A 55862-nucleotide genomic window follows, 5' to 3' on the forward strand; every position below is an offset into this window, starting at 1 on the left:
AGCTCATGGCCGGCGGCGGTGTCGCCCTCATCGGCACCACCCTTGTGCCTCTGCTGAGTGGCCTGTTTGGCTAAAGATAGCCGGATAGCGTAACCCTGTAATCTGCCCCTACCCAGCGCCCCAAGCGGGAACTGCCGCCCACAGTACAGGGCTTCCACATTCAGCCCGCGGCGCGCTGGCAGGTGGGCAAAACCGCTTCATCACTCAACTTTCATTCACCCACAGGAGGAAAACGAATATGGAACTCTTTTCTGTTGCAACTGCGCTCTTTCAGTTTCTCGCGTCCCTCATGAGCCTTTTGTCCCGCTTTCCGCTGATGGGCTAAGGAGGGCGGCCCGTGGACAAGGTACTCCAGAAAATCACCGAGTGGCTCAAGGAGATACTGGTCGGCGGGGTCATGGGCAACTTGTCCGGGATGTTTGATTCGGTCAACGAGCAGGTGGGCGAGATCGGCGAGCAGGTCAGCCTGACCCCCGCCGAGTTTTCGCCCCGGGTCTTTGAGATGGTCCAGGGGGTGTCCGAGTCGGCGATCTTGCCGATCGCGGGCATCTTCCTGACCATCGTGGCCTGCTATGAGCTGATCCAGATGGTCATCGACCACAACAATCTGGCCAACTTCGAGACCTGGACCTTCTTCCGCTGGGTGTTCAAGACCTTCGTGGCCGTCACCCTCATCTCCAATACCTTTGACATCACCATGGCCGTCTTTGACCTGGCCCAAACGGTGGTGGCCGAGTCCAGCGGCATCATTGCGGGAAACACGGCGGTGGATGACACCACCCTGCTCACCCTGCAGACCTCCCTCATGACCCTGGAACTGGGCGAGCTGCTGGCCCTCTATCTGCAATCCTTCCTCATCGGCTTTACCATGAAGATTCTCGGTATAGCGATTTTCGTCATCGTGTATGGCCGCATAGTAGAGATCTATCTCGCCGTGAGTTTGGCCCCCATCCCGTTTTCGACCTTCGGCAGTAAAGAGCAAAGCCAGATCGGCCAGAACTACCTGCGCAGCCTGCTGGCTCTGGGCTTGCAGGGTTTCCTCATTATGATTTGCGTCGGCATTTACGCTGTTTTGATTCAGGGCGTCTCCTTTGCATCCGACCCCATCGCATCCATTTGGGGCGTCATTGGTTACACCGTCCTGCTCTGCTTCACCCTGCTCAAGACCGGCACCCTCGCCCGCAGCATCCTCAACGCACATTAAGGAGGTAACATGGCAGTGACCCCTTCCCCAAAAAACGGACACAAAGCAGGATAAAAAAGCCGAATAAAATGCAGAGATAAGGTGTACTGCAATCAGGCGGCGGAAGCGGCAAGTTCAGCTTCAAAACTTGCAGGCGAACGCCAGCCAAGGGCAGAATGGGGGCGGATGGTGTTGTAAAAGGCTTCGAGATAGGCAAATATGTCGTCCTGTGCAGCAGCCCTTGTAGGATAGTGCTTGAGGTGGACCAGCTCGCACTTGAGGCAGCTGAAGAAGTTCTCCGCAACAGCGTTGTCATAGGGGTCACCGCGGCGGGACATGCTCTGCCGGATGCCGTAGGCTTCCAGGCGCTCCCGGTAGCCCCGGGCGGCATACTGGATGCCCCGGTCACTGTGAAAAATCAGACCTCTGGCAGGTTTGCGGCGGCGATACGCCATATCCAGTGCTGCCAGCGTCAGCCGGGTATCGATCCTGTCCGAGAAGGCATAACCGACGATCTTACGTGTGCACAGGTCTTTGACAATGGCTAAATAGAGCCATCCTTCCCCGGTGGGAATGTAGGTAATATCTCCCACCCAGGCCTGGTCAGGCCGGTCAAAGGAAAAGTTCCGCTGCAAAAGGTTGGGCGCAATGGGATGGCTGTGATTGGAATGGGTCGTCGTTTTATAAGCCCTTCTGCGTACCGAGGAGATCCCGGCCAGCCGCATCTGACGGTGCACCCGTTTGCGGGAGCAGCCAAATTCCGGCTTCAGCAGCCGGTACAGGCTGTCCAGCCCCATGGCCGGATACTTCTCATGCAGTTCGATCAGCCGGCGTCGGAGCGCCTGGTTTTGCAGCCTGCGCCTGCAGGTCTTCTCTGCCTTCCAGCCGTAATACCCGCTGCGGGATACCTCCAATACCCGGCATGCCTGCTCCACAGAGGCCCCCTGACGCTTGAGCGTCTGGACGCAGCGGTATCTCTCCTCTACGGTTTCGACAGGATGCCGACGGATTTTTTTAAGACGTCTATGACCTCGTCTTTCTCGCCCAGCTGCCTGCGCAGGCTGCGATTCTCTGCTTCCAGCTCCCGGATGCGCTTTTGCTCCCGGTTCTGTCTGCTGACCTGGCCCATCTGAATGCCGGAGGCTTTCAGCCAGCTGCGCAGCGTGTCGATGCAGATCCCCAGCTCTTTGGCCACTTCCACCGGCTGACGGCCCTGTTCCGTGACCAGCCGCACGGCTCCGGCTTTGAATGCATCGTCGTACCGTGGGGGCGCTGTTCGTTTTTTCGTTTTCTTCTGTTCCATAACGTGTGCTCCTTTGCTTTCCAGTTTACGACTCTTTTCTCTGTCTGTCAATTCGGGTATAGGGGCAACCAGCTGAATGAGAAAACCGCTGCCATTGTACAGCAAACAGAGGAATTGAGAGATTCCATCCGGGCCGATGAATCTCGCCTTGCTGAGATTGCGGTGCTGCGGGGGCACATTCTGAACTATGTCAAAACACGGGATATCTACCAGGCATATAAGGCCAGCGGATTCAGCAAGGGGTATTTTGAAACCCACCGGCAGGCCCTGACCCTCCACAAGGCAGCCAAGGAAGCCTTCAATCAGCGGGACTTGAAGAAGCTGCCCCGCATCCGGGACCTGAATGCCGAGTATGCGCAGCTTCTGGAGCGGAAGAAAAAGAACTACGCCGAGTATCGCCAGAAGAAAGCACAAATGCAGGACTGGCTGATGGCACAGAAGATTGTGTCCGTGATGCTGGATGAAAAAGAACAGAAAGAAACCGAGATCAAACGGCAGGAAGAAAGAAAAACACCGGAACATGGTCAATGATCTGGCTGGCACAGCAGTCCTCCATATGGCGGCTGCTGTGCCGGCTTTTTTGTTTGCTGAGATGTTTGTTTTCTTCTCTAGTATACAGTTCACTGCCGAAAGTGTCAATAAAACTATACATCTATAGATAATTTATTATCCATCGTCGTATAGTAAAGTATATGTATGGAGGCAAAATGACATGATTTCTGAAAACATCAAGCGTTTGCGGGAGAATGCTGGTCTCTCACAAGCTGCTCTTGCTCGAAAGCTAGGTGTCACTCGTGCCAGTGTCAACGCATGGGAGATGGAGCTGTCTGCACCAACAGCACAGTATCTGATTGCCCTCGCTCAGATTTTTCATACGACGACGGATGATATTTTGGGTCTGGAGCCGCAGGAACAGATTGTCCTGCGGGATATGAACGAACAGGAAAAGCGCCTGGTTTATGATCTGGTCTCCTATATAGCGGCAAGAAAAGACGCCGACAGGCAGGCGATGAAACCGGAAAAAGCAGATCAGGACGAAAGTGAATCGTGAAGGGACTTCCCATCCTGGCAGCATTTGGATATAAAATGAAGCTGGCACAGCAGTTCGCCAAACGGCGGCTGCTATGCCAGCTTTTTCTTTTTTGTTTGAATATTGGAGCTCGATGTGTAATAATAAATATGTCTTCATGTATTCAGTCCGGAAAGGAGCGTCATTGTGCTGAAATCATCGTTTCAAGCGTATTATACCGCCCGAAAGCTGGATGCTCTGCCGGACCGCGACAAGCTGCTGCCTGTTTATGCTTCTTCCAGCATCGAGATGTACCCTTTTCAAGTCGCAGCTGCAGGCTTTGCGCTCCGATCCCCCTTTCAGAAAGGCATAATACTTTGCGATGAGGCAGGTATGGGAAAGAGCCACGAGGCCATGCTTATTGTTGCCCAGCGGTGGATGGAAGGGCATGGCCGGATTTTGCTGTGTATTCCCAATATAGATTTATTGTCCCAGTGGACCGAATTATTGGACCGCTGTTACACGGTGCCCTATGTGGTTCTGACCAGCCGTCAGGAATGGGAAGCGAACATTTCACAGGATTCACCCAACGGGTTTGAACAGGATGGAATTGTCATTACTACTTATGATTATGCCGCTGACCATGAAGAACAGGCGGCATCTGTCGCCTGGGATTTGACTGTGTTTGAAGAAGCAAATGCCCTCTCTGGCGTATATCAGGAGAGCAGCCGGCAGGCCAGGGCCTTGTATCGGATTGCCGGGAAGTCGTTCAAATTGCTCCTGACCGGCACCCCGATCGAAAAGAATATCATGGACCTTTACGGCTTGATCTGGTTTATCGACAATACCGTATTGCCGGAAGAAAAAGAGTTTTTGACCCGATATTTGCGCCGCCCGGAAAATTATCCTGAATTGAGCGGTCGGGTCAGCAAGTATTGTTTCCGCACTCTGCGTTCCCAGGCCAGGGGCTGTGCCAAAATGCCGGAAAGGCTGCTCCTTACAGAGGAATACACCCGTTCGGAACCAGAGCGCTATGTATATCAGCTTCTCTATGATTACATCAACAAGCCTGTGAAGCTGGCTTTCCCTGAAATGGAATCCTATGACCTGGCCCTTCGGCTGCTGGGCCTGCAAGGGTCTTCGACTGCTGCTATTAGCCAAACCATCCAGGGTGTGATTCGGCGGCTGAAAGCGATGGACAGTGCCGATGATGAAGTCGCGGAATTGAATCACATTCTGGATGCTTGTGCCCGCGTTCCGGTGGATGCCAAGGCGCTGGAGCTGATGCGGATTCTGGATCGTGGTTTTCAGATGATAAAAAAGACCGGAGCCAGGAAAAAAGCAGTTGTTTTTACCGAGAGCGTGGAAACCCAGAAGATGCTGGCCGCAATCGTGGGGAAAAAATACAAGGTCTTCTGCTACAATGGAAGCATGGACTATTCTGCGATTCGGCGCTTCAAGGAGACCGGAGAAGTTTTAATCTCAACGGATAATGGAGCCAGGGGATTTAATCTGGAGGAGGCCGCTTTTGTAATCCAGTATGATTTGCTGTATAATACATTGAAAATGGAACAGCGAATCGACCGCTGCCACCGGCTTGGCCAGCAAAACGATGTGCTTGCAGTTGCTTTTATCGACAAAGAAAACTTTGCCGATGTCCGCAAACTGGAACTGGCCAGTAAGCGGACGCTGGTTTCAGATGGCGTTTTTGGTATCAGCCATGCAGTTCTCGGCGGATTTTCAGATGATCTGGATGCAGCCTTTGAGAAAATTTCGGAACGGATTCGGACGGCGACACAAGTCGAAGCCGATTATCAGCAGACCCTAACGGAACGAGCCAACGAAAACAGGAAGCAGGTAGCTTCTGCCGAAGAAATCCTTTTTACTACATTCAGCAAACAGCTGGCAGACAAGGTTTACCTGACACCCCGCTATGTGGAGCAGCGCACCGCAGAGATGAATCAGGAACTTTGGGATTTGGCCAAGTGGTTCTTTAACCAGTATAACGCATCCCACACTGACTGCTTTTTTGAAATTGACGATACAGCTCAGACCATCACCGCTACCCGTTACGAGTCCTTGCCTACCCTGTTTTACTACTGGAATGGGAGCAGAAACAGAAAGTACCAAAGCCTGAAAGCCTATGGCATGGCCAAGGATTTCAAGCCGCGTTCCGGGCGCATCACTTTTTCCAGTATCATCGGGCAAGGTATCCTCCGTGAAGTGGAGTGCGCCGACACTGGCTGCTGTTATGTCCCAAACCTAGCACCAGAAATGGAAAACGCTGAGATTGCCCTTTATTCTGTGGAAATCAGCTCCCCGGCCCGTGGTGTCGCAAAGGAGATTCCCGTACTGGTGGGGCAAACTGTGGATGGTGAACCGCTCACCGAGGCCGAATGTGAGAACCTGCTCTCTCAAGCAAGAGAAGTTGTAGAGGAGAAAGGGCACAAAACGCCGCACTGGCTCAAACGGGCAGGACGGCCCCACCCTCTTGACAGGCTTGTCCGGGCGGATGCTTTGCTTGCAGGTCAGGTTAAATTGCTGTCCCCCTGCTATGCAGAGGAAACAGAGCGGCTGACACTGGAAGCAACGCGGCAAAAGACCGCTCTTGCCAAAAAGGCAGATGTGCTGGATACTAAGATCAAAGAGCTGGAAACCACACGCAGCACGATCACCGGCGACCGTCTGAAGCTGCTGCAGCTGGACAAACAGATCAACCAGCTTCGCCGGGAGTATATGTCCAGCCAGGAAAATCAATTCTTTGAATCCATGCAGCTCGATCTGGAGCTGGAAGAAAAAATAAAGGCCCTGGCGGAAAACGAGAAGCTCACCGCAAAGGCAGTTAGGGAATTTACGGTTTCAATTCAGGGAGGAGTTTAATGGATACAGCAGACGTTATCACTTTGCTTGGCATTTTTATAACTGCTGCGCTTACGGGTATCAACCTGTATATAACGGTTTTGAATCAGCGGAAATCTCAAGAATACAATCTTCGCAAGAGCGATTATGAAAAACGGAGTGATCAACTCACGGACAGCATAACGCAATATATCGCTATGCTTGATTCGCATCAGATAAGTTTCATGGCCCTAAACGAACAGGAATACGAACAGAAATATGAAGAAGTAAATCATAATTTTCAGCAACTGGAGGTAACTTATCATAAAATCAAACTTTTGTTAAATGACAAGAATGCAGTATATAAAAAACTTGATTCGTTATTGGATGAATCAATGGAAAAGGCAAAGAGCGTCAGATGTCACAACTTATTTGCGGAGATGGCATCGAATAGTTTGCGCAATCCAAAGAGTTTTTTAAAAGCTGTTTCAGAGGTTGCTAGGCACTCAGGTGAATCTGTATCAGATGCTGAAGAAATAGCTGCTGCGAAAGAAATGAGAGACCAGCACTTGAAACAGTATCTAGCGGAAGTAGAAGATCTTCAGATGCAGAAAAGTATGCTGATTTCCATTACGCGAGAGTATCTGGCTAAGGAAAAAGAAGCAGTCTTGAAGGGAGAGAAAAAATGAACGAAAAGATGGACGGCCTTTCCATGAACCTGGAGCAAGCCAATCTGGACAAGCTGCGCTCGGTTTTCCCGGAGTGCGTCAGCGAAGGCAAGCTGGATATCGACAAGCTGCTTTCTCTGTGCGGCGAATACATTGACAACGACTTTGAAAAGTACCGCTTTGAATGGAAGGGCAAAGCCGAGTGCCTGAGCCTTGCCCAAAAGCGTTCCAGCGGGACCCTGCGTCCCTGCCCTGCTGAAAGCGTCAACTGGGACACCACCCAGAACCTCTACATCGAGGGAGATAACCTGGAGGTGCTGAAGCTGCTGCAATCGGCCTACTACCGCAAGGTCAAGATGATCTACATCGACCCGCCTTATAACACCGGCAATGATTTTGTTTACGCAGATGATTTTGCTGATCCGCTGGCCCGGTACAAGGAGGTCACCCAGCAGACAACCAAGTCCAACCCGGAGACGATGGGCCGGTATCACACCAACTGGCTGAACATGATGTACCCCCGCCTGCGGCTGGCGGCCAACCTGCTGCGGGATGATGGCGTGATTTTCATTTCGATTGATGACAATGAAGTGACAAACCTGCGTAAAATTTGCGATGAAGTTTTTGGCGAAGAAAATTTTTTGGCTTGCATTGTATGGGAAAAGAGATTTACACGAAGCAACAATGCACGTCTATTTGCATCATTGACGGATTATATTTTGGTGTACAGAAAGAGTCCATCTGTAAACTATTTACGTGCTCCCCGTACCGAGAAATCCGATAGTATCTATAGTAATCCTGATAATGACCCGCGCGGAGTGTGGACGAGTGTTTCTTATGTTAATCCGGCTACTAAGGAGCAACGTCCCAACTTATCGTACCCAATTGTAAATCCAATAACCGGAAAAGAAATTAATCACCCAACAAATGCTTGGAAGTATGAGTATTCCAAGTATCTTGCTCATGCAAAAGATAATCGGCTATACTGGGGAGTAAATGGGGAAAATACATATCCACGATTAAAAAAGTTTTTGAGTGAAGTGGATGATGGGATGGTCCCCGTAAACCTCTGGAAAAGAGATGAAGTGGGTACAACTGATGCTGCGAGCAAAGAACTTTCAGTACTTATGGGAGCAAAGGTTTTTGATTTTCCAAAACCAGTTGAGCTGGTCAAAACCATGACTCAAATTGCGGCATCCGAAAAGGATTGTATTATCCTTGATTTCTTCTCTGGCTCCGCAACCACTGCCCATGCCGTGATGCAGCTCAACGCTGAGGACGGCGGCAACCGCCGATTTATTCTGGTGCAGCTGCCCGAAGTCTGCGACGAAAAGAGTGAGGCTTACAAGGCCGGGTATAAAAACATCTGTGAGATCGGCAAAGAGCGAATCCGCCGCGCCGGAAAGAAGCTGACCGAAACGAAGGACGGCCAGCTCAGTATGGATGGAGAGAAGGCTCCCCTTGACATCGGCTTCAAGGTGTTCAAGCTGGACACTTCTAATATGAAGCTCTGGGACACCACCCCGATTGCGGATGGAGGCGCAGACGAACTGGTGGAGCGGATGAACCAGATGGTGCGCCGGATCAAGCCGGAGCGTTCTGACCTGGATATGGTATACGAAGTGATGCTCAAACTGGGCGTCCCTCTGACCTATCCGGTGCAGCAGCTGAACATCAACGGCAAGCCTGTCTACGAAGTGGGCGAGAACTGCCTGCTCCTGATCTGCTTGGCAGAATTCGTAGAGCCGGAAGATGTGCAGGCTATGGCCGACTATGCCCCGGCCAAGATGATTATGTCCCGAGATTGCTTTACCACCGATACAGCCATGGCAAATGCCCACTACATCCTGCGGGACCGGCAGATTGAGCTGAAGCTGGTATAACGGAGGTCTTGGAAAATGAAACTTAAATTCAAAAACCAGGGCTTTCAGCAGGATGCAGTCAACGCTGTAGCAGACCTGTTCATGGGTCAGGAAAGGACAACACACACCTTTTCCAACATGGACCTGGGTCAGACCTCTTTCGTGTATCAGACGCGGACATCCAACCAGCTGCTGATCGACGATGCGGCCTTGACCGAAAATATGCACCGTGTCCAGAAACGGAACCTTTTGCCCTTGACCGACAGCGCTGAAACCCACCAGTTCTGCATTGAGATGGAAACCGGCACCGGCAAGACCTATGTTTATACCAAAACGATATTTGAGCTGAACCGCAGGTACGGCTTCACCAAGTTTGTGGTGGTCGTACCCTCTGTCGCCATCCGCGAGGGCGTCTATAAGTCCTTTGAGGTGACAAAGGAACACTTCGGTCTCCAGTACGACAACGTACCCTGCCGGTTTTTTATCTACAACTCTGCGAAGCTCAATGATGTGCGGGCATTTGCAACCAGCACTGAAATTGAGATCATGATTATCAACATCGACGCTTTCAAAAAGGCAGAAAATATTTTTAATCAGGATCAGGACCGCCTGAGCGGCAGCAGTGCCATCCGGCTGATTCAGGACACCCATCCCATTGTCATCATCGACGAGCCGCAGAGCGTGGACAACACCCCCAAGGCGAAAGAAGCGATCCGCTCGCTGAATCCCATGTGTGTGCTGCGGTATTCCGCAACCCACCGGGAAAAGATCAACCTGCTTTACCGGCTGACCTCGGTTGACGCTTTCCGGCTGGGGTTGGTGAAGCAGATTTCAGTATTCTCCAGTCAGGTCGAGGGCGGCCACAACCAGGCATACGTCCGGCTTCTGTCTGTCTCCAACGAAAAAGGCTTCCGCGCAAAAGTCGAGATGGATGTCAAAGAGAAAACCGGCATTGTAAAACGGAAAACAGTTACCGTCAAGCCGGGTGATGATCTGTTCCTGTTGTCTGGTCAGAGGGAGCTGTATGAAGGCTACACCATTGCAGGGATTGACTGCACACCGGGCTACGAACATATTGAATTTGGCAACACAGTTGAGGTGGCTATGGGACGAGCCATCGGTTCCGTAGACGAAAATATCCTGAAGAAAGCACAGATTCGCCGCACCATCGAGGCACATCTGGACAAAGAGCTGCGCTATACAGAGAAAGGAATCAAGGTCCTCTCCTTGTTTTTCATTGACAAGGTAGACAAGTACCGACACGAGGACGGTACCCCTGGTATCTATGCGGACATGTTTGAGGAGTGCTATCAGGACTTAATTTCACGCCCCAAGTATGCTCCCATCCGTGAGAAATTCACCGCGGATGTTTCCAAAGTTCACAACGGCTACTTCTCACAGGATAAGAAAGGCCGGTTGAAGGACACCAGGGGCGACACCCAAGCAGATGACGATACCTACAACACCATCATGCGGGATAAAGAGTGGCTGCTGAGTTTTGAGTGCCCGCTGCGCTTTATCTTCTCTCACTCTGCGCTGAAAGAAGGCTGGGACAATCCAAACGTGTTCCAGGTCTGCACCTTGATTGACCAAAAGTCCACCTTTACCTGCCGCCAGAAGATAGGCCGCGGCCTGCGTTTGTGCGTCAACCAGGACGGAGAACGCATCGAGGATAAGAACATCAACATCCTTCATGTCATGGCCAATGAGAGTTTCGCAGACTTTGCAGCGAAGCTCCAGAAGGAAATCGAGGAAGATACCGGCATGAAATTTGGTGTGCTGCAGCTGGATATGTTTGCAGGACTGACCTTCCAGCAGGAAGTTACACGGGAGCACACCATCGACCAGGAAGAAGCCAAAGAATTGGTGGATCGCTGGTTTGCGGATGGTTCCGTAGAGAAATGGAAGGCTGATGCCGAACTGGTGGCTGCGGAAGAAAAAATCTCTGCCGATTTGGAGAGCGGAAAGATCACATCGCCGCCCAACCCGGTCACCGAAGTGATGCGCCAGGTCAAGATGGGTGCCACTGCCGAGCAGGCTGCAGCGGCTATTGTGGGTATCACCAGTACCATTACCACGGTGGAGGAACGTACCCTTACTCACGAAGATGCAGCCGAACTGATGCAGCACTTTGAAAAAAAGGGCTACATCTCAAGTACCGGCAAGATCAAGGACACCATGAAGGTGGCCTTGAAAAATGGAACGCTTGATCTGCCTCAGAAATACGAGGCAGCCCGTGAACGGTTTGTGCAGATCATCTCCGCAGCAGACAGCAAGCCGCCGATCCGGGATGCGTCTCACGATGTGGTGGTCCGACTCAATAAACAGGTCATGCTCTCCCCGGAGTTCATGGAGCTGTGGCGCAAGATCAAACAGAAAACCACTTACCGGGTCAGCATCGACACCGAGCAGCTTATCAAAAACTGTGTCCGGGATTTGAAGGATATGCCGCCCATTCCGAAGGCTCGCATCATTACCCAGACTGCCGATATCCAGGTGGAACAGTCCGGCGTTCATCATGTGGAGCGGGAAATGCGCACCACCGACATTGCTGATTCGTACCAGTCTTTGCCGGATATTGTGACGGCCATCAGTGATGAAGCACTTTTGACACCGGAAACAGTCACCAGGATACTGACCGAAAGCGGGCGGCTTGGTGATTTCCTGAATAATCCTGAGGCATTTCTTGAGCAGGCCAGTCAAATCATCCGGGATAACCGCCACGCCCTTGCGATTGATGGCATCAGCTACATCAAGCTGGACGGACAGGAATATTATGCCCAGGAGATTTTCAATACCTCAGAGCTGATTGCAAACCTGGACCGAAACGCAGTCAAGGTGGAACACAGTGTCTACGATTATATCGTATATGACAGTAGTTCTGTGGAGCGGCCCTTTGCTTTGGATCTGGACCACGACCCGGATGTGAAGATGTTTTTCAAGATTCCTGAACGGTTCAAGATCGACACCCCCATCGGCACCTATAATCCTGACTGGGCAGTATATTTGCTGAAGAATGGCGAGGAAAAGCTCTATTTTGTTTTGGAAACGAAAGGGAGCGAACGGCTGGCCGATCTGCGCGATGTGGAACGGCTCAAGATTAACTGTGGCAAAAAGCATTTTGAAGCCCTTGGCAGCGGCGTGGAAATGCAGGTTGCTACCGAATGGGACACGATAAGAAAGAGAATCTAAACAGAACAATCAAAGGCCCCCGGCCAGAACACGCTCGTGTTCAGCCGGGGGCCTTGTTCTTCTTCTCACGCGCCGCAGCGCACAGCCTGTGATTTTCAATCACAGTTCACGGGGTTTGGGGCACGGCCCCAACAAGCATTTCGCTTTTGTATATACAAAAGCCCTGCTTGCTGGCACTGCGTACCGTAAAACTCCCGTTTCAATCTTCACGAGTGATTTTTCTTGGAAGAAGCCTCGCCGAAGAACATCTGCCCGGCATTATACAAGCGAAAGAATGCATGAAAAAGAAGAAACACATCTCAGAAGAGCAGCATTATCTCTGTGAAATCGGTCTGGAAAAGATGCCATATGGATCTTCCTGGCTCTACAAATCTTATACAGAGGAAAGCCTCACGCACATCACGATTACAGCCGCTCCATGCAAAGTTCCTGCTCTGCCATGATGGATTCATCCGTTGGGTCGTAGACTTGTTGGCTGTGGATCGCATTTTTTATCGGCATGGTTCTACTTTCCTTATTTATAAGGAATCTTTCTCATTTTTCAGTAGATTCTTCCAGATTCTTTCGGTACTGTGCCGGACTGACACCATACTCTTTCTTGAATACCCGGCTAAAATAGAGTGGGTTATCATACCCTACGATCTCTGCAATTTCTCCAATATTGTATTCGGTGTTCTCCAATAAGCTTTGTGCATTTACCATCCGAAGGGATAGGATGTATTGTGCAGGGCTTATTTTCATGTACTGCTTAAAATTACGGATAAACCAGTTCGTACTGATATGCAGCGATTCTGCGTAATCGTCCACACTGACCTTTGTATTATAATTCTCGTTAAAGTAGGCAACGGCGGCTTCGATTTCTTCGGGGATGCTTGTAGTTGTTTTCTCGCTTTCCTGCTGTTGCCTGCTTACTAAAAGCAGAATGATGTTGAAGAGAGAAGCAATATAGTCTTCATAGCCATATTCACATTGTTGCAGTTCCCGGATGATCTTTCGGAACAGCATTTTGTAATCCGGCAGTGTGCCGCTGTAAAAAACGTGCTTGTCCAAGGGGATTCCGTGATAGTTCAGGATGTTTTTGACATCATATCCTGTAAAGTGAATCCAGAACACCTCTGGATGATCTTCTACATAGTAGACATACTTCTGGATTTCTTTCGGCTGATAAAGCACCATGTGTCCAGAAGTCACCACTTCCTCAACACCATTGAACCAGAAGTGTGCTTTACCAGATGCCACATAGAGGATTTGATAGTCTCTGCGGCCCTTTGCCCAAAAAGTAGGCAGCTTAGGGCGTTTTTTCAAGCGATAAGTGCCGCAGCTGCCTACGACCAGCGGCTTTGAGTAGTCTTTGAAATCCAAACGGGAGTTGTTCAAATATCCTGAGTTGAAATACATCCCTGCGTCCTCCTCATCTTCAGAGATTTTACAGTGATTTGGGAAATGTTCTATCAAAGAATCACAAACGCTTTGATTTTGTGCATATTTTGTTCCATCTTGTCTATATCTTTTCGTTCCATTAGATTCTATAATATTTTCAGATGAAGCGCAAGAGATTTGGGCAACTTGCGCAATGAGAATTCCAGTCTGAAGTGCGCAGCAGACTGGTCGCGCCCACACAAAACAAGCAAGATGGGAGAAAGCACAATGACTGAGAAACGTTATCTAAAGTGGTATAATAAAGTCGGCTATGGTTCAGGCGATATTGCAGGCAACGTGGTGTATGCATTCCTGTCCTCCTTCGTCATGATCTATCTGACCAACACCGTTGGCCTGAACCCCGGTATTGTCGGCACTCTGATTGCAGTTTCCAAACTGCTGGACGGTGTGACGGACATTTTCTTTGGTTCTTTGATTGACAAAACGCATTCTAAGATGGGCAAAGCCCGTCCTTGGATGCTGTACGGCTACATTGGCTGTGCCATTACGCTGGTGGCAATTTTCGCCATCCCGACCAATCTGGGACAGTTTGCACAGTACGCATGGTTCCTGATCGCATATACTCTGCTGAACGCTGTATTCTACACGGCCAACAACATTGCTTACTCTGCACTGACTGCTCTCGTCACGAAGAACAGTGCCGAACAGGTCGAGATGGGTTCTTGGCGTTTCATGTTCGCCTTTGCCACCAGCCTGCTCATCCAGTCCATCACGCTGGGTGCTGTTACGGCATTGGGCGGTGGTGCTGCCGGTTGGCGCACTGTTGCAATCATCTACGCCATCATCGGTCTGCTTGTCAACACCCTCTCCGTTTTCTCCGTGAAGGAACTGCCGGAAGGCGAATTGGTGGATACCACCGACAAAAAGAAAATCGAGCAGGACGAAAAGTACAATCTGGTTCAGGCTGCAAAGCTGCTTGCTGGTAACAAATATTATATGATGATTTGCGTCACCTACATTTTGCAGCAGATCTACGGTGCCATGATCAGCATGGGCACCTACTATGCAACCTACATCCTTGGCAACCAGAATCTGTTCGGTGTATTCTCTTGGGCAATCAACATTCCTCTGATCATCGCACTGGTGTTCACCCCGACCTTGGTTGCAAAGTGGAATGGAATGTATAAGCTGAATGTAATGAGCTATACTCTGGCAACGATTTCTCGTGCACTGGTTGCTGTAGCTGGTTACATGGGCAGCGGCAATGTGACCTTGATGCTGCTCTTTACTGCAATCGCAGCTCTTGGTCAGGGTCCTTGGCAGGGCGATATGAACGCTGTGATTGCCACTTGCTCTGAATATACTTGGCTGACGAAGCACAAGCGCGTGGATGGCATGATGTACTCCTGCACTTCTCTCGGTGTGAAGCTGGGCGGCGGTCTGGGTACTGCCATCACCGGCTGGCTGCTGGATGCAAGCCATTTCGATAGTGCGCTGACCGTTCAGCCGGATTCCTGCATCAATATGCTGAAGATCATGTATCTGGTGATCCCGTTTGCTCTGGATGCCATCATCACCTTCATTCTCTCTCGTATGAAGGTCGAAGAAGCAAATGAAAAGCTGCGTGAAGCAGTCTGATAACAAGCCATTATCATTTCTCCTTCATCTGCTGTTCCCCGGAGGAATCCGGCGATTTCTCCGGGGAGGCTGGAGAAATATTATAAAATTATAAAAGGTAAATGAGGAAATACTATGGCTGCATTTGATTTTGCTAAGGTAAAAGACCCCACCTTTTTCAAGGAAAACGTGCTGAATGCTCATGCAAGTTTCCGTACTTACGCTTCCCGCGAAGAATATCGGACAGGCTCCTCTTCTTTGGCGCTGAAGCTGGACGGTATCTGGAAATTCGCCTACGCAAAGAACTACACCAGTGCCATCCCCGGCTTTGAAAAGACGGATTACGATTGCAGCGGCTGGGATGACATTCATGTTCCGGCACACATCCAGATGGAGGGCTACGACATTCCCCAGTATGCGAATGTTCAGTATCCGTGGGATGGCCGTGAAGAAGTACAGCCGGGCGAGATCCCGCAGCGGTTCAATCCGGTGGCAAGCTATGTAAAATACTTCGAGCTGCCGGAATCCATGCAGGGCAAGCCCGTCCACATCGAGTTCGAGGGTGTGGAAAGCGGCATGGCTCTTTGGCTGAACGGGTCTTATGTGGGTTACACCGAGGACAGCTTCTCCGCACACGCATTCGATCTGACTCCCTATCTCCAGCCGGGCGTGAACAAACTTGCTGTGCAGGTGTTCAAGTGGACTTCCTCCAGCTGGTGCGAAGATCAGGACTTCTTCCGCTTCTCCGGCATCTTCCGCAGCGTGTGGCTGTACGCCATCCCCACCGTGCATCTGGAAGATCTATCCGTCAAGACGCTGTTTGCCGGGGATGATTTTACTCATTCCACGCTGGAAGTTGCATTGCAGGTGGAGGGTAAGGGCGCAGCCCGTCTGACCCTGCGCCGCAGTGAGCTGGAAGTGTTCTCCGAAAAAATCGCACTGAACGGCGGCTCTGCGTTGTTCAGCCATGCGGTGGAGAACCCCCACCTGTGGAGTGCAGAGGACCCGGCTCTGTATGAACTGGAAATTGAGCTGCTGGACGATGCAGGCCATCTGGTAGAGGTGACTGGGCAGAAAGTCGGTTTCCGCAAGTTCGAGTTGAAGAACAATCGGATGCTGCTCAACGGCAAGCGCATCGTGTTCAAGGGTGCCAACCGTCATGAGTTCAGCTCCATTACGGGTCGTGCTGTGGGCGTACACACCCATGAGGAACTGCTTCGGGACATCATCACCATGAAGCAGAACAATATCAATGCCATCCGTACCAGCCATTACCAGAATCAGGATGCACTGTACGACCTGTGCGACGAGTATGGTCTGTATCTGATCGCAGAGAACAATCTGGAATCCCATGGCACATGGGACATCCATCAGGCGGGCATTCGCGGCATCGAGGGCGTTTTGCCCAATGATAAGCCGGAGTGGAAAGCTGTCTTGTTTGACCGCATGAATTCCACTTACCAGCGTGACAAAAACCATCCTGCTGTTCTGATCTGGTCTCTGGGCAACGAATCGTTTGGCGGTGAGACCCTGCTCCAGATGGCAGAGATGGTCCGCCGCTTTGATGACACCCGTCTGGTGCATTACGAAGGTGTGGTCAATGATCCCCGCTTCCTCGAAACCACCGATATTGAGAGCCATATGTACAGCACTGTGAAGGACATTAAAGAGTATCTGGCACAGGGCGATAAGCGGCCTTATATCGAGTGCGAATATTCTCATGCTATGGGCAACTCCAACGGTGCTTTGCACAAGTACACGGAACTTGCCGACCAGAAGGACTGCGGCTATCAGGGCGGCTTCATCTGGGATTACATCGACCAGTCCATCTGGAAAAAAGACCGCTACGGCAAGTGGTTCCAAGCCTACGGCGGTGACTTCGGTGAGCGTCCTACCGACTATAATTTCAGCGGAAACGGCATTGCCTACGGTGGTGACCGTGCTCCTTCTCCCAAGATGCAGGAGGTCAAGTTCTGCTATCAGAACATCGCCATTTCCATCGACAACTCTGGCTTCGAAGTCTGGAATAAGAACCTGTTCACCTCTACGGATGCTTTCGACTGCGTTGCACTGCTGCATCGTGATGGAAAGTTGTATCAGCAACAGGAACTGACCAATATTGATGTTGCTCCCGAAGAGCGTTCCAGCTTCCCGCTGCCGTTTATGGTTCCTGCGCTCCCCGGTGAATATGCGGTGACCATCAGCTTCCGTTTGAAGGAGGACACCAGCTGGGCAAAGAAGGGCCATGAAGTCGCCTTTGGACAGGGTGTGATCGCTGTGGTTCGTTCCATTCCCAGCAAGAAGGTCACGCCGTTTACCGTTACGCACGGTACACACAACATCGGTGTCCGGGGTGAGAATTTCGATGTTTTGTTCTCCGATCTGAACGGCGGTCTGACTTCCTACCGCTATGCCGGCAAGGAGATGATTCAGGAGATCCCCCGTCCCAACTTCTGGCGCGCTCCCACCGACAACGACTGCGGCAACAACATGGGCGGCGTTCGCGGTCAGTGGAAGCTGGCAAGCCTGTACGCTACCGCCAAGGGCATTGGCAAGGAAATCCCGTCTGTTCACGGCGGCACCATCCTCCAGAACCCCACCTGCGAGGTGGAAGCCGACAGCGTGGTCGTGACCTATCTCTATAACCTCCAGACCAGCCCCGCAGCAGAGTGCAGCCTGCAGTACCGTGTGTTCGGTGATGGCCGCATCCAGACCACCCTGCACTATGACCCGGTGGAAGGACTTGCAGCAATGCCGGAGTTCGGCGTACTGTTCAAGATCGACGCTGACTACGACACGGTGGAGTGGTACGGAAACGGCCCTGCGGAGACCTACTGGGATCGTCAGCATGGTGCAAAGCTGGGCATTTACCAGAACAAGGTCGCAGACAACATGGCACAGTACCTTGTGCCGCAGGAGTGCGGTGCAAAGACCGCTGTGCGCTGGGCAAAGGTAGTGGACCGCAAGGGTCGCGGGCTGCTGTTTACCGCAGATGCCGCAAAGCCCATGTTCTTCTCTGCGCTGCCCTACACTCCCCATGAAATGGAGAGTGCCAAGCATCCCTACGAGCTGCCCCCGGTCCATTACACGGTGATTCGTGCCATCGGCGAGCAGATGGGCGTCGGCGGGGATGACAGCTGGGGTGCCAATGTCCACCCGGAGTATATTCCTGATGTGACTAAGCCTGTGGAGTTCACCTTTACGTTCCGTGGCATCTGATGATGGGCCGCAAATGAGGTGTTCTCTGTGAAAAAAGCGAAAGATCAGCCTGGATCTGAACCAGCCGAACTAGCATCCCTTGTTGGAGAACGGATCAGAAAGATACGCAAAGAAGAGGGGTTAAGCCTAGAGCTTTTTGCTTTACGTTGTGACATGAATGCCGCATACGTTGGGCATATTGAGCGCGGCGTTCAGAATCCAACCTTGAACACACTGGAACGTATTTGCAAGGGTCTGGACATCAGCGTAGAAGACCTTTTCATAGATAAAAGCGCAACAGTTGATATGAATACTGCCGCATTGCAGTATTTCTCTCAGATTATTCGTGATCTTTCCCCAGAACAATTTCATCAGCTACTAAACATCATAAAAGAGATCGTAGCCGTGATGAGATGACCCTCGTTATTAAGACACCTTCGCGTTGAGATATGGACATCCCTGCATGAGATTCCTATCAAAAGCGAGGGTGTCTTTTTTGGTATCACAAAATCTCAATTCCTGACACCACTATTTATAAGTAGTGCTTCACTCTATATAAGTAGCGTTGCTATGTCAAAATAACCGTATTCAGCTTTTGTTTAGAGCAACCCCATAAAATATCAACAATAACCGGCACAAGCAAACCAGTTACGACAGTCCGAAGAAGTAACGGCAGCAAACGCCTGGTATAAAGCAAGGTCCAAGTCCTCGAAGGTCAAGGCTCTGTATTTGCGCAGAGAGGCTTTCATTTTGGACCATAGCTTCTCGATCGGATTGAAATCGGGACTATAAGGCGGCAAATAGAGTATCTGTGCTCCTGCCTGAGCAATCATCTGTGCAATCCCTGGCCCGTGGTGGGCAGCCAGATTGTCCATCACCACGATATCTCCCGGATTCAGTTCAGGAAGCAAAGTCTCCTGCACATACTGCTGAAACTTTGACCGAGTTGTTCCACCGAGATAACTCGTTTGTGCAATCACTTTGTTGACTCGAATGACTGAAAGCAGGGTAGTTGCTCTTGGCCTGGTAAGCGGAGCATGGTCAACGACTCGTTTGCCTCCTACAGCACGGCCATACCGGCGTATCATCCCAAGATTGACACCGCTCTCGTCCAGAAAGACCAAATGGTCAATCGGAAGATTTGACCTGAGTTCCTTCCAATGAAGCCGCTTTGCTTTCACGTCGGGAGCGCTCCTGTTCTGAGGCATGAACGCTTTTCTTTTTGACCCGGTAACCCAGCTTTATAACAGCCTTACGGACTGTTTCCTCACATACGTTCAGATGAAGTCTCTCCTTGATTTCACGGATGGAAAGATCAGGCTGTTTGTTTATCATCTCGTTGACCGCATCCAGGTCTTGCCGGGTCAGCTTAGCCTTGCGGCCCCTTTGATTGACACGAAGATCTACGCTGCCGGTCTGTTTCATCTGCTGGCGCAGTCGATAGACCGTCCACAGACTTACTGAAAAATCCTCAGCTGTCTGTTTGGCGTTGTGATTCTTTTCAAACGCCTGCACCAATAAGTTCCGTGATTCATTGTGAAGCATATTCATCATCTCCACATTTATCATACCACTGCTGTACAGTGCGGCGGTGACTTCACTCTATTTTCTGGGTTTGCTCTAGGTGCAATCTTGATGGAAGGCAATGAGGTGAACTTGATCTTTTTACAGGGTAGCAGCCCCATGTGCTGCGTTTGCAGCGAAAGAAAACAAAGGGTTGCTTTTAAATAAGAGAAGACCATCCGATAAATCAAAGCCAAATAGAGAAAGACGGACAAGCTGCCAGCTTGTCCGTCTTTGTTTGTTATGAAGAATGTAATAAGGCGCAAAATGAACCATTTCCCCCAACGCAATGAATCTCGAGTTGAGGATGTATATACTATGAGCATCGCTTAGGGGCAAAAACTGAAATGAGCGAGTTCCTGATGTGCTTGCAGGAATTCACTGTGCAGGCTGTAGTAGTGGGTCATATCATACCCCATGTGGTAAAGTGCGAGGAGCTTGACAAGAATCGTATGAAGATGGCGTTTGGTCATCGCGGCAATTTGCTGCACATCGTATCCTAGTTTGGTGAGATGGTAAACTTCTTCGCTGTCAAGCATCAGATGAGAAGAAAACGCATTGGCCTCATATTCAACCAGATGTGCCGGCGAAATGAAATTCATCGAATGGGAAACCCTATCGGGGAAAAGATAGGCTTCAGCAAAACGGCTTAATGCATAACCGCATACCATCTGCTTGGTCTGCCTATCCAGCGCAACATTGATAACGACCTGGTACAAATCCCATTTGAACGTGAAGAACCCGGAAATCGTGTCAAAGGGCATCTCTGTCACATTCATTCCCACGGTCTTTGCAATGGTGCGCAGATCTCTTGAACCAGCACGCAGAACGAGTTCATTTGCCTTCTGATGGATAAAGGTAGAATCCATAAATAAACCTCATCGCTGTATGAGACAGCAGCCAAGGGAAACTAGCAGGTTTCCAGGGAAAGTCTTTCCTGTTCACGCTTTTGTTCACGGTATTGAAAATAAGCACGGTGCATCACATACATGATGTTGTCCATATCTTCAGCAGACAGTTCTCCTGTGGCGAAAATTTCAGAGAGTTCCATGGCAAGCTGTTTTGCTTCTTTTCTGCCGCTTTCACCATAGGTGGAAGCAGCATCGTTCTCAAAAGACTCATCGTCATCATAAAAGTACTGAACAGGAACGTGAAAAATGTCGGCCAGCTTCTTGTAGGCGTTGTTATCCTTGGGATAACGTCCATCCCGCTCATAACCGATAACGGTACGGGGATGTACGCCAAGAATTTTGGCAAGCTCAGCCTGGGTCAACCCGGCTTGTTTCCGTAAGTTATGCAGTTTTTCGCCAAATTTCATCCTCATTAACCTCGCAGTCGTCTGATCGCACCATTAAGCAACCGCGTAGCGAAATATGTCTTAAAATTCAGACCAATAAAGTTGGAAAATCCCCTTGACACATGCTAACAAGTTGCGTATAATAATGCTACCACTTTCACTTTCCTCCATTATACAGGATTGATACAAGGTTTTCAAGGGTGAAATTTATGTTTGTAAAGGGGCAAAATAAATTTTAAACCCAGTATACCATAGCGGCAAAAAATATTGTGTCGAAATATGGGGTAGGAAAATATTTTTTTACAGGAGGCGTAGTTGAAAGATGGATAAAAAAATGTGGACAGCATTTCCGTTCTATTGTCCGAACTGTGGCAAAGAGTCGCAAGCACATTTGTCGGAAAATGGAACCATGAAAAGTGTATGTGCAAGATGCCGCGCTGTGGTAGTCAGAAGAAGAATTGGCCGGCGTCATACACAGATTGATCTCTACGCTTCCGAAAAAGAGGCGTAACAACAAAACTTGGCACAAAAGTTGAATACGGTATGCCGACGGAATGGTTGAGATGAAACAGGCTGCGTAAATCCATCTCCAGGTCACATACTTTGACAGAACCGGTGTGTTAAACCAGACATTACATGAGAGGCCGCCGGCAAGGCAGGGTTTCTGTTTGAAACAGAAGCTCTGCCCTGCCGGGGCCTTTTGTTTTTCGGCAAGGTAGCGCAGACAGAAAGGAGTCATTATGGGGTTCGATTATGAGCAGTTCGGAGACCGGGTTCGTGCCTTAAGAAAAGAAAGAGACATAACGCAGGCCGAGCTGGCTTCTGTCCTCAATGTAGAAAGCCATTACATAAGCCGAATTGAGCGAGGACTGTCTGGGTGCTCGATCGAGATTATCATTGTGCTGTCAAAAGTGCTGGGGGTCAGTATCGACTACCTGGTGGTTGGAAAAGAGTACAGTTCGGTCAAAGAAGAACTGGAGCGGGTCATCAACCAGCTTGAAAAAATCAGGATGGATATTGTTTGAAGGACTGCGTTATAGAAAGGAGTATGGATGAAAATGAAACATCGGACCATAAAACTAGCACAATTTGTGCTAGAAACTAGCACAAACTGTGTCACGACAAAATACAAAACATCCTGTACAATATGGGTAGATCAAGAAACCGCACCTTGAAAAGTGAATAGCACCCTTTCAGATACGAACACTGCAGCGGGGAGCCCATCCGCGGGAAATGCGAAGATCACCAGCAAAAGGTGAGAGCAGGAACCGGAGGTAAATGAGAGACAGCTTCTCCCAAGGCAAAGATCCGATGCAGGATGATGAGACTTCCGCCTTCGGGCGGCTCGGTGAGAACCACGGAGAGGCGACAACCTATGGAACTGGCAAGCTGCCAGTCATCTGGAAGGGTCCCAAACAGGACAGAGAGCCTGTGTTTCCGGGGGTGTCGTGGACAAGTACGGAAACCGATAGAATGGTGTGAATCATGGTACAATCCTGATTCATAACCATAGGGCGTCCATGCGAATGGAACGCTGTTATATAAAAAGAAAGGAGTGGACGAGGGATGAAGCGATATAAAAAGGTGCGTCCTCTCAAGGCGGATTGGCATTACAAACGCGGAGATATTTACCTTGTAAACCTGAATCCATACCGAGGTTCAGAGCAGGGAGGGGTACGGCCTGCAGTTGTGGTACAGAACAACAGCGGGAATTATCATTCTCCGGTGCTGTTGGTGGTACCGCTGACCACCAAGATCAAAAAAGAATCTATGCCAACCCACTGCCTTATCAAAAGTCACTGCCTGCGGGAACTTTCCATGGCGATTTGTGAATCACCGAGACCGATTGACAAGACACGAATCCAAGGGTATCTCGGGAAAGTAACCAAAGCAGATATGGATAAAATCTCAGTTTGTCTGAAAGCAAGTTTTGCCTGGAAAAGCTAGTGAAAGATTGACATGAAGGAGGACACACAATGGCACGTCAGATGGAAAACGCAAATATGAATGAGATCAGGAGGCCGGTGGCCGAGGAACAGAACCGCTGCTATACAATCAGCGACCTGCAGCAGATGCTGGTACTGAGCCGTGCAAGTGTGACCGCCTTACTGAAAAAGCGGGAATTTCACTGGATTCAGATTGGCGGCAGATACCGTATCCCCAAAAAGGGGTTTGATGCCTGGCTGGAACGGCAGTGCCAGTAAGTGACTGAGCCAAGGATGCCAATCTCGGGACAGTTCGTTTTGGGGTTGACATCCTAAATTTTTTCTCTCCAAGCTGGTATGATAGTCTTGACCGGAATCGAACGGCGAGAAAGGAGCGGAAAAACAATGGCAGATGGGCCAAGCAAAACAACCATGTCAGTTCGTGAAATGCGTGAGATTCTCGGCCTTGGAAAGACAGACAGCTATTGGCTGCTGAAAAAGGAGTTCTTTGATGTCGTACTGGTGAACGGAAAGATGCGTGTCGTGATAGAGAGCTTTGAACAATGGTATGCCAATCAGGTCAAATACTCCAAGGTGAAGGGCCCCCCTCCAGGGGAGCAGCTGAAACAGAAATCTTACTCGATTACTGATCTGGCGGCACTGCTGCGTGTAAGCGATACAACGATTTATGACTTGATCAAAAAGGGCTGCTTTGAAACAGAACTGGTAGACTACAGGACGCGAGTCCCCAAACAGTCTTTTGACCAGTGGTATGCTTCTCAAAGCAGATACCGGACCCCAGAGGATCGGGCAAAAGATCGGAAGTTGGAGAATGCGACCATCAGTATGCCGGAGATGGCCAGACTGCTGGGGATTACACGGGAAAGGGTATATGGAATTATATATAATCATCGGGATGCGTTTGAGTTTGTAATCGTTGCCGACCGCAAACGCATCACCAAAAAGAGCTTCCAAGCATGGCTGCATTCCAGAGAAGAAAAGAAGCTTTCGCAGCCAGTGAAACCACAGCCGACTGAAACAGTGAAAGCTGAAAGCCCTCCCAAGGAGACTCCTTCGGTAAAAGAAAAGCCTGTGGAGGTTCGTCTGGACAAGCCAAGTTATTCTGTAAAAGAAGCTGCAATCCTTTTGGAACTGTCCCAGAAAGTAGTTTACCGCATGGTTCAATCCGGCGACCTGAAAGCACTGGCACTGGACCGGCAAATCCGAATTCGGAGAGAAGAAATTTTTCACTGGCTCTATGACCGAAAGGGCCAAAGCAAACTGAGAGGTGAAAACTGATGGCATCTATTGTGCAGAGGAAAGGCAAGTACTGTGTGGTTTACCTCTATACCAACGATGAGGGAAAACGCAAGCAGAAATGGGAGACCTACAAAACCTACGAGGAGGCAAAAAAGCGTCGGACGGAGGTCGAGTATCGAGAGCAGGTCGGTAAATTGGTGATGCCCAAATGTGCGACGATGGAAGATCTGGTTCGTGAGTTCATTGCCAATTATGGCAAAAACAAATGGGCATTATCGACCTATGAGTCAAACGTAGGAATACTGGAGCACTACGTCATTCCCCAGATTGGCAAGATGAAATTGAAAGACATCACGCCGAGAATGCTGGAAAGATTTTATCAATCTCTGCTGACAACGCCAGCGGTACGCAAGTGTACGGATAAAAAGTACGCGAAGTATTCCCGAACGGTTGCTCCTGAAACCATCAAAAGAGTTCACAAGCTACTGCACAGCTGCTTCAACCAGGCAGTCCGATGGGAGCTGGTGGACCGGAACCCTGTTACATACGCCACTCCACCTGAATCACAGCTGAAGGAACGTGAAATCTGGACGGTGGAAACGCTCGACAAAGCGTTGAGCCTGTGCGAAGACCCAAGACTTAAGCTGGCAATCAATCTTGCTTTTTCGTGTTCCTTGAGGATTGGAGAGTTGCTGGGGCTGACATGGGATTGCATTGATATCAGCGAAAAGAGTATCCAGGACGGAGAGGCGCATGTACTTATTAATAAGGAGCTGATTCGGGTCAGCCGCGATGCAATGAAAGAGCTGGATGGCAAAGGCGTGATCTTTGCCTTCCCCGTTGCTGTCGAGAACGGCACCACCCAGCTGGTGCTGAAAAAGCCCAAAACCGTGAGCAGTACCCGCAAGGTGTTCCTGCCGAAGACGGTGGCAAAGATGCTGGTTCAATGGAAGATTGACCAGAACCAAACCAAGGCAGCGCTGGGGGATGAATACCACGATTATGATCTGGTGTTGGCTAGTCCCTTCGGAACTCCCCTGGAGAGAAATGTCATCGCAAGGGCATTCCGTGAACTCATTGAGAAAAACGATCTGCCGAAGGTGGTGTTCCACAGTCTCCGGCACTCCAGCATAACTTATAAGCTGAAGTGGAATGGCGGTGACATCAAGGCAGTCCAGGGAGATTCGGGACACGCACAGGCAAAGATGGTCACAGACCAGTATTCTCACATCCTGGACGATGACCGAAGGACCAATGCACAGCTCCTTGAAGATGTCTTTTACAACCACAAAGAACCCCCTCACTCCATGAGAAGAAATGATTCTGGGGCATCCGGTGCAGATGCAGAGATGATCGCAAAACTCCTGGGAGACCCACAGACAGCGCAGCTTCTCAGAGCGCTTCTGGACAAGATCAGCTGAAACCAAATAGGACTACATAGAGAAGAACATACCGTTTTCCCGAAAGTGGAAATTGACGGTATGTTCTTTTCTTATAAGGCGGAAGCTGCTCTACCGCCTACTCTACCGCCAATATTGATGAACGACTACCGCCTGCAGTGATCTCAAGAATGGGACAGGCAGTCGCTTCAATCCACAAATTTCCAGCGGATATCCTTGCTGCACAGGCTAAAAGAAGCGGGCGCTGGAAAACCCACCTTCCACCTTTTTTGGAAAATGCTAAAATTCAGCTAAGATCAGCGATGAAAACAGCCGGATACGGATGAGCAGATTTGTGAACGAATGTGCGTGAAAACGATTAGCTATCGTGAATTATCTAGTCATAGATGATAACAGAATTACATAGATTGGAACTGCTAAAAGTAGCTCCTAAGCGAGGGGCCGGCAGTTCGAATCTGCCCGAGGACGCCACAAGACGCAAAAAGCCCGCCGGCAGATTGCCGGCGGGCTTTTTGCTGCCATTGCGGTGTCAGGCTATATGGGCTTCCGAAATGTTTCCGAAATCCGCGCAAGCTATTGCAGGAGCCCGGCATAAGAGGTATTCTTGGAATGTACAACTGAATAGAAATGTCTTCGGGGCAGGGTGAAATTCCCGATTGGCGGTAAAGTCCGCGAGCGTGAAAGCGCATGATTTGGTGCGAGTCCAAAACCAACAGTACAGTCTGGATCAAAGAAGATGCATAGGACTCGCGAAACAGAAGCGCAATGTTTTGCGTTCTATCAATGGTTTGACACCCGAAAGGCATTCCCTTTTGGGTGCTGTTTTTGTGAGGGAGGAAATTTATATGAATGGTAAAACAAAAAAGATCACGGCAGTCGGTATGCTGTGTGCGATTACCTATGTGATTGTAGCTGTGGGGAGAATCCCCGTTGTGCTGTTTTTGCGATACGATCCGTCGGACGTTGTCGTTACTTTGGGCGGGCTGATTTGGGGACCAATGACGGCTTGTATCGTATCGGTTCTTGTGGCAGTGATTGAGATGATAACGGTCAGCGACACAGGTATCTTGGGATGCCTCATGAATATTGTTCAAACACTTTCTTTTGCCTGTACTGCTTCTGTCATTTACAAGAAAAAACGGACTCTATACGGCGCAGTGATCGGTCTTTTTATCGGGTGCGCAGCTATGGTGTCGGTCATGATGCTGTGGAATTATCTCGTTACACTGATTTATATGGGATACCCAAGAGAAGCGGTCGCAAAATTGCTTCTTCCGGTATTTCTTCCGTTCAATTTACTGAAAAGCGTGTTGAACGCGGCCATAACATTTTTGCTGTATAAACCGGTCGTTACTGCTTTGAGAAAAAGCGGCTATGTTGCAGCAGAAAAAGAGACGGTCCATCAAAAACGAAACGGGCTGATTTTACTTGCAGTGCTGACGATTGTTACTTGCGTTTTGGTTATCTTGTCCATGAAGGGCATGATATGAGGAAAGCCATGAAGGAAAAGAAAGATAGGGAAGCTGTTTATACGATAACAGGCGTCGTCGTGCACGGCAGGGGAATTGGAAAACACGTCGGCACGCCTACCGCCAACCTGCAAATGGAAGGGCACGATATCGCACTTGAAACTGGCGTATATGTGTCGAAAGTTTTTCTGAACTGCCATACATATTATGCCATTACCCATATCGGAACACGACCCACGCTTGACAACGACAAAAACATTTCGATCGAGACGCACATCTTGGATTTTGACAATGATATATACGGATGTGCTGTAACGGTCTGCCTGTATGAAAAACTGAGAGAAGTCAGAAAATTTGATGATTTATCTGCACTGATGGAACAAGTGCAAGAGGACCGATTCCTGGCAAGAAAATACTGGGGCTTGGACCAGACAAACTGCGCCTTATATATGGATGTGAAAAGACGTTGTGCCATGCTGGGCGGACAGGAAATATACCTGTCGGTCAATGAATTTGGGGTGCTTTATTTGCTGTATGCATTCCCTCAAACTACCTTTACAAAGGAGGAGATCTACCAAAAGATTTGGCGCGAACCTGCCAACGATCATTTGCACGCGGTAGAAAACACGATCTTCCAGATAAGGAAAAAATTGAAGCCATATGCCAAAGAACATGAATATATCAAAACAGTGATTGGGTATGGGTATAGATTCTATCCCGCTCAGTAAAACCGCCGCTCCGCTCACCCCTGTGCGCCGCCAAAACAAAATGCAGGGACCCCTTCACAAGCCTGTGCTGGGGTCTCTGCATTTTTGAGAAAGAAAAATCGATTCACGCCGTGGGTGCACGGCGGTAAAGCTGTGTCAGGAGATCAGGTGCCGATCTTGGAGAGGGCGTCGTTCACGGCCTCCATGATGCCCTTGCTGGAGAAGGTGGCGCCGGCGGCTGCATCGACTTCCGTGGACTGTGCCGCGATGATGGCGTCGGGGATGGTCTCGAAGGCGGGATCGGAAACACCTGCAGTCTCGCCATGGGACAGCACTTCGATCTTGCTGATCTGGTCGCCGTCCATGGTGACCTTGACGCGGATGGTGCCGCCAAAGCCTTCGCCCTCGCCAATGTATTCGTTGTCAGCCAGGGTCTCCTCGGGGGCGGGCTCTGCGGGAGCGGCTTCCATGTAACCAAAGTGGACGTTCAGCAGTTCGGCGGTCTTTTTGGCAACGTCGCCGCTGACGCCGCCGCAGCGGGCCAGTCTCCGCGGGTCGCTCATCTCGGTGATGCCGGCTGCGGCCATGAAAGCGGTGACGCTGTCGGCGCAGTTTACGGTCTTGGCGATGGTGGGAGTCTCCGCCGTGATCTCGGGCTGATAGATGGGCAGATTGGTGGAAGTGTACCAGTTGAACAGCTCCTTGGTGATGGCAGATGCGTCATCCGGGGCGCACATCAGGCCGATGATGGCGGCCGCGCCGCCCAGAGAACCGCACAGGGAGCTGGCGCCATAGCCGGTCTTGCCGTTGACAAACATTTCGGCGGGGATGGCGGTGTAGGGGAAGCCCACTTTTTCTTTCAGCTCGGTCAGCATGGCGTTGGTCACGGCGTAGCAGCAGCCGTTCTCATAGAAACTCTCGTAGGCGAGCTGCTCGACCCGGTCCAGGTCGAATTCACAAGAGGGATAGGGATGGGCAGGGATCTCGATTTCGGCGTCCGCAGCAGCCGCATCGGCAGCGGGCTGGGAAGAAGCCACCGATGCTGCGACCGAAGAACTGGAAGCTGTCTGCGAGCAGCCTGCGAGGCTGAGGAATGCCAGGCCGCTCAGGGACAAGCCGGTTTTCTTCAGGAACGTTCTGCGGGATTCCAGTTTTGACATGTATAAAACCTCCTTCTAGGCATCAAAACTTTTTAACTATATTGTACGCGTTTTGTGGCATTTGTCAACGATAACTTGACGCGCCGGAAAAAACAGCGCAGTCCCGCGCGATCTCTGCGGAGGATGAGCGGCGCGTTACAGCCCAAAGAGCCGCGCGGCGCCCGGCAGCGGCTGGACGGGAAAGCGGAGGCGGCTTTTGCTGTGGGAGGGTCAGTGCTCCAGCTGGCGGAAAAACCGGCTGAAAGCCAGTCCCAGCAGGCAGACCAGCAGACCGCTTGGCAGCAGCACCCAGTGGACGCTGTCCGAGAACCGGTCCAGCAGGCCCCCGTAGAGGATCTGTCCCAGAGGCTGGGCGCAGAGGGCCACGGTATAGACGCAGGACATCACTTTGCCCATCAGCTGCTCAGGGGTCCGGGACTGGATCAGGGTGATGGCATAGGTGGAAAAGATGCTGCCTCCCAGCTGGCAGGCGCAGAAAGCGGCCACCAGCACCAGATACCGTCCCAGACTGCCCAGAGGGAACAAAAAGGCGGCCCCGGCGGGCAGCAGGGGGAACCCCACCAGCAGGATCAGCAGGGTCAGGTGGCGGGGACGCATTTTGCCCGCCAGCAGGGTCACCAGCACGGCCCCCAAAACGGCGGCCACCCCCATGGCGCTCTCGGCTGCGCCGTAATGGTTGGCCGACAGACCCAGCACCGTCCGCACCAGGTAGGGGAAGCCTACCACCACCAGCCCGGTGATCAGCAGGTTGACCAGGGCGGCCAGCACCAGCATGCGCAGGGTGGCGGGCTGTTCCTGCCGCATGAACCGCAGGGTCAGGGCAAAGTCGTCCCGCACCACATCGGCCAGGCGGGATCTCGGGCCGGGCTGGCGGCGGGGCAGCCGGATGAAGCATTCCAGCAGCGCGGTGAGGAAAAAGCACCCGACGGTGGTATACAGCACCGGCCGCAGCCCGACGGCCGTGTAGAACAGGCTGCCCAGAAAGGGGGTCACCAGGGCGGTCAGAGAAGCCACCTGGCTGACCATGGCGTTGCCCCGCAGCACGTTCTCACCGGTGAGCATCTGCGGGACGCAGGCCTGTACAGTAGGGGACTCGAAGGCGGACAGGACCGACAGGGCCACCAGCAGCGCCCCGATCACCCCGATGCCCTGCCCCTGGCCGGGAAAGGCCAGAGCCGCCAGCAGCACCGACAGGCCGGACAGGCTGTCCAGGGCCACCATGATGGCGCGGCGGTCGGCGCGGTCGGCCAGGATGCCGCCAAAGGGGGTCAGCAGGATGGTGGGCAGCATGGCCGCCGCCATCAGCCCCGCAAACAGGGAGGCCGAACCAGTCTGCTCCAGCACATACATGGACAGGGCAAATTTCAGGGTGTAATTGCCCACCAGCGAGCTGACCTGCCCCAGGATCAGAAAGACAAAGTTGCGGTTGAACAGTTTTTCGCTCATGCCTTCTCCCTCCTTCGCAGCAGGAAACACAGCAGGGCCGCCCCCAGGACGGCTGCCCCCGCGGCAATGAGCCGGAGGGCGCGGCGGTCAAATGAATCGTTGTTCATGGTTCATACCTCCATAGATTCGATGGTGTGGATCAGATCCGCTGCGGCCAGCGCCGCAGGTACGGCAAAGAAAAACAGGCATCCCGCCAGCAGGGCCGGCCGCCCATAGGCCAGGGGGAGCAGCTGGCACAGCAGGCAGACCAGGACCACCGACGCCACGACGGCAGCGGCGCCCGAGCGACGGCGCAGGCCCACCCACACCGCAGGCACCGCCGTCAGGCCGGCCAAAAGGGAACAGCAGGCCAGCGCCAGCAGAGCCAGACCCAGGTCGCCGGCTGTGGGCGGGGCGGCGCAGATGGGAAAGAGGGCCGCCGTCCCAAAAAACACCCCCTGCACGGCCAGTCCGCTCACGAACATGGCTGCAGCCTTTTGAAACATACCGACCGAACGAATGTATACGGCTCCAAAAACAGCCCCCCGCAGGGGGCAGGATGGTCAGTTCTCGTAGATGGAGTCGGGGATCTGCTCAAAGTATTCGTCCACCACCCGCAGCATCTCCTCGTCAAAGAAGGGGACCCCCATTTTCTCCAGCATATCCCCCATAAACAGCATCTTGCGCTTGGCCTGCTCTTTGGTGGCGGGGAAAAGGGAGGGGATCAGCCACAGACTGCTGAGAATGGGCATCAGTTCAGCCAGCTCCCGGGGGTAGTCGGTGTGGATCGAGCCGTCCCGGTTGCCCTCCTCCAGGATGGCCTGGTAGTAGGGGGTCAGGATCTGCCGGTTGGATACGATCATATCCACCAGCAGTTCCGGGTTGGGGGCGATGGACAGCTGCTGGATGGTCAGATTGGTGCTGTCTGTATCCGACTGATGGGCGCGGGCCACCGCCCGCAGTTTTTGCAGGCCGTTCAGGTCGGTGCGGTCCTTCACCACGTCAAAGGGGTTGTTCTGATAAAACAGCCGGTCGCTCACCGCGCTCAGGATGGCTTCCTTGGACTTGAAGTGGTGGTACACCGCCCCTTTGGTCAGGCCGCCCAGCTGGTCCACGATATCCTGTATGGTGGTGTTGTCATAGCCTTTTTCCAAAAAGAGGCGCTGGGCCGTATCCAGGATCAGCTGCACCGTTTCTTCCGGGTATTTGTTCCGTGCCATAGACCGGCCTCCCTCTCAAAAACATTCTCTTGGTATGTATCCAGTATACAGGTGTGCGCGCCGTTTGTCAAGACCGTACGGTTCACAGGGGCAGCGTGAAGCCGTAATGGGTGCTGTGCATCCCTTCCCGCTGATAAAAGCGGTGGGCCCCGGCGCGGCGCTGGTTGGTGACCAGCTCGATCTGGGCGCATCCGGCCTGCCGTGCCAGGGCGCACGCCGGTACGGGCGTCAAGCGGCGAAACAATCCGAAAAACTTTTGAAGCGCGGAAGAATCGCCTCTGCAAAACCTATAAAAACACAGGACTCCATTTGGTAAAACTGCGGAATATACTCCAAAACAAGAAAAAGCTCTTGCAATTTATGACCGGTAGAGCTACAATGCAGATAATACCAATGTTTCGTAATGTTTCGTAAAGACGCAGGTGCAAGCGGAACATCCTGTTCGGCAGAATGGAGGAAGCCATGAACAAGCGTGCAAGCGGCATTTTGATGCCGGTCAGCAGCCTGCCCGGCCCTTATGGGATCGGCTGCTTTTCAAAAGAGGCCAGGGCCTTTGTAGACTGGCTGGCCGACGCGGGGCAGACCCTGTGGCAGATCCTGCCGCTGGGTCCCACCAGCTATGGGGACAGTCCCTATCAGTCTTTTTCCACCTTTGCGGGCAACCCCTATTTCATCGACCTGGAGACACTGATCCAGGAGGGGCTGCTGCGTGCCGGGGATTGTGCTGCCGCCGACCTGGGCAGCGATCCCACCGACATCGACTACGGCAAACTGTACCGCAACCGCTGGCCCTTGCTGCGGCAGGCCTTTGCGGCATGGCGTGCGGCGGGCGGCCCCGGGGAGGCGGAGTACCGGCAGTTTCTGGCAAAGAATGCGTCCTGGCTGGAGGACTATGCCCTCTTTATGGCCATCAAGGACCAGCAGGGGGGCGCTGCATGGGACCAGTGGCCCGACCCCTTGCGTCTGCGCCGGGCGGACGCCCTGGCCCGGGCCCGCAGCGAACTGGGGGAGGAAGTGGCCTTCCAGCAGTTTGTGCAGTATGAATTCGACCGCCAGTGGAGCCGGCTGAAAGAATACGCCAACAGCAAAGAGATCCGGATCATCGGGGACATCCCCATCTATGTGGCGTTCGATTCCGCCGATACCTGGGCCCGGCCTGAGCTGTTCCAGCTGGACAAGGACGGCCGCCCCACCGGCGTGGCAGGGGTGCCGCCGGATGGCTTCTCGGCCACCGGGCAGCTGTGGGGCAACCCCCTCTATGACTGGAAGGTACACCGGGCCGATGGGTACAGCTGGTGGATCCAGCGGCTGGCCGCCTGCTTTGAGCGGTACGATGTGGTGCGCATCGATCATTTCCGCGGCTTTGATGAGTATTTCCGGGTGCCGGCCGGCGCCCCTGACGCCAGGGACGGCCAGTGGATGCCCGGCCCCGGCAAAGAATTGTTTGACGCCGTGCGAAAGGCCCTGGGAGACCGCCCGGTCATTGCCGAGGATCTGGGCTATCTCACCGACACCGTCCGTCAGCTGGTGGCGGATTGCGGTTTCCCCGGCATGAAGGTGATGGAGTTCGCTTTTGACGCCCGGGATTCCAGCGGCGCAAACGAATATCTGCCCCACAACTACCCCGAGAACTGTGTGGTCTACACCGGGACCCACGACAACGAGACGGTGGCCGGCTGGTTCCAGACCGGCATCACCGATGCCGAGCGGGCGGCAGTCTGCCGCTATCTGCACCGGGCTCCGGATGCAGTGGAGCCTCTGCATCTGGACTTTGTCTGCACCGCCATGGCCTCGGTGGGGCGGTGGTGCATCATCCCCCTGCAGGATCACCTGGGGCTGGACAACCGCGCCCGGATCAATCGGCCCTCGACCCTGGGGTGCAACTGGCGCTGGCGTGTGGAAGCCGACGCTCTGACTCCCGAGCTGGCCGCCCGCATCCGCCGGATGTCCGAGACCTATGGGCGCGCCAAACCCATCCCCCAGCCGGAAGAGGAAGAGGAAGAGGATGCCGCCGCAGCCCCGGACCAGGCTGCGGCCGGAAAAAGCGATGCAGAGAAATCTTTGAGATAAAGGAACGGGCAGGCGCAGGGATAAGAAAGGAAATGGACCCGCAGCAGGGCGGCACAGTACAACGCTGTGCCGCTCTGCTGCTTTTTTGCGGAAAAATGGAAAGGACGCTTGACATTTGGCTGGAATCTGCTATACTGGGATTACGGAAAGCGAACTTTCCATCCGACCGGAAGGAGGTGCTGGATGAAAAACCGTCTTGAAGAACTGCGCAAAGCCCGGGGCATCAAGCAGGAAGAGCTGGCCAGTGCGCTGGAGGTATCCCGCCAGACCATCGGCTCGCTGGAAAACGGGCGCTATAATCCGTCCATCCTGCTGGCTTTCCGGATCGCGCGGTATTTTGGATTGACCATCGAAGATATCTTCATCTATGAAGAGGAGGAAAAGCCATGAAAGAAAAACTGCCCTTTCTCATTTACATGGCCGTGGGCGCGGTGCTGATGGCGGTCAGCCTGGCGATCCGCTCCGACTATTACAGAAATCTGGTCTTTTGGATGGGCTTTGGCACCCTTGTGGCCGAGGGGGTGCACCTGGCCCGGCAGATGTGGTGGCAGGCTCCGTCCCGCCAGGCGGCCTACCAGGCCAAAAGGCGGCAGGACCACATCGACGCAGTGGACGAGCGCAAGCAGATGCTGCGGATGCGGGCAGGGTGGCTGTGCAATGCGGTCATGTTCTTTGTGCTGCTGTTCCTGGGACTGCTGCTGGCGCTGCTGCAGGCACAGGCCTGGGTGATCGCTATGGTGTTTGCCCTGCTTGTGTTCCAATACATCTTGGGCATTCTCATCTATCGCAATTTTGAAAAGAAACTGTAAGGGAGGACAAGACGATGAAGAACTATCGCGATCCGCTGCTGGCTGCCCTGGGGGTGCTGCTGGTGCTGGCAGGGCTGTGGCAGGTCAGAGCCGGCGGCAGCGTCCTGGGTTATGTCTGCATTGGGCTGGGCTGCGGGCTGTTCGGCCATGGCACAGGGGAGCTGGTGGCCCGCTGGTCGATGCGAAACGACCCCGCCCTGCAAAAGGAACAGGAGATCCTCCGCCGGGATGAACGGAACGTGGCCATTGCAGACCATGCCAAGGGCCGTGCGTTCGATCTGATGACCTTTGTTTTTGGGGCGCTGATGGTGTCTTTCGCCCTGATGGAGGTGGATCTGGCTGCTTTGCTGCTGCTGGTGTTTGCCTACCTGTTTGTAGAGGGATACGCCGTCTATTGCCGCTGCAAATACGAAAAAGAGATGTGAGCGGCCGGACCCAAAAGCGCCCCTTCCTTCTGCGCGGGCAGAGGGGAGGGGCGTTTTGCTCTGCCGCCGGGGCAGAATGCTGCAAAAGAAAGAAGCGTTCCTGTGCACAACGCCCATTGACGGCTTGCCGAATATGTGGTATATTTTTAACATAAAGTTAGAAATACACCACATAACAAAGGAGGCGCCTATGCGTTCAAGGTATTATATGGAGGGCTTGCTGGGGCTGCTGTCCCTGCTGGGCTTTGTAGGCATTTTCACGGATGAAAAATACTTTTTGTCCTTTTTTGCCTTCGCGGTGGACTTCGAATACTTCTTCATCCAGACCGACGAGATGATGGACCGCTACATGGACAAGGCTGCCGCCCGTGCATTCTACTGCGATATGTTCGCCACAGGCGTGGTGACCGCCGGCTGTATCCTGTTTGGGCACAGCCTGCAGCAGGCCATGCTGTATGGCGTCTGCACGGGGTGGGGCCTGGCGGTGGCGGTGCAGGCACTGCTGGTGGCGTATTACCGCACCAGAGAGAGTTTGGGGGCAGGGCATGATCCACAACAGAATTAAGGAATACCGCGCCCGCCGCAACATGAAGCAGGAGGAGCTGGCGCAGCTGGTCGGAGTGCGGCGGGAGACCATCGGCAACCTGGAAAAGGGCCGCTACAACCCCTCGCTGGTGCTGGCCTGGAACATCGCCAAAGTGTTTGAGGTGCCCATCGAGGAGATCTTTACGGTGGAGGACGACTGAGACCGGACCGAAAAGGGAGACGGAAAATGGCTTACTCTATCTAAGAGCTGACGGCTGCAAAAAACCGGCCCCGTACATTTTAACACAGGGCCGGTTTTGTCATCGGATCCGGCGGGTGTACATCCGGGTGGGGAGGCCGTCATCTCCCTGCACCATGCATAGGTAGTTCCAGCCGTACCGTTCATAAAAGAATGTATGGTCGGTGACGAGATAAAGGGTATCGATCCCAAGGGCGGCCATCTCGGCGCAGACCATCAGCAGCAGACGGCCTGCCAGGCCCTGCCCGCGGAAAGGCTCCTCCACATACAGGGCGCAGACATTGGGGGACAGATCTTTGCGGTCGTGGAAGTCGTTTTCGATGACGCCTACCCCGCCGGCGATCTGACCGTTTTCCCGCGCCAGATACCACTGCGGGACGGCGTCCCTGCCTTGCAGGCAGGCGTCGATGCTCTGCCGGTAATCTTCTGCGAGTACGCCCCATTTTTGATGGAACCACTCGGCGGCCTGCGCGGCCAGCTCCGGGTGCAGACGCAGGGGAAGGATCTCCATATACGCTCTCCTTTTTATAACAGGTCAGTTCTTGACAGTCCAGGTCAGGTCCAGCACCGGGCCATAGGGATCAAAGACCAGGCCTTCCACACCGTCGGCCAGAAGCAGCCGCTTCTGCTGGGCGAACAGGGGCAGGACCAGCCCTTCGGCCAGCAGCTGCCGCTCACACTGAGCCAGCAGCTGGCAGCGGACGGTGCTGTTGGCGGCGGTGGTGCTCTGGGTCAGCAGGGTCTCGTAGCCCACGTCGTCGTAGCGGCACAGGCCGTCGGGGCCAAAGCTGCGCAGCAGGGTATATACGCTGCCGTCGGTGCAGGTGACCGGAGCAATGGCAATGGTGTACTCGCCGTCCGCCATCCGGGCGTCAAACGTTTCATCGGGCACCTCCTCGATGGAGAAGAAAAGGGACAATTCCCGCTGCCAGACGCTGTTGATGGATTCCACCGCCTGGGTCAGGCCGGCGCTCTCGGGCACCAGGATGGTAATGCCCATCAGGTCGCTGCTGGTGACGGTCTGGCGGGCGCCCCGGTAGAGGACGTAGGCGTTGCCCAGATCCGGGGCGGGATCGCCGGCGGTCTGACGGTAGTCCACGCTGCCCACCGACAGCCCCTCGGGCACGAGGCCGGAAGCGGGCTGGTAGATGCTGGTGTCCACCGTCAGGGAAGCCGCCTGCCGGGCCGCCGAGACCAGAGCCTGCCGCAGCAGCGTGTTGGACAAGGCGGGATGCTGGCTGTTGAACAGCATACACCAGGTGGTGTCGGAATAGCGGACCGAGCGCAGGCTGGTGGGAGTGCTGGTGTCATCCAGGGCGGCCGTGCAGCGCTCGTTGAGGATCAGGTCCTGGGCGGACTGGACCGGACCGGTGTTCTGCACCAGGCGCAGCGAGTCGATCAGGCCGCCGCTGACGTCCCGGCGCAGGAACAGGCCGCCGGACGTCCAGTTGTACAGATAAAAGCTGCCGCTGGAAAGGGTGGTGTCGCTGGTCAGGCCATAGCTGCCCCCGGTGCTGAGAAAAAACTCCTCGTCACAGGGCATGGCGCCGGGCAGCGCCAGCTTGTTAACAAAGTTGTCGTCCGGCTCGGTGAGGGTGAACACCACCGTCAGGGAGTCGGCGGCCTCCACCCCGATGTCGCTGGGGTCGGCCAGGCCGGCCAGAGCAGCGCTGCCCCCTTGGATGGCCGAAAACTCCACCGCATAAGGGGAGCGGGTCTCGGGGGAGAAGATGCGCTGGAAGGCGTAGACAAAGTCCTCCGCCGTGATGGCGTAGCTGGTGGCCTCCCCGCGTGTGGCCTTGTAGGTCAGCCCTTCTTTCAGACGGAAGGTGTAGACCAGCCCGTCGGAGGAAACGCTCCAGCTCTCGCACAGATCGTTCTGGGGATCGCCCTCGGCGTCCAGGCGGACCAGGCCGCCGCAGAGGTTGGTGCAGGCAATGACGTCCGATACGGCCGAAGCTACCTGGGGGTCCAGGTTGGTGGGCAGCTCCTCCACAAACCAGGTGAAGCTGTTGACGCCGGACCCCTGGGTGCAGCCCGCCAGGGGCAGCAGCAGGGCGGCTGCCAGTACGGCCGCCGTCAGCCGAACAAGAAAACGTTTCAAGGTGCAGTTCCTTTCTATCGTGACCGGCGCAGCGGGCCGCCGCGCCGGGATCCTGTATAGCATGATTTATAGATATGTCATCAGAAAAAGATCCATGCCGCGCAGCCTTGTGCAGACGAGCGGACGGCCGGAACAAGTCAAGTGTAGCAGAAAGGCCGCGAAAAAACAACAGGGATTTGCGCTCTGTTTTGGGATTTTCGTTGCCAACGGCAGCCAAAAGGGCTATAATAGACCTTGTGTCTGAATCAACCGGCAGTTTGGGGCGCCACGCCCCGGGGGAGGTTTTTGTTATGCAGAAGGAACAGCAGCAGCTTGCTGCGCTGGTGCGCGGCAAAAAGGTGGCTTTCATCGGCGCGGGGGTCAGCCATAAGACCCTGATCGAGGAGTTTGTGGGTCTGGGGGCAGAAGTGACCCTCTGCGACCGGAAAAAGTCGGTGGAGGAGTTCGGCGCGTATGCCGATACCATCCGGCGCCTGGGCATCCGGCTGAGCCTGGGGGAGAACTACATGGACGGGTTCAAGGGGCAGGACATCATCCTGCGCACCCCCGGCTTTGAGTTCTATCAGAAACCCCTGCAGGACGCCATTGCCGCCGGCACCATGGTGACCAGTGAGGTGGAGCTCTTTTTCGACTTTTGCCCCTGCGAGATCGTGGCGGTGACCGGCTCGGACGGCAAGACCACCACCACCACCCTCATCAGCGAGTTTTTCAAGGCGGCCGGGCGCACCGTGCATCTGGGCGGCAACATCGGGGCGGCGCTGCTGCCCATGCTGCCCCAGGTGGCCCCGGAAGATGTGGCCGTGGTGGAGCTGTCCAGCTTCCAGCTGATCAGTATGCGCAAGAGCCCCAAAGTGGCGGTGGTCACCAATGTGACCCCCAACCACCTGGACCACCACAAGGATATGCAGGAGTACATCGACGCCAAGCGGAACATCCTGCTGTACCAGCAGCCTCCCTGCCGGGCCGTGCTGGGGTATGAGAACGACATCACCCGGGCCATGCAGGCCGACTGCAAGGGGGAACAGGTGTGGTTCACCCGCCTGCATGAGACCGACAACGGCGCGTTCCTGCGGGAGGACGGGATGCTCTGCATGGCCGAGCACGGGACGGTGACTCCCTTCCTGGCGCAGAAGGACGTCAAGCTGCGGGGCCTGCACAACATTGAAAACCTGCTGGCCGCCGCTGCGGCGGTCTGGGGCCGGGTGCCGGTCGAGGCTATCCAGAAGGTGGGCAGCACCTTCACCGGGGTGGAACACCGCATTGAGCCGGTGCGCACCCTGGACGGGGTCACCTATTACAACGACTCCATCGCCACCAGCCCCACCCGCACCATCGCGGGCCTGCGCAGCTTTGCGCAGAAGATCATCCTGATCGCGGGCGGCTACGACAAAAAGATCCCCTATCAGCCCCTGGCCCCCGAGATCCTGGCCCATGTCAAGGTGCTGGTGCTGATGGGCGCCACCGGTCCCCGGATCGAGGAGGCGGTGCGGCAGCAGCCCGGCTTTGAGGACAGCGGTCTGGTGATCCTCCATGCCGGGGATATGCAGGAAGCGGTGGCCCTGGCGCGCAGCGCAGCCCGCCCCGGGGATGTGGTCAGCCTGTCCCCGGCCAGCGCCTCTTTTGATGTGTACCCCAATTTCGAGGTGCGGGGCCGTCACTACAAGCAGATCGTCAACAGCCTGCCGGAGCAGGCGGAATGATCGCGGCCGTTGCCACTGCAGCCCAGCGGCAGGCCTTTTTGGAGGCGGCCCGCAGGGACCCCATGCTGCGCGCGGTGCTGGGGCGGGATCTGACCCTGTGGGCGGGCAACAGCGGCGCGCCGGTGCAGCTGTATCTGGCCGGCGGCGCAGCCCTCTCTCTGTCGGACGGCTGTGCATGGATGTCGGGCCTGCCCGATGACCCCGAGGAACTGCACAGCTTTTTGCGGTTTGCCGGGGTGGGCTGCCTGCAGACCCCGGCCGACCTGCGAGGCTGGCCCGGCCTGCGCCCCGGTGTCCAGGATACGGGGCTGACGCTGCCGCCGGGCGGCGCCCTGCCCCAGCCGCCTTTGCCGGAGGGCTTCGTTCCGGACCGGGAGGTCGGGGTAGGGGAGGCCGCCGGGCTGCTGTTTCCCACCCATTCGGGCTACCGCGACGGCTTTTATTCCCGCACCTGCACCACCGTCAACCACGGTCTGGCGCGTCTGTGGGGCCTGCGGGACCGGCAGGGCCGGCTGCGGGCCACCATGGGCGCCGATGCGCTGTTTGAAGGCCAGGCTTACCTCTCTTTGCTGCACACCGACCCGGCCTGCCGCGGCCAGGGCCTGGGCGGGTGGCTGGTGGTGGCCATGGCCAACGCCCTGTCGGCCGAGGGCTGGCAGTGCGTTTTTTACAGCGAACCCCGCAACCGGGCCTTTTACCGCAGGCTGGGCTTTGCCGAGGCCGCCCCGCTGTATGCCTACCAGGTGGGGGACACGATACAGAATCAGGAAGGATAAGGATAGATACGACCCATGATCGAACGTTTTTTTGACTATAAACCCGAGGTGCTGGTTCTGGACCAGAAGGCCATGGAGCTGTGCGCCCCCTATTTCCGCCAGGCGGAGGAGATCCGCGACTACAACCAGCTCAAGATGCTGCGCGCCTTTGCGGACAACCAGATGTCGGCCACCGATATGCTGGGTACCACCGGCTACGGCCTGTGGGATACCGGCCGGGCCAAGCTGGAGCAGATCTTTGCTCAGGCCATGGGCTGTGAGGATGCTTTGGTGCGCAGCCAATTCATGAGCGGCACCCATACCCTGGCGGTGGCCCTCTTTGGACTGCTGCGCACCGGCGACACCCTGCTGGCCGCTACCGGCCGGCCCTACGACACTCTGGAGGGTGTGATCGGCATAGACGGCAAGGGCAAGGGGACCGGCACCCTGACCGACTACGGCATCCGCTACGAGGAGGTGCCTCTGGGGGCGGATTTTGTTCCCGACTACCAGGCCATTGCGGCGGCGGCTCCCCGGGCCAAGGTCTGCCATATCCAGCGCAGCCGGGGCTATATGCAGCGCAACGCGTTTGACCTGGAGACCATCCGCAAAGTGGCCCGGGTGGCCAAGGAGGCCAACCCTTCGATCATCGTCTTTGTGGACAACTGCTATGGCGAGTTCACCCAGACCCAGGAGCCCTGCCAGGTGGGGGCGGACCTGATCGCGGGCAGCCTGATCAAAAATCCCGGCGGCGGGATCGCCCCCACCGGCGGCTACATCGCAGGTCGGCGGGATCTGGTGGAGCAGTGTGCCTACCGCCTGAACGCGCCCGGCCTGGGCAAAGAGCTGGGCTGTACCCTGGACGCGCCCCGGGAGATGTACATGGGCTTCTACTATGCGCCGGGGGTGGTGTGCGAGGCCATCAAGACCACCATATACGCCCAGTGCCTGCTGGAGCTGGTGGGCAAAAAGCCGGTGCCCCGCTACTGCGACAGCCACAACGACATCGTTACCTGCTTTGACGCGGGCACCGCCGAGGCACTGGTGGGCTTCTGCCGGGGGATCCAGGCGGCCAGCCCGGTGGACAGCTATGCCGCCCCCGAACCCTGCCCTGAGCCGGGCTACACCGACGAGGTCATCATGGCCAGCGGCAGCTTCACCCAGGGCAGTACCATTGAGCTGAGCTGCGACGGCCCCATGCGGGCCCCCTATACCTGCTATCTGCAGGGCGGGCTGAACTTTGCGGCCAGCCGCGCCGGGGTGCTGCTGGCGGTGCAGAACGCCTATTTTGCCTAAGGTGTATCGGAAAACCCCACGCTGTTCTATTCTGCCAAAAAGTACCACCTGCATCGAAAAGACCTGCCGTCAGCGTGTCGCTTTTGCGACACGCTTTTTGTGTGCCGGGCGAAAAATAAACAGAAGCGGGATACAATTCTAACCAAACGGAAACAAAACAGGTGTACAATGCTCCCGCAATGCAGGACAGGCGGGATCGCCCCGGACAAAATGCAAAGCAGAACATCGATCGCAGAACATGGACAGGAGGTTATAGTGTTATGAAAAAAAGCAGTTTTATCACCCTTATCCTGGGCACGGTCAGCGGCGTGCTGTTCGCCCTTGGAATGTGCATGGCCCTGATTCCGGAATGGAACGCATTCCGGCCGGGCGTGGTATTCGGATGCCTGGGCGCCGTGATGGCCCTGGTCACCTTCATCCTCTGGCGCCGTATGGAGCACAAAGCGCCCATCCAGGTATCGGGCAAGATGATACTGAGCATTGCGGTGGGCATTCTGGGCGCCCTGATGCTGGGCGTGGGAATGTGCTTCTCCATGGTGTGGGGCAGACTGGTGGCCGGCATTGTGATCGGCCTGCTGGGCATTGTGATTTTGCTGTGCCTCATCCCGCTGACCCGCGGCCTGGAAGACTGAACCGATCCATTTATTAAGAAAGACAGACGAAAAGGAGAATCGCCATGAAAACCAATGATACCATCAGGCTGCCCGCCAACTGCACCGCCCTGACCAGTCAGGAACAACGGGAGGCCACCGGCGGCGCGTCCGCCGAGACGGTCGTCAAGGCCGTGGTGGCCCTGGGCGTATCGGGCGCGCTGCTGTGCGTAGCCGGCGTGGCAGCCGGCAGCGTCCTGGGACTGTTCAGGGGCCAGGGCGGCTTGGGGGCGGCCATCCAGGATTCGATGGACCGGGGCAGAGCTTTCATCGACGGGGCGCTGGAGGCAGGCCGCAGCCTGCTGGATCAGCTGCTGCCCTGGTAAGGCAACGAACGGCGCAGAAAGGACACGGAACAGGATGGCAAAATCAAAGCTGGTCAAAGCCAATGAGAAGATCGCCCGGCAGGTGACAGGGGCGTTTGACAAGATCGAAAACGCTGTGGTGGGCGGTTACACTAAAATCGAGGATGCTTTTGTGGACCAGTACCTGACCCAAGACGGGGAGACGGTGGCCCAGGCCAAAGAACGGCTCCGGCAGGAACAGGTCCGGCGGGAACAGGAAGCCCGGGACGCCCACAGGTAAATCCATAAAAAACGGCAGAGCACACCTGTACAAAGGCGCTCTGCCGTTTTATTTTTGTCATGGCTGCTGGCGGGCGGCCCCCCGCAGGCGGTATTCCCGGGGGGTGCAGCGGTAAAACCGCCGGAACTGCTGGGAGAAATTGCTGGGGCTGTCAAAGCCGCAGGCCGCGGCCACCTGCGCGATGCTCTCGTCGGGGCGGGCCAGCAGGATGTCGGCCCCCTGCATGATGCGGTATTTCAGCAGGTACTGCATGGGCGGGATGTGGATGGTCTTCTGGAAGCAGCGCAGGCATTCCCGCTCGCCGATGCCGGCAGCCCGGGCGATGTCCGCCAGGGTCAGCCCATGGGAAAAGTTCTCCTGGATGCAGGTGAGCATCTGCTGCATCCGCACTTCATCCAGGTTGGAGCGGAGCGGCCCCGCCTGCTGGAAATCGGAGGCATAGTGGCGGTACAGGGCCATGCAGACCGCCGACAGCTTGTCCCGCACCACAAATTCATAGCCGGGGCGCTCGGCGGCCAGGGCGTTGCAGGCCTCCCGGAACGCCTGGATGGCACCGGCGTCGGCCTCCCGGTCCAGTTTGAAGGCCCGGAAGGCGTAGCAGTCCAGCAGGGGAAGGATGTACTTTTTGGCAAAGACGGTGTCCTTGCCACCGGTGATCAGATCGGCGCTGAACACCGCCGAACGGATCTCACAGAAAGTGCTGGTGTTGGCGCTGTGCAGGACCCCTCCGTTGAAGGCGATGCAGTCCCCCTCGGCCAGCTCGTACCGGACCCCCGGCGTCTCGGCGGTCAGCTGGCCCGAAAGGATGTAGATGACCTCCAGATCGTCGTGCCAGTGCCAGGGCAGCGCGTGGTCGGGGTCGGGGGAATAACACTCGGCATAGCCTGCGCAGGGGAAATCCAGGGTGCCGTGGGGCTGCAGCTCCCGGCGCTGGGGGGTGATGTTCAGATCGGGGTTGATCCCGCAGACTTTCAGACCCATAGTCGGCCTCCTTTTTGTCGTTTCTTTTATAGTATACGGCGTTTTATGGATTGAATCAAGAGGAACTTGGCGGTATTCTAGATACGCTTGGAAACCCTGTCCGGCCGCGCAGGCCACGGGGCGCGCAGGAAAGAACATCAGGAGGAAACACTATGGTACATTTGTTGCTTGGGGTCATCTATTTGGCCTTCATCAGTCTGGGTCTGCCCGACTCGCTGCTGGGTTCGGCCTGGCCGTCCATCTATGGGGAGCTGGGGGTGCCGGTCTCGTTTGCAGGGGTGATCTCGATGATCATTTCGGCGGGTACCATCGTCTCCAGCCTGGGCAGCGACCGTCTGACCCGGGCCCTGGGCCCCGGCCGGGTGACGGCCTGCAGTGTGGCTTTGACGGCGGCGGCCCTGTTTGGATTTTCCACCTCCACGTCCTTCTGGATGCTGTGCCTGTGGGCGGTGCCCTATGGCCTGGGCGCCGGCAGTGTGGATGCGGCCCTGAACAACTATGTGGCGATCCACTATGCCAGCCGGCACATGAGCTGGCTGCACTGCATGTGGGGCGTGGGCACCCTGGTGGGCCCCAACCTGATCAGCTACGCCCTGTCCGGCGGACAGGGCTGGCAGATGGGCTACCGGTACATCTCCCTGCTGCAGGTAGTGCTGACCGCTGTCCTGATCTTCAGCCTGCCTTTGTGGAAGCGCCAGCCCGGCGCCGCCGGCCAGCAGGAGGACGGCCAGGCCCGCGAGGCGCTGTCCCTGGGTCAGACTCTGCGCATCCCCGGCGCCAAAAACGCCATGGTAGCCTTCTTCTGCTACTGCGCCGTTGAGCAGACCGCCGGACTGTGGGCGGGCAGCTACCTGGTGCTGCACAGCGGCCTTTCGGCTGAGCGGGCGGCCCAGCTGGTCAGCCTGTTCTACATCGGCATCACGGTGGGCCGGGCGGCCTGCGGCTTTATCACCACTGCCCTTGGGGATGTACGGATGGTGCGCCTGGGGCAGGGGATCATCCTGGCGGGGGCGGCTGCCATGCTGCTGCCCTCGGGCTGGGCGGCCCAGGCGGGCCTTGTCCTGATCGGTCTGGGCTGCGCCCCCATCTACCCCAGCATGATCCATGCCACCCCGGCCCGGTTTGGGGCTTCCCGCTCCCAGGCGGTGATCGGCCTGCAGATGGCCAGCGCCTATGTGGGTACCTGCCTGATGCCGCCCCTTTTTGGCCTGATCGCCCAAAACATCACCATCAGCCTGATGCCGCTGTACCTGCTGGCCATCCTGGTGCTGATGACCGTGATGAACGAGGGCGCCAACCGGGCGGCCAGCCGCCAGTCGGTCCTGCGGGCCGCACGGCAGCGCGCATCCTGAAAAGAGAGATTCAGCCGCAAGCAGCAGATGGGGCCTGCCCCTCTGCTGCTTTTTTGTGCAGCGGAAGGTTTTCCGCCCCCTTGACAGAAGCGCGGCGGGATGCTATACTGAACATCGTTCAGTTTGAGGTGGTGAGACAGTATGAATACCGTGGTGACATCCAGAGAGGACATTTTGCAGCACAGCCGCCAGCTGATCCAGCGGCAGGGCTGGGGTGCGGTGAGCATCCGCACGGTGGCCCAGGCCTGCGGGGTGTCGGTGGGATCGATCTACAATTATTTCGGTTCCAAGGCCGAGCTGGTGGGCGCCGTGGTGGAAAGCGTATGGCAGGAGATCTTCCAGCTGCCCCAGGGGACAGAGGGCTTTGCAGATACGGCGGCCTGCGTGTCCTGGCTGTATGGGCGGATGGAGTACGGGAGCAGGGCCTATCCGGGCTTTTTTACCCTCCACGCCCTGCGCTTTACCGGCGACGAAAAGCAGGACGGGCGGCGCCGGATGCAGCGGGCCTGGCAGCAGCTGCTGGACGCCCTGTGCGCCGTGCTGCGGCAGGACCCCCGGGTGCGTCCCGGCGCGTTTGACAGCCGCTTCACGCCGGAACGGTTCGCGGACGTGCTGTTTTCTCTGATGCTCTCGGCCATGCTGCGGCAGGACTTCGACTATGCCCCGGCGCTGGAGATCATCCGCCGCACCCTCTACTGAGGCGCCGCCGCAAGGCGGCTTTTTTGCCCATGAACTTGAACACTGTTCATAACAGGGCCGGGCGGAAAAGCCCGGCGGGAGAACCAGGGAGGCTGATACAATGCAGGCTGTTATGGAAACGCTTTTTGACGCGGTCTATTTGATCTCGGTCATCACCATCGGGGTGCTGATGATCCGGCAGAGCAGGCCGGGCAGCCAATACCGGCTGTTCGGCTGGATGGCGGTGGTTCTGGGGGCGGGGGATTCGTTCCACCTGGTGCCCCGGGCGGTGGCCCTGTGCACCACCGGGCTGGAACATTACACGGCAGCCCTGGGGGCGGGCAAGTGGATCACATCCATCACCATGACGGTATTCTATCTGCTGCTGTACCATGTGTGGCGCAAGCGCTACCAGATCGCCGGCCGGCGCGGCCTGACCGCTGCGGTGTACGGGCTGGCCGGGCTGCGGGTGCTGCTGTGCATGATGCCCCAAAACCAGTGGCTGCGCGCGGACGCGCCCCTCAGCTGGGGCATTGCCCGCAACGTCCCCTTTGCGGCGCTGGGGCTGGTGATCATCTGCCTGTTTTACCGCAGTGCCAAACAGCACAAGGACCGCGCCTTCCGCTGGATGTGGCTGACCATCGTGCTGAGCTTTGGCTTTTATATCCCGGTGGTGTTGTGGGCTGACGCCGTGCCCATGATTGGGATGCTGATGATCCCCAAGACCTGCGCCTATGTGTGGACGGTGCTGATCGGCTACTTCGCAATGAAACAGGAACAGAAAGGAAAGGAGAACTGACCATGAAACGCTACATCCATACCGCCCTTCTCTATGCCGTGCTGGCCATGGCGGGAGGGGTGTTTTACCGGGAGTTCACCCGGTTCACCGGCTACACCGGAAAGACGGCCCTCTCTGTGGTGCATACCCACTATTTTCTGCTGGGTATGGTGTTCTTCCTGCTGCTTCTCCTACTGGAAAAGAGCTTCCGCTTCACCACCCACAAGACCGGGCCGGTGCTGGCTGTCTACCACGCGGGGCTGAACCTGACCGCCCTGATGCTGGCGGTCCGCGGGGTGGTGCAGGTGCTGGGCAGCCCTCTGTCCTCCGGGCTGGATGCAGCCATCTCGGGCATTGCGGGGATCGGCCACATCCTGCTGGGGGTCAGCCTGGTGCTTGTGCTGCTGCAGATCAGGCACAGCGTCATCGAAACGCGGGTATAACAAAACCAAGGCGGCAGGCCGCCCGGCAGCTGGTATGCGCCAGCCCGGGCGGCCTGCTGTTTTTTTGAAGCTATTTTACAAGACTGCCGGCCCGTGGTATGGTATAATACCGGTAGGACAGACGGCGAGGGGGCGGACAGATGAAGCAGGGGACGCGCCGAGTGGTCTACGATGGCCAGCTGCGTCTGGTGGCTTCTGTTCTGATTCTGGGGGAACCTTTTACCTGGCGCACCGGGGTGGGTACGGCTCTCACTTTGGCGGGACTGCTTTTGTCCCAGCGCAAGGCCGGGATGGAAAAAAGAGAAGTCTGAAAGCGCTTGCTCCTTGGTTGCGTTCTGCGGGGAACGTGCTATAATAATAAGGCAGGACAAACCCATAAAAATGATTGCCAGGAGAGGCTTTTCTATGATAAAAATCGATTTGATCACCGGCTTTCTGGGGGCGGGGAAGACCACCTTCATCCAGAAATATGCCCGCTGGCTGATGGACCAGGGGCAGAAGATCGGCATTTTGGAAAACGACTATGGCGCGGTGAATGTGGATATGATGCTGCTGCAGGGGCTGGAAGGCCCCCAGTGCGACCTGGAGATGATCTCGGGCGGGTGTTGCGCCGACTGCCATAAGCGGCGGTTCCGCACCAAGCTGATCGCCATGGGGATGCTGGGCTATGACCGGGTGTTGGTGGAGCCGTCGGGCATCTATGACGTGGATGAGTTCTTTGACGCCCTCTGTGAATCCCCGGTGGACCGCTGGTATGAGCCGGGCAGCGTGATCACCATTCTGGACGCCTGCCTGGAGGAGGACCTGTCCGGAGAGGCGGAATACCTGCTGGCCAGCGAGGCTGCCAGCGCCGGCTGCGTCGTGCTGAGCCGGACCCAGGAGGCCGGCGCCGGGCGGGCCGCCGCCACGGTGGCCCATCTGGACCGGGCACTGGAAGCGGCGGGATGCAGCCGCCGGTTTTCCGGCGGGGAGGACGTTTTGGCCAAAAACTGGGATGAGCTCACCGACCGGGACTTTGCCCGCCTGGCGGCCTGCGGCTGGAAGCAGGCCACCTGCCCCAAACGCACGCTGGAAACGGCGGGGGGCTTCGAGTCGGCCTATTTCCTCCATGTGGACCTGCCGGCCCCGACGCTGCGCCAGCGGGTGAAGGATCTGTGGTCGGACGCGGCCTGCGGCAGGATCTTCCGGGTCAAGGGCTTCCTGCCAGCAGAGGACGGGTGGCTGGAGCTGAACGCCACCCCGGACAGTCTGACCCTCCGGCCCATCTCCCAGGGACAGGAGGTCATCATCGTCATCGGGGAGGGGCTGGACCGGCAGCGCATCGCAGATCATTTGGGGGCGGAACTGCCCGCCTGATGGATACAAGTTGACATTTCCCTTTGTGTGTGGTATAATGACCTCAATTTGTACAGAAAGGGAGGTGCAACAGCTCGATGGAAGACAGTTCGGATGGGGATCCCCATACGGCCGCCTTTGTTTCTCCTCGGCGTGTTATGAATCGGATGAATTTATAAGGCATAGTCTGCGCTTTTTCAAGCTGCGGGCTGTGCTTTTTTGCGTTCAAAAATTTTATGACATAGATAGGAGAAATAATTGTTATGATTGGTGCTTTGATTTTACAAGCCGTTCTGATCGCGGTCAACGCGCTTTTTGCAAGTTCGGAGATCGCGGTGATCTCGATGAGCGAGGGCCGGCTCAAGATGCTGGCGGAGGAGGGCGACAAGCGCGCGAAAAAGCTGCTGTCCCTCACCGAGCAGCCCTCCAAGTTCCTGGCTACCATTCAGGTGGCCATCACCCTGGCCGGCCTGATGGGCGGCGCCTTTGCGGCGGAAAACTTTGCCGATCCCATCGTTGACCTGATCCTTTCGCTGGGGGTGGCTATTCCCCGCAGCGCCCTGCACTCGGCCGTGGTGGTGCTGATCACCCTGGTGCTGACCTATTTCAGCATCGTCTTTGGCGAGCTGGTGCCCAAGCGCCTGGCGATGAAAAAGACCGAGAGCCTCTCGCTGAGCCTGGCGGGCATCCTCTTTTTCATGTCCAAGATCTGCGCGCCTCTGGTCTGGCTGCTGACCGCTTCCACCAACGTGATGCTGCGGGCCCTGGGCATCGACCCCAACCAGAATGAGGAGATCGTCACCGAGGACGAGATCAAGATGAAGCTGATGGAGGGCGCCCAGCAGGGTACCATCGAGACGGACGAAAACGAGATCATCCAGAACGTCTTTGAACTGAACGATACCACTGCCGAGGAGGTCAGCACCCGCCGCAGGGATGTGGTGTGCCTCTACCTGGAGGACGATATGGACGTCTGGGCCAAGACCATCCGGGACAGCCACTATACTTACTTCCCGGTGTGCGGCGAGAGCCAGGACGATGTGGTGGGCGTGCTGAATACCAAGGATTATTTCCGGCTGGACGACCTGTCCCGCCGTTCGGTGATGAAGAACGCCGTGGATAAACCCTTCTTTGTGCCTGAGGGCATCCGGGCCGACGCTCTGTTCAGCCGGATGAAGCAGGAGCGCAAATACTTTGCCATCGTCATCGACGAGTACGGCGGCATGAGCGGCATCGTGACGGTCCACGACCTGATGGAAGAGCTGGTGGGCGACATGGATGACGAGGACACCGTCCGCCAGGTGGAGATCCGCCAGCTGGGCGACAGCCGCTGGGAGATCCGCGGTTCGGCCGACCTGGAGGAAGTGGCTGAAAAGCTGGATGTCCAGCTGCCCACCGACGAGCACGAGACGTTCAACGGTCTGGTGTGCGGCATCGTGGGCCGGGTGCCCGACGAAGGGGAGCAGTTCACCTGCGAGGGCTATGGCCTCAGGATCAACGTCAAAAACGTGGCGGGCCACCGCGTGGATACGGCCGTGGTGGAAAAGACCCGGCCCGATGTGCCGCCCCAGCAGCAGGACGAGGACTGAGAGACGCACAGCGCCGGCTGAAATCAAGATTCCCGCTTGATTTTGCGCCGAAATACAGTATAATAAGAAAAGCTATTGGCTTATTGTATGGAATATGACCGGCGCAAGGTCATCAAATGGGGAGGATTGGAATGGATCGAACCTATATTTCCGAAGTCCGGGAGCACATCGGCGAGGCCGTCAAGGTCCAGGGCTTCATTGAAAATCTGCGCAGCAGCAAGGCGATGGCCTTCATCGTGCTGAAGGATATCACCGGCAAGCTGCAGATCACCATTGAAAAAGAAGATCACCCGGATCTGGTGGACACCATCGACCGGCTGACCGGCGACTCGGTCATCACGGTGGTGGGCAAGGTGATGGCCAACGATTATGTCAAGATGGGCGGCATCGAGATGATCCCCGACACCATCCAGATCGAGAGCATTGCCGACCCGCTGCCCATCGTCCGCAAGGAGATCGCCGCCACCAAGAAAAAGAAGGCGGTGGAGCGCTCCAGCATCGACCAGCGGATCGATTACCGCTGGATCGACCTGCGCACCGACGAGAACCAGCTGATGTTCAAGGCCCAGACCGTCATGGTGGCCGCCATGCGGCAGTACCTGCTGGACCGCCACTTCATCGAGATCCACACCCCCAAGCTGATCGCTGCTGCCAGCGAGAGCGGCTCGGAAGTGTTCAAGGTGGATTACTTTGACCGCAATGCCTACCTGGCCCAGAGCCCGCAGTTCTACAAGCAGATGGCTATGGCCAGCGGCTTTGAGCGGATCTTCGAGGTAGGGCCTGTGTTCCGTGCCGAGAAGTCTTACACCAACAAGCATACCACCGAGTTCACCGGCTTTGACCTGGAGTTCAGCTACATCCATTCCTTCCGGGACGTGATGCAGATGGAGGAGGGCCTGCTGAAGGCCGCTCTGCAGGCGGTCAAGGACGCCTACGGCCAGGAGATCGAGGAGACCTTCGGCCTGCCGGTGGTGGTGCCGGAGACTCCCTTCCCGGTGGTCAAGCTGGCCGACCTGTACAAGGGCCTGGAGGAAGACTTTGGCTACACGGTGGATGAGTCGGAAAAGGGCGATCTGACCACCGAGGCCGAGCGCCTGAGCTACGACTGGGTCAAAAAGCACTATGGCCATGAGTTCCTGTTCGTCACCGACTATGCCGCCGACAAGCGGGCTTTCTACCATATGCGGGACGAAAACGGCGTGCCCCAGGGTTATGACCTGATCTGGCGCGGGGTGGAGATCACCACCGGCGCCCAGCGTGAGCACCGCTACGAAGTGCTGAAAAAGCAGGCGGAGGAGAAGGGCCTGGGCGAGGACATCAAGTTCTATCTGGAGTTCTTCCGCTACGGCTGCCCGCCCCACGGCGGCTTTGGCCTGGGCGTGGACCGTCTGACCATGCTGCTGGTCGGCTTGAGCATCAAGGAATGCATGTTCCTGTTCCGCGGTCCCAACCGTCTGACTCCGTGACGGAGCGGTCCGGCTGCGCGGCATCTGTGATACAAAAGGGACGCCTCCCGGCGGGGGCGTCCTCTTTTTTGTCGGGCGGCGCTTGCAAAAGCCGGCGTTTTGTGCTACTATAAGCAAAGCGATGTATAAAACGCGATGACGGAGAAAGTATCCGCGGCGCGCCTGGTCCCAGAGAGGAGCTCCACCGGCTGAAAGGGCTCCCGGAGGCGGCAGCGGGGAAGTTCGCTCCCGAGCGGCCTGCGGGAAAGGCGGCTTTCGGCTGCCCGGTAGTGCGGGACGGCGTGCCCCGTTACGGCGTTTGAGTGCCGTGCAGCTTCGCACCTGCGCGGAATTTGGGTGGTACCACGGAGTATTCGACAGGGCTCCGTCCCTTGGCTGGCTTTGGCCGGCAGGGGACGGGGCCCTTTTCTGTTCCGTCCCGAAGCAACGAGAGAGCTTTGAAAAAGGAGAGGAAATGTATGCAGGCAATCATAGATGAGCTGGCAAAGCAGGCCCAGGCAGACCTGGCGCAGGTGTCCTCCAAAGAGACCCTGGCGGCTTTCTGGCAGAAGTACCTGAGCAAGAACGGACAGATCCCCGCCCTGATGAAGGATCTGCGCACGGTGGCTCCCGCCGACCGTCCCGCCATGGGCAAGGCCGTCAACCAGCTGAAACAGAAGGTGCAGGCGGATTATGACCAGGCAGCCGCCCGGGTCAACCAGCTGGAGCTGGCCGCCCGCAACGCCGCCGAAACGGTGGATATCACCCTGCCCGCCAAGGTGCGTCCCACTGGCGGGCTGCATCCCCTGACGTTGGTGCGCAACCAGATCATCGACGCTTTTGCAGGGATGGGCTTTGAGATTTATGAAGGCCCCGAGATCGAGGACGACGATCACTGCTTCACCCGGCTGAACGTGCCCAAGGATCACCCCGCCCGGGATATGCAGGATACCTTCTATCTGTCCGACGAACTGCTGCTGCGCACCCAGACCTCCACCGGCCAGATCCGCACCATGGACGCCGAAAAGCCCCCCATCAAGGTGCTGGTGCCCGGCCGGGTGTTCCGTTCGGATTCGGACGCCACCCACAGCCCCATGTTCCACCAGATGGAGGGCCTTGTGGTGGACAAGGGGATCACCCTGTGCGATCTGCAGGGTATGCTGGACGTGTTCGTCCAGCGCCTGTTCGGCAGCGAGGTGCGCACCCGTCTGCGTCCCTCTTACTTCCCCTTCACCGAACCCAGCGTCGAGGTGGATGTCAGCTGCTTTGCCTGCCATGGCAAGGGCTGCAGCCTGTGCAAGCACACCGGCTGGATCGAGATCCTGGGCGGCGGCGTGGTCAACCAGAAGGTGCTGCGCAACTGCAACATCGATCCCGAGGTCTACTCCGGCATCGCCTTCGGCATCGGCATCGAGCGCATCGCCATGCTGAAGTACGGCATCAACAACATCGGTCTGATGTTTGAGAACGACCTGCGGTTCCTTGGGCAGTTCCATGAATAAGAGGGAGGATGGGTTAAGATGAAAGTACCTTTCAGCTGGTTGAAGGAATTGGTAGAGATCGACATTACGGCCCAGGAGCTGGAGGACCGCCTCTTTTCCTGCGGCTTTGAGGTGGAGGAGCGGATCGACCTGTCCGCTGAAATCCACAAGGTGGTGGTGGGTGTCATCACCTCCATCGAAAAACAGGAGGGCACCCACCTGAGCAAGTGCATCGTGGACTGCGGCGACTACGGCCATGAGATCCACATCACCACCGGTGCGCCCAACATTTTTGTGGGGGCCCATGTCCCCGCCGCTCTGGACGGCGCCACTCTGCCCGGCGGCATCCAGATCAAAAAGCGGATGATGCAGGGCTTTGAATCCAACGGTATGCTGTGCTCGGGGGAGGAGCTGGGCCTGAACGATGACCTGTACCCCGGCGCAGACGTCTATGGGCTGCTGATCCTGCCGGAGGACACCGTCCCCGGCGCGGACATCTGCCCCATCGTCGGTCTGGATGATTCCATCTTTGACATCTCCATCACCGCCAACCGCCCCGACTGCCAGTCCATCCTGGGCATCGCCCGGGAGGTGGCTGCGGTGCTGCACAAGCCCCTGCATATGCCCGCCACCGATTACCAGACCGTGTGCGAGCCCGACGCTCCCATCTCGGTGACGGTGGAGGCCCCCGACCTGTGCCCCCGCTATATGGCCCACTACGTCCGCAACATCCGGATGGGCCAGTCGCCCCGGTGGCTCAAGCGGCATCTGGCCCTGTGCGGCCTGCGCTCCATCAGCAACGTGGTGGATATCACCAACCACACCCTGCTGGAGATGGGCCAGCCCATGCACGCCTTCGACCTGGACAAGGTGGCTGGGCGCTGCATCGACGTCCGCCGCGCCCGTCCCGGGGAGAAGATCGTCACCCTGGACGAAAAAGAGTTCACCCTGGGGGAGAACAACCTGGTGATCTGCGACGCGGAAAAACCTGTGGCCCTGGCCGGCGTCATGGGCGGCGCCAACTCGGGGATGGATGAGAACACCACCAGCCTGCTGTTCGAGTGCGCCACCTTCGCCCGTGACTCGGTGCGCAAGACCAGCCGCGCCCTGGGCCAGTCCAGCGATTCCTCGGCCCGCTATGAGAAGGGTGTGGATTTCAGTTCTCCCCAGCTGGGCCTGGCCCGCGCCCTGCACCTGATCCAGCAGCTGGACTGCGGCGATATCACCACTCTGGCCTTTGACTGCACCGACGGCCGCTCCACCCAGCGCAAGGTAATCACCACCACCCCCGAAAAGATCTGCGCCGTTCTGGGCATCCGCGTGCCCGATCCGGATATGATCGACATTCTGACCCGCCTGAACTTTGAAGTGACGGTGGAGGACGGCCAGTGGAAGGTCAGCGTCCCGCCCTACCGGGAGGACGTGGAGGGCTATCCCGACCTGGCCGAGGAGGTCATCCGGGAATATGGTTATGACCACATCGTGCCCACCTTCCTCAAGACAGGAGCCATCACCAATGGCGGATTGAACAGCGAGCAGAAGCGCGCCCTCAAGGTCAAGCGGATGCTGGCCGGTCAGGGCTTCTTCGAGGCGTCCACCCTGGCGTTCTATTCCACCGCTGAGCTGGATATGCTGCACATCCCCGCAGATGACCCTGCCCGCAAGGTGATCCGCATCCTCAACCCCATCAGTGAAAATCTGTCGGTGATGCGCACCATGCTGGCGCCCTCCATGCTCAATGTCATTGTGGACAACCTGAAAAAGGGCAACGGCGCCGGCCGCCTGTTTGAGATGGCCCCCGTCTATCTGCCCAAGAGCCTGCCCCTGACCGAACGCCCCGACGAGCGTCAGACCCTCTGCATGGGCGTCTTTGGGCCCGGGGAGGACTTCTTCACCGTCAAGGGCGCATTGGAGGCGCTGGCTGCGTCGCTGGGCCTCAGTTTCACCTATGAGCGGGAGACCGGTACGCCCTGGCTGCATCCTGGCATCGCCGCTTCGGTCTGGTGCAAGGGCAAGCGTCTGGGTGTCTTTGGCAAGCTGTCCAATGAGATCAACGCCGAGCTGAAGATCGCCAAGGATGAGAAGGAGAACCAGAACATCTATCTGGCCGAGCTGGATTATGAGGCGCTGTCCGACTGTGCCGAGAACGATCTGCACTACCAGCCCATCAGCCCCTATGCGCCGGTCAAGCGGGACCTGGCTTTGGTCTGCGATGAGGCGGTCACCTGCGGGGAGATCGAGGACACCATCCGCAAGGCCAGCCCCCTGGTCAGCGGCGTCAGCCTGTTTGATATCTACCGCGGCAAGAATCTGGGCGAGGGCAAAAAGAGTATGGCTTTCTCGGTGGTGCTGGCCGATCCCAAGGCCGAGCTGGATGCCGAGCAGGTGGACCGTGCCATCAAGAAGATCCTGGGCAACCTGAAGTACAAGCTGAACATCGAGATCCGTTGAGAAAAGGAGATCACCGGTATGGAACGTTTTAAGAAAGTGTATACGCAGGGGGCGCTGGATGTGGTGGAGGTCTGGGTGGACACCGAGACCGGTGTGAACTATCTGTACCACAGAAATGGAAACACGGGAGGGCTGACGGTCCTGCTGGATAAGGACGGCAAGCCGGTGGTCACCTCCAACACCTGACACTACCTATTATAAGTATAAGGATACAGGGCTTTTGGCCCTGGCAAACATTGGGCTGCCTGTGTGCTGCATAGGCGGCCCTTTTTCTGTCCAGAATAGGGGAGCGGGGATGTAGGGAAGAAAAGAAAGGAAAAGTCTGTCTTTTTTTGCAAAAAAGGGTTGACAAAAGCCCCCGGGTGTAGTATTATATTCGAGCGCTCCACGGGGCGCCCACAAAACGCAAAAGAGCTTGCGAAAAGCTTCAAAAAAGAGCTTGACAAGCAAAAGCGGATGTGGTAAAATAAACAGG

Annotated in this window: 56 protein-coding genes, 1 pseudogene and 1 riboswitch (1 of these 58 cut by a window edge); of the genes and pseudogenes, 41 read left to right on the forward strand and 16 right to left on the reverse strand. The window is 55.9% G+C overall.

Annotated elements, in window-relative coordinates:
• A pseudogene (locus tag B5E66_RS01050) lies at window positions 1-74 on the forward strand (Maff2 family mobile element protein); its annotated part reaches 10 nt to the left of the window's first position; the annotation flags it as partial.
• A gap of 263 nt (window positions 75-337) precedes the next feature.
• Window positions 338-1204, forward strand: a complete 867-nt coding sequence (locus tag B5E66_RS01055; RefSeq protein WP_087228113.1) for a VirB6/TrbL-like conjugal transfer protein, CD1112 family — start codon at window positions 338-340, stop codon at window positions 1202-1204.
• A gap of 92 nt (window positions 1205-1296) precedes the next feature.
• Here the strand turns inward: B5E66_RS01055 and B5E66_RS01060 are convergent, their stop codons facing one another.
• Together B5E66_RS01060 and B5E66_RS13290 are read right to left on the reverse strand one after the other, a co-directional pair.
• A complete protein-coding gene (locus B5E66_RS01060) occupies window positions 1297-2193 on the reverse strand; it encodes an IS3 family transposase (RefSeq protein ID WP_242958053.1) in 897 nt (298 codons plus the stop codon).
• Window positions 2166-2486 carry a transposase gene (locus tag B5E66_RS13290; protein ID WP_242958050.1) on the reverse strand — a complete coding sequence of 107 codons (321 nt, stop codon included), beginning with the start codon at window positions 2484-2486 and terminating at the stop codon, window positions 2166-2168. The genes B5E66_RS01060 and B5E66_RS13290 overlap by 28 nt, the downstream gene beginning before the upstream one ends.
• A gap of 114 nt (window positions 2487-2600) precedes the next feature.
• On the opposite strand from B5E66_RS13290, the gene B5E66_RS12715 reads away from it, so the two are divergent.
• From B5E66_RS12715 to B5E66_RS01090, 6 genes are all read left to right on the forward strand, one after another.
• On the forward strand, window positions 2601-3017 hold the full coding sequence (locus tag B5E66_RS12715) for a hypothetical protein (RefSeq protein WP_143406908.1): 417 nt from the start codon (window positions 2601-2603) through the stop codon (window positions 3015-3017).
• A 181-nt stretch (window positions 3018-3198) separates the two neighbouring features.
• Entirely contained in the window at window positions 3199-3537 is a 339-nt protein-coding gene (locus tag B5E66_RS01070; protein WP_087228116.1) for a helix-turn-helix transcriptional regulator, read from the forward strand.
• Between the two features lie 165 nt (window positions 3538-3702).
• A complete protein-coding gene (locus B5E66_RS01075) occupies window positions 3703-6375 on the forward strand; it encodes a DEAD/DEAH box helicase (RefSeq protein ID WP_087228117.1) in 2673 nt (890 codons plus the stop codon).
• Complete coding sequence (locus B5E66_RS01080; protein WP_087228118.1) at window positions 6375-7022, forward strand: hypothetical protein; 648 nt, start codon at window positions 6375-6377, stop codon at window positions 7020-7022. Before B5E66_RS01075 ends, B5E66_RS01080 begins: the two co-directional genes overlap by 1 nt.
• Window positions 7019-8884, forward strand: coding sequence for a site-specific DNA-methyltransferase (locus B5E66_RS01085; RefSeq protein ID WP_087228119.1), 1866 nt, complete (start codon window positions 7019-7021; stop codon window positions 8882-8884). Before B5E66_RS01080 ends, B5E66_RS01085 begins: the two co-directional genes overlap by 4 nt.
• 15 nt (window positions 8885-8899) lie before the next feature.
• Entirely contained in the window at window positions 8900-12055 is a 3156-nt protein-coding gene (locus B5E66_RS01090; protein WP_087228120.1) for a type III restriction-modification system endonuclease, read from the forward strand.
• A gap of 534 nt (window positions 12056-12589) precedes the next feature.
• Here B5E66_RS01090 and B5E66_RS01095 read toward each other — a convergent pair.
• Entirely contained in the window at window positions 12590-13453 is an 864-nt protein-coding gene (locus tag B5E66_RS01095; protein WP_087228121.1) for a helix-turn-helix domain-containing protein, read from the reverse strand.
• A gap of 249 nt (window positions 13454-13702) precedes the next feature.
• Between B5E66_RS01095 and B5E66_RS01100 the strand changes: the two genes are divergently transcribed.
• From B5E66_RS01100 to B5E66_RS01110, 3 genes are all read left to right on the forward strand, one after another.
• On the forward strand, window positions 13703-15073 hold the full coding sequence (locus B5E66_RS01100; protein ID WP_087228122.1) for an MFS transporter: 1371 nt from the start codon (window positions 13703-13705) through the stop codon (window positions 15071-15073).
• A gap of 114 nt (window positions 15074-15187) precedes the next feature.
• Window positions 15188-18271, forward strand: coding sequence for a glycoside hydrolase family 2 TIM barrel-domain containing protein (locus tag B5E66_RS01105; protein WP_087228123.1), 3084 nt, complete (start codon window positions 15188-15190; stop codon window positions 18269-18271).
• A 27-nt stretch (window positions 18272-18298) separates the two neighbouring features.
• On the forward strand, window positions 18299-18667 hold the full coding sequence (locus tag B5E66_RS01110) for a helix-turn-helix domain-containing protein (RefSeq protein ID WP_158098293.1): 369 nt from the start codon (window positions 18299-18301) through the stop codon (window positions 18665-18667).
• A 203-nt stretch (window positions 18668-18870) separates the two neighbouring features.
• On the opposite strand, the gene B5E66_RS01115 is transcribed toward B5E66_RS01110, so the two are convergent.
• The 4 genes from B5E66_RS01115 to B5E66_RS01130 all read right to left on the reverse strand — a co-directional run bounded on the left by B5E66_RS01115 (window position 18871) and on the right by B5E66_RS01130 (window position 21131).
• Window positions 18871-19431 carry an IS630 family transposase gene (locus B5E66_RS01115; RefSeq protein ID WP_158098294.1) on the reverse strand — a complete coding sequence of 187 codons (561 nt, stop codon included), beginning with the start codon at window positions 19429-19431 and terminating at the stop codon, window positions 18871-18873.
• Window positions 19379-19795 carry a helix-turn-helix domain-containing protein gene (locus tag B5E66_RS01120; protein WP_087228175.1) on the reverse strand — a complete coding sequence of 139 codons (417 nt, stop codon included), beginning with the start codon at window positions 19793-19795 and terminating at the stop codon, window positions 19379-19381. The genes B5E66_RS01115 and B5E66_RS01120 overlap by 53 nt, the downstream gene beginning before the upstream one ends.
• A gap of 347 nt (window positions 19796-20142) precedes the next feature.
• Window positions 20143-20682 carry a hypothetical protein gene (locus B5E66_RS01125; protein ID WP_087228126.1) on the reverse strand — a complete coding sequence of 180 codons (540 nt, stop codon included), beginning with the start codon at window positions 20680-20682 and terminating at the stop codon, window positions 20143-20145.
• A 41-nt stretch (window positions 20683-20723) separates the two neighbouring features.
• Window positions 20724-21131, reverse strand: coding sequence for a helix-turn-helix transcriptional regulator (locus tag B5E66_RS01130; RefSeq protein WP_158098295.1), 408 nt, complete (start codon window positions 21129-21131; stop codon window positions 20724-20726).
• A 719-nt stretch (window positions 21132-21850) separates the two neighbouring features.
• On the opposite strand from B5E66_RS01130, the gene B5E66_RS01135 reads away from it, so the two are divergent.
• The 7 genes from B5E66_RS01135 (at window position 21851) to B5E66_RS01170 (ending at window position 27892) form a co-directional block, all read left to right on the forward strand.
• A complete protein-coding gene (locus B5E66_RS01135; RefSeq protein WP_087228128.1) occupies window positions 21851-22135 on the forward strand; it encodes a helix-turn-helix domain-containing protein in 285 nt (94 codons plus the stop codon).
• Window positions 22136-22676: 541 nt separating this feature from the next.
• Entirely contained in the window at window positions 22677-23057 is a 381-nt protein-coding gene (locus B5E66_RS01145; RefSeq protein WP_087228130.1) for a type II toxin-antitoxin system PemK/MazF family toxin, read from the forward strand.
• Between the two features lie 29 nt (window positions 23058-23086).
• Complete coding sequence (locus B5E66_RS01150) at window positions 23087-23314, forward strand: helix-turn-helix domain-containing protein (RefSeq protein ID WP_342394989.1); 228 nt, start codon at window positions 23087-23089, stop codon at window positions 23312-23314.
• A gap of 126 nt (window positions 23315-23440) precedes the next feature.
• Window positions 23441-24334 (forward strand): helix-turn-helix domain-containing protein, encoded by an 894-nt coding sequence (locus tag B5E66_RS01155; RefSeq protein WP_158098296.1) that lies wholly within the window; start codon window positions 23441-23443, stop codon window positions 24332-24334.
• Window positions 24334-25716: a site-specific integrase gene (locus B5E66_RS01160; protein ID WP_087228131.1), complete on the forward strand. Its 1383-nt coding sequence runs from the start codon at window positions 24334-24336 to the stop codon at window positions 25714-25716. Before B5E66_RS01155 ends, B5E66_RS01160 begins: the two co-directional genes overlap by 1 nt.
• A 604-nt stretch (window positions 25717-26320) precedes the next feature.
• Window positions 26321-26437, forward strand: a riboswitch (FMN riboswitch).
• Window positions 26438-26465: 28 nt separating this feature from the next.
• On the forward strand, window positions 26466-27185 hold the full coding sequence (locus B5E66_RS01165; protein WP_242958051.1) for an ECF transporter S component: 720 nt from the start codon (window positions 26466-26468) through the stop codon (window positions 27183-27185).
• Between the two features lie 8 nt (window positions 27186-27193).
• Window positions 27194-27892: a riboflavin kinase gene (locus B5E66_RS01170; RefSeq protein ID WP_158098297.1), complete on the forward strand. Its 699-nt coding sequence runs from the start codon at window positions 27194-27196 to the stop codon at window positions 27890-27892.
• A 143-nt stretch (window positions 27893-28035) separates the two neighbouring features.
• Here B5E66_RS01170 and B5E66_RS01175 read toward each other — a convergent pair whose 3' ends face one another.
• The 5 genes from B5E66_RS01175 to B5E66_RS13045 form a co-directional block, all read right to left on the reverse strand.
• Window positions 28036-29031 carry a C-GCAxxG-C-C family (seleno)protein gene (locus B5E66_RS01175; RefSeq protein WP_087228134.1) on the reverse strand — a complete coding sequence of 332 codons (996 nt, stop codon included), beginning with the start codon at window positions 29029-29031 and terminating at the stop codon, window positions 28036-28038.
• Between the two features lie 210 nt (window positions 29032-29241).
• The gene (locus tag B5E66_RS01180) at window positions 29242-30477 is read right to left on the reverse strand and encodes an MFS transporter (RefSeq protein ID WP_087228135.1); all 1236 of its coding nucleotides are present in this window, start codon (window positions 30475-30477) and stop codon (window positions 29242-29244) included.
• 110 nt (window positions 30478-30587) lie between these two features.
• Window positions 30588-30941 carry a hypothetical protein gene (locus B5E66_RS01185; RefSeq protein ID WP_143406910.1) on the reverse strand — a complete coding sequence of 118 codons (354 nt, stop codon included), beginning with the start codon at window positions 30939-30941 and terminating at the stop codon, window positions 30588-30590.
• Between the two features lie 78 nt (window positions 30942-31019).
• Entirely contained in the window at window positions 31020-31676 is a 657-nt protein-coding gene (locus tag B5E66_RS01190) for a TetR/AcrR family transcriptional regulator (RefSeq protein WP_087228137.1), read from the reverse strand.
• A gap of 82 nt (window positions 31677-31758) precedes the next feature.
• The gene (locus B5E66_RS13045) at window positions 31759-31908 is read right to left on the reverse strand and encodes a hypothetical protein (RefSeq protein WP_158098298.1); all 150 of its coding nucleotides are present in this window, start codon (window positions 31906-31908) and stop codon (window positions 31759-31761) included.
• 230 nt (window positions 31909-32138) lie between these two features.
• Here B5E66_RS13045 and malQ point away from each other — a divergent pair, with 230 nt between their 5' ends.
• The 6 genes from malQ to B5E66_RS01220 all read left to right on the forward strand — a co-directional run bounded on the left by malQ (window position 32139) and on the right by B5E66_RS01220 (window position 35726).
• Window positions 32139-33746 (forward strand): 4-alpha-glucanotransferase, encoded by a 1608-nt coding sequence (gene malQ / locus B5E66_RS01195; protein WP_087228138.1) that lies wholly within the window; start codon window positions 32139-32141, stop codon window positions 33744-33746.
• 183 nt (window positions 33747-33929) lie between these two features.
• Window positions 33930-34136 (forward strand): helix-turn-helix transcriptional regulator, encoded by a 207-nt coding sequence (locus tag B5E66_RS01200; protein ID WP_087228139.1) that lies wholly within the window; start codon window positions 33930-33932, stop codon window positions 34134-34136.
• Window positions 34133-34555 (forward strand): hypothetical protein, encoded by a 423-nt coding sequence (locus tag B5E66_RS01205; protein ID WP_087228140.1) that lies wholly within the window; start codon window positions 34133-34135, stop codon window positions 34553-34555. The genes B5E66_RS01200 and B5E66_RS01205 overlap by 4 nt, the downstream gene beginning before the upstream one ends.
• Window positions 34556-34569: 14 nt before the next feature.
• Window positions 34570-34980 (forward strand): DUF6442 family protein, encoded by a 411-nt coding sequence (locus B5E66_RS01210; protein ID WP_087228141.1) that lies wholly within the window; start codon window positions 34570-34572, stop codon window positions 34978-34980.
• A gap of 190 nt (window positions 34981-35170) precedes the next feature.
• Complete coding sequence (locus B5E66_RS01215; protein WP_087228142.1) at window positions 35171-35545, forward strand: DUF3796 domain-containing protein; 375 nt, start codon at window positions 35171-35173, stop codon at window positions 35543-35545.
• Window positions 35526-35726, forward strand: a complete 201-nt coding sequence (locus B5E66_RS01220) for a helix-turn-helix transcriptional regulator (RefSeq protein ID WP_087228143.1) — start codon at window positions 35526-35528, stop codon at window positions 35724-35726. The genes B5E66_RS01215 and B5E66_RS01220 overlap by 20 nt, the downstream gene beginning before the upstream one ends.
• A gap of 99 nt (window positions 35727-35825) precedes the next feature.
• Here the strand turns inward: B5E66_RS01220 and B5E66_RS01225 are convergent, their stop codons facing one another.
• On the reverse strand, window positions 35826-36275 hold the full coding sequence (locus B5E66_RS01225; protein WP_087228144.1) for a GNAT family N-acetyltransferase: 450 nt from the start codon (window positions 36273-36275) through the stop codon (window positions 35826-35828).
• Window positions 36276-36299: 24 nt separating this feature from the next.
• Window positions 36300-37868: a peptide ABC transporter substrate-binding protein gene (locus tag B5E66_RS01230; protein ID WP_242958052.1), complete on the reverse strand. Its 1569-nt coding sequence runs from the start codon at window positions 37866-37868 to the stop codon at window positions 36300-36302.
• Between the two features lie 290 nt (window positions 37869-38158).
• Here B5E66_RS01230 and murD point away from each other — a divergent pair, with 290 nt between their 5' ends.
• From murD to B5E66_RS01260, 6 genes are all read left to right on the forward strand, one after another.
• Window positions 38159-39568 (forward strand): UDP-N-acetylmuramoyl-L-alanine--D-glutamate ligase, encoded by a 1410-nt coding sequence (murD, locus tag B5E66_RS01235; RefSeq protein WP_087228146.1) that lies wholly within the window; start codon window positions 38159-38161, stop codon window positions 39566-39568.
• Window positions 39565-40344, forward strand: coding sequence for a GNAT family N-acetyltransferase (locus tag B5E66_RS01240; protein ID WP_087228147.1), 780 nt, complete (start codon window positions 39565-39567; stop codon window positions 40342-40344). Before murD ends, B5E66_RS01240 begins: the two co-directional genes overlap by 4 nt.
• Window positions 40345-40359: 15 nt before the next feature.
• Window positions 40360-41619: a methionine gamma-lyase family protein gene (locus tag B5E66_RS01245; protein WP_087228148.1), complete on the forward strand. Its 1260-nt coding sequence runs from the start codon at window positions 40360-40362 to the stop codon at window positions 41617-41619.
• A 260-nt stretch (window positions 41620-41879) separates the two neighbouring features.
• The gene (locus B5E66_RS01250; RefSeq protein WP_087228149.1) at window positions 41880-42251 is read left to right on the forward strand and encodes a hypothetical protein; all 372 of its coding nucleotides are present in this window, start codon (window positions 41880-41882) and stop codon (window positions 42249-42251) included.
• A 44-nt stretch (window positions 42252-42295) separates the two neighbouring features.
• The gene (locus B5E66_RS01255; RefSeq protein WP_087228150.1) at window positions 42296-42595 is read left to right on the forward strand and encodes a hypothetical protein; all 300 of its coding nucleotides are present in this window, start codon (window positions 42296-42298) and stop codon (window positions 42593-42595) included.
• Window positions 42596-42629: 34 nt separating this feature from the next.
• Window positions 42630-42854, forward strand: a complete 225-nt coding sequence (locus B5E66_RS01260) for a hypothetical protein (protein ID WP_087228151.1) — start codon at window positions 42630-42632, stop codon at window positions 42852-42854.
• 57 nt (window positions 42855-42911) lie between these two features.
• On the opposite strand, the gene B5E66_RS01265 is transcribed toward B5E66_RS01260, so the two are convergent.
• Complete coding sequence (locus tag B5E66_RS01265) at window positions 42912-43835, reverse strand: AraC family transcriptional regulator (protein WP_087228152.1); 924 nt, start codon at window positions 43833-43835, stop codon at window positions 42912-42914.
• A gap of 152 nt (window positions 43836-43987) precedes the next feature.
• Here B5E66_RS01265 and B5E66_RS01270 point away from each other — a divergent pair, with 152 nt between their 5' ends.
• The 11 genes from B5E66_RS01270 to B5E66_RS01315 all read left to right on the forward strand — a co-directional run bounded on the left by B5E66_RS01270 (window position 43988) and on the right by B5E66_RS01315 (window position 55573).
• Window positions 43988-45187 (forward strand): MFS transporter, encoded by a 1200-nt coding sequence (locus tag B5E66_RS01270; RefSeq protein WP_087228153.1) that lies wholly within the window; start codon window positions 43988-43990, stop codon window positions 45185-45187.
• A gap of 141 nt (window positions 45188-45328) precedes the next feature.
• A complete protein-coding gene (locus tag B5E66_RS01275) occupies window positions 45329-45886 on the forward strand; it encodes a TetR/AcrR family transcriptional regulator (RefSeq protein ID WP_087228154.1) in 558 nt (185 codons plus the stop codon).
• A gap of 100 nt (window positions 45887-45986) precedes the next feature.
• The gene (locus tag B5E66_RS01280; RefSeq protein ID WP_087228155.1) at window positions 45987-46664 is read left to right on the forward strand and encodes a hypothetical protein; all 678 of its coding nucleotides are present in this window, start codon (window positions 45987-45989) and stop codon (window positions 46662-46664) included.
• 2 nt (window positions 46665-46666) lie between these two features.
• Window positions 46667-47086 (forward strand): DUF2871 domain-containing protein, encoded by a 420-nt coding sequence (locus B5E66_RS01285; protein WP_087228156.1) that lies wholly within the window; start codon window positions 46667-46669, stop codon window positions 47084-47086.
• Window positions 47087-47226: 140 nt separating this feature from the next.
• Entirely contained in the window at window positions 47227-47397 is a 171-nt protein-coding gene (locus B5E66_RS13050; protein ID WP_158098299.1) for a hypothetical protein, read from the forward strand.
• A 94-nt stretch (window positions 47398-47491) separates the two neighbouring features.
• On the forward strand, window positions 47492-48442 hold the full coding sequence (locus B5E66_RS01290) for a GTP-binding protein (RefSeq protein WP_087228157.1): 951 nt from the start codon (window positions 47492-47494) through the stop codon (window positions 48440-48442).
• 242 nt (window positions 48443-48684) lie between these two features.
• Window positions 48685-50010, forward strand: a complete 1326-nt coding sequence (locus B5E66_RS01295) for a hemolysin family protein (protein WP_087228158.1) — start codon at window positions 48685-48687, stop codon at window positions 50008-50010.
• Between the two features lie 131 nt (window positions 50011-50141).
• Complete coding sequence (gene aspS / locus B5E66_RS01300; protein WP_087228159.1) at window positions 50142-51476, forward strand: aspartate--tRNA(Asn) ligase; 1335 nt, start codon at window positions 50142-50144, stop codon at window positions 51474-51476.
• A gap of 458 nt (window positions 51477-51934) precedes the next feature.
• Window positions 51935-52957 (forward strand): phenylalanine--tRNA ligase subunit alpha, encoded by a 1023-nt coding sequence (gene pheS, locus B5E66_RS01305; RefSeq protein WP_087228160.1) that lies wholly within the window; start codon window positions 51935-51937, stop codon window positions 52955-52957.
• An 18-nt stretch (window positions 52958-52975) separates the two neighbouring features.
• Window positions 52976-55387: a phenylalanine--tRNA ligase subunit beta gene (gene pheT, locus B5E66_RS01310; RefSeq protein WP_087228161.1), complete on the forward strand. Its 2412-nt coding sequence runs from the start codon at window positions 52976-52978 to the stop codon at window positions 55385-55387.
• A gap of 18 nt (window positions 55388-55405) precedes the next feature.
• Window positions 55406-55573 carry a DUF6440 family protein gene (locus tag B5E66_RS01315; RefSeq protein ID WP_087228162.1) on the forward strand — a complete coding sequence of 56 codons (168 nt, stop codon included), beginning with the start codon at window positions 55406-55408 and terminating at the stop codon, window positions 55571-55573.
• A 9-nt stretch (window positions 55574-55582) separates the two neighbouring features.
• Here the strand turns inward: B5E66_RS01315 and B5E66_RS13195 are convergent.
• Window positions 55583-55862 (reverse strand): hypothetical protein (locus B5E66_RS13195; protein WP_206393011.1); only part of this gene is annotated, 280 nt, incomplete at its 5' end.

It is taken from the genome of Faecalibacterium sp. An121 (assembly GCF_002160915.1).
Classification (GTDB): Bacteria; Bacillota; Clostridia; order Oscillospirales; family Ruminococcaceae; genus Faecalibacterium; species Faecalibacterium avium.

Bases quoted from the DNA above. Each gene is read 5' to 3' on its own strand.
- B5E66_RS13290 (WP_242958050.1), bottom strand. From the start codon at position 2,486: ATGGAACAGAAGAAAACGAAAAAACGAACAGCGCCCCCACGGTACGAC.
- B5E66_RS01070 (WP_087228116.1), top strand. From the start codon at position 3,199: ATGATTTCTGAAAACATCAAGCGTTTGCGGGAGAATGCTGGTCTCTCA.
- B5E66_RS01080 (WP_087228118.1), top strand. From the start codon at position 6,375: ATGGATACAGCAGACGTTATCACTTTGCTTGGCATTTTTATAACTGCT.
- B5E66_RS01085 (WP_087228119.1), top strand. From the start codon at position 7,019: ATGAACGAAAAGATGGACGGCCTTTCCATGAACCTGGAGCAAGCCAAT.
- B5E66_RS01090 (WP_087228120.1), top strand. From the start codon at position 8,900: ATGAAACTTAAATTCAAAAACCAGGGCTTTCAGCAGGATGCAGTCAAC.
- B5E66_RS01095 (WP_087228121.1), bottom strand. From the start codon at position 13,453: ATGTATTTCAACTCAGGATATTTGAACAACTCCCGTTTGGATTTCAAA.
- B5E66_RS01100 (WP_087228122.1), top strand. From the start codon at position 13,703: ATGACTGAGAAACGTTATCTAAAGTGGTATAATAAAGTCGGCTATGGT.
- B5E66_RS01105 (WP_087228123.1), top strand. From the start codon at position 15,188: ATGGCTGCATTTGATTTTGCTAAGGTAAAAGACCCCACCTTTTTCAAG.
- B5E66_RS01120 (WP_087228175.1), bottom strand. From the start codon at position 19,795: ATGCTTCACAATGAATCACGGAACTTATTGGTGCAGGCGTTTGAAAAG.
- B5E66_RS01125 (WP_087228126.1), bottom strand. From the start codon at position 20,682: ATGGATTCTACCTTTATCCATCAGAAGGCAAATGAACTCGTTCTGCGT.
- B5E66_RS01130 (WP_158098295.1), bottom strand. From the start codon at position 21,131: ATGAAATTTGGCGAAAAACTGCATAACTTACGGAAACAAGCCGGGTTG.
- B5E66_RS01135 (WP_087228128.1), top strand. From the start codon at position 21,851: ATGGGGTTCGATTATGAGCAGTTCGGAGACCGGGTTCGTGCCTTAAGA.
- B5E66_RS01145 (WP_087228130.1), top strand. From the start codon at position 22,677: ATGAAGCGATATAAAAAGGTGCGTCCTCTCAAGGCGGATTGGCATTAC.
- B5E66_RS01150 (WP_342394989.1), top strand. From the start codon at position 23,087: ATGGCACGTCAGATGGAAAACGCAAATATGAATGAGATCAGGAGGCCG.
- B5E66_RS01155 (WP_158098296.1), top strand. From the start codon at position 23,441: ATGGCAGATGGGCCAAGCAAAACAACCATGTCAGTTCGTGAAATGCGT.
- B5E66_RS01160 (WP_087228131.1), top strand. From the start codon at position 24,334: ATGGCATCTATTGTGCAGAGGAAAGGCAAGTACTGTGTGGTTTACCTC.
- B5E66_RS01170 (WP_158098297.1), top strand. From the start codon at position 27,194: ATGAAGGAAAAGAAAGATAGGGAAGCTGTTTATACGATAACAGGCGTC.
- B5E66_RS01175 (WP_087228134.1), bottom strand. From the start codon at position 29,031: ATGTCAAAACTGGAATCCCGCAGAACGTTCCTGAAGAAAACCGGCTTG.
- B5E66_RS01180 (WP_087228135.1), bottom strand. From the start codon at position 30,477: ATGAGCGAAAAACTGTTCAACCGCAACTTTGTCTTTCTGATCCTGGGG.
- B5E66_RS01185 (WP_143406910.1), bottom strand. From the start codon at position 30,941: ATGTTCGTGAGCGGACTGGCCGTGCAGGGGGTGTTTTTTGGGACGGCG.
- B5E66_RS01190 (WP_087228137.1), bottom strand. From the start codon at position 31,676: ATGGCACGGAACAAATACCCGGAAGAAACGGTGCAGCTGATCCTGGAT.
- malQ (WP_087228138.1), top strand. From the start codon at position 32,139: ATGAACAAGCGTGCAAGCGGCATTTTGATGCCGGTCAGCAGCCTGCCC.
- B5E66_RS01200 (WP_087228139.1), top strand. From the start codon at position 33,930: ATGAAAAACCGTCTTGAAGAACTGCGCAAAGCCCGGGGCATCAAGCAG.
- B5E66_RS01205 (WP_087228140.1), top strand. From the start codon at position 34,133: ATGAAAGAAAAACTGCCCTTTCTCATTTACATGGCCGTGGGCGCGGTG.
- B5E66_RS01210 (WP_087228141.1), top strand. From the start codon at position 34,570: ATGAAGAACTATCGCGATCCGCTGCTGGCTGCCCTGGGGGTGCTGCTG.
- B5E66_RS01215 (WP_087228142.1), top strand. From the start codon at position 35,171: ATGCGTTCAAGGTATTATATGGAGGGCTTGCTGGGGCTGCTGTCCCTG.
- B5E66_RS01220 (WP_087228143.1), top strand. From the start codon at position 35,526: ATGATCCACAACAGAATTAAGGAATACCGCGCCCGCCGCAACATGAAG.
- B5E66_RS01225 (WP_087228144.1), bottom strand. From the start codon at position 36,275: ATGGAGATCCTTCCCCTGCGTCTGCACCCGGAGCTGGCCGCGCAGGCC.
- murD (WP_087228146.1), top strand. From the start codon at position 38,159: ATGCAGAAGGAACAGCAGCAGCTTGCTGCGCTGGTGCGCGGCAAAAAG.
- B5E66_RS01240 (WP_087228147.1), top strand. From the start codon at position 39,565: ATGATCGCGGCCGTTGCCACTGCAGCCCAGCGGCAGGCCTTTTTGGAG.
- B5E66_RS01245 (WP_087228148.1), top strand. From the start codon at position 40,360: ATGATCGAACGTTTTTTTGACTATAAACCCGAGGTGCTGGTTCTGGAC.
- B5E66_RS01250 (WP_087228149.1), top strand. From the start codon at position 41,880: ATGAAAAAAAGCAGTTTTATCACCCTTATCCTGGGCACGGTCAGCGGC.
- B5E66_RS01255 (WP_087228150.1), top strand. From the start codon at position 42,296: ATGAAAACCAATGATACCATCAGGCTGCCCGCCAACTGCACCGCCCTG.
- B5E66_RS01260 (WP_087228151.1), top strand. From the start codon at position 42,630: ATGGCAAAATCAAAGCTGGTCAAAGCCAATGAGAAGATCGCCCGGCAG.
- B5E66_RS01265 (WP_087228152.1), bottom strand. From the start codon at position 43,835: ATGGGTCTGAAAGTCTGCGGGATCAACCCCGATCTGAACATCACCCCC.
- B5E66_RS01270 (WP_087228153.1), top strand. From the start codon at position 43,988: ATGGTACATTTGTTGCTTGGGGTCATCTATTTGGCCTTCATCAGTCTG.
- B5E66_RS01275 (WP_087228154.1), top strand. From the start codon at position 45,329: ATGAATACCGTGGTGACATCCAGAGAGGACATTTTGCAGCACAGCCGC.
- B5E66_RS01280 (WP_087228155.1), top strand. From the start codon at position 45,987: ATGCAGGCTGTTATGGAAACGCTTTTTGACGCGGTCTATTTGATCTCG.
- B5E66_RS01285 (WP_087228156.1), top strand. From the start codon at position 46,667: ATGAAACGCTACATCCATACCGCCCTTCTCTATGCCGTGCTGGCCATG.
- B5E66_RS13050 (WP_158098299.1), top strand. From the start codon at position 47,227: ATGAAGCAGGGGACGCGCCGAGTGGTCTACGATGGCCAGCTGCGTCTG.
- B5E66_RS01290 (WP_087228157.1), top strand. From the start codon at position 47,492: ATGATAAAAATCGATTTGATCACCGGCTTTCTGGGGGCGGGGAAGACC.
- B5E66_RS01295 (WP_087228158.1), top strand. From the start codon at position 48,685: ATGATTGGTGCTTTGATTTTACAAGCCGTTCTGATCGCGGTCAACGCG.
- aspS (WP_087228159.1), top strand. From the start codon at position 50,142: ATGGATCGAACCTATATTTCCGAAGTCCGGGAGCACATCGGCGAGGCC.
- pheS (WP_087228160.1), top strand. From the start codon at position 51,935: ATGCAGGCAATCATAGATGAGCTGGCAAAGCAGGCCCAGGCAGACCTG.
- pheT (WP_087228161.1), top strand. From the start codon at position 52,976: ATGAAAGTACCTTTCAGCTGGTTGAAGGAATTGGTAGAGATCGACATT.
- B5E66_RS01315 (WP_087228162.1), top strand. From the start codon at position 55,406: ATGGAACGTTTTAAGAAAGTGTATACGCAGGGGGCGCTGGATGTGGTG.